Annotated in this window: 47 protein-coding genes (2 of these 47 running past the window's edge); 12 read left to right on the top strand and 35 right to left on the bottom strand. The window is 61.0% G+C overall.

The features are described from left to right. On the bottom strand, positions 1 to 720 hold the 5' portion of the coding sequence (locus K419_RS21500) for a TonB-dependent receptor plug domain-containing protein (protein WP_051292851.1). The gene continues 1,122 nt to the left of window position 1, outside the view; 720 of the gene's 1,842 nt are visible here — the first part of the coding sequence; the start codon lies at positions 718 to 720; the stop codon falls past the left edge of the window. Positions 721 to 1,072: 352 nt separating this feature from the next. Between K419_RS21500 and gptM the strand changes: the two genes are divergently transcribed. Next, the gene (gene gptM, locus K419_RS0103155; RefSeq protein ID WP_026840295.1) at positions 1,073 to 2,371 is read left to right on the top strand and encodes a geopeptide radical SAM maturase; all 1,299 of its coding nucleotides are present in this window, start codon (positions 1,073 to 1,075) and stop codon (positions 2,369 to 2,371) included. 16 nt (positions 2,372 to 2,387) lie between these two features. Here the strand turns inward: gptM and K419_RS0103160 are convergent, their stop codons facing one another. Continuing rightward, positions 2,388 to 3,761, bottom strand: a complete 1,374-nt coding sequence (locus tag K419_RS0103160; protein WP_084154097.1) for a sigma-54-dependent transcriptional regulator — start codon at positions 3,759 to 3,761, stop codon at positions 2,388 to 2,390. A 228-nt stretch (positions 3,762 to 3,989) separates the two neighbouring features. Here K419_RS0103160 and K419_RS0103165 point away from each other — a divergent pair, with 228 nt between their 5' ends. The 3 genes from K419_RS0103165 to K419_RS0103175 all read left to right on the top strand — a co-directional run bounded on the left by K419_RS0103165 (position 3,990) and on the right by K419_RS0103175 (position 7,888). Next, positions 3,990 to 4,547 (top strand): HD domain-containing protein, encoded by a 558-nt coding sequence (locus tag K419_RS0103165; RefSeq protein WP_026840297.1) that lies wholly within the window; start codon positions 3,990 to 3,992, stop codon positions 4,545 to 4,547. A 163-nt stretch (positions 4,548 to 4,710) separates the two neighbouring features. Continuing rightward, positions 4,711 to 6,639 carry a SpoIIE family protein phosphatase gene (locus K419_RS0103170; RefSeq protein ID WP_026840298.1) on the top strand — a complete coding sequence of 643 codons (1,929 nt, stop codon included), beginning with the start codon at positions 4,711 to 4,713 and terminating at the stop codon, positions 6,637 to 6,639. A 157-nt stretch (positions 6,640 to 6,796) separates the two neighbouring features. Further along, positions 6,797 to 7,888, top strand: coding sequence for a dethiobiotin synthase (locus K419_RS0103175; RefSeq protein ID WP_026840299.1), 1,092 nt, complete (start codon positions 6,797 to 6,799; stop codon positions 7,886 to 7,888). A 70-nt stretch (positions 7,889 to 7,958) separates the two neighbouring features. Here K419_RS0103175 and K419_RS0103180 read toward each other — a convergent pair whose 3' ends face one another. From K419_RS0103180 to rimI, 6 genes are all read right to left on the bottom strand, one after another. After that, positions 7,959 to 8,351 (bottom strand): TraR/DksA family transcriptional regulator, encoded by a 393-nt coding sequence (locus tag K419_RS0103180; protein WP_026840300.1) that lies wholly within the window; start codon positions 8,349 to 8,351, stop codon positions 7,959 to 7,961. 19 nt (positions 8,352 to 8,370) lie between these two features. Continuing rightward, entirely contained in the window at positions 8,371 to 8,526 is a 156-nt protein-coding gene (locus tag K419_RS23795) for a hypothetical protein (protein WP_198013086.1), read from the bottom strand. Positions 8,527 to 8,864: 338 nt separating this feature from the next. Next, a complete protein-coding gene (locus tag K419_RS0103190) occupies positions 8,865 to 9,899 on the bottom strand; it encodes a KamA family radical SAM protein (RefSeq protein WP_026840301.1) in 1,035 nt (344 codons plus the stop codon). Beyond that, complete coding sequence (locus K419_RS0103195) at positions 9,899 to 10,816, bottom strand: dihydroorotate dehydrogenase (protein WP_026840302.1); 918 nt, start codon at positions 10,814 to 10,816, stop codon at positions 9,899 to 9,901. The genes K419_RS0103190 and K419_RS0103195 overlap by 1 nt, the downstream gene beginning before the upstream one ends. A 2-nt stretch (positions 10,817 to 10,818) precedes the next feature. Next, positions 10,819 to 11,628, bottom strand: a complete 810-nt coding sequence (locus tag K419_RS0103200; protein ID WP_026840303.1) for a dihydroorotate dehydrogenase electron transfer subunit — start codon at positions 11,626 to 11,628, stop codon at positions 10,819 to 10,821. Further along, positions 11,618 to 12,043: a ribosomal protein S18-alanine N-acetyltransferase gene (gene rimI, locus K419_RS0103205; RefSeq protein WP_404813190.1), complete on the bottom strand. Its 426-nt coding sequence runs from the start codon at positions 12,041 to 12,043 to the stop codon at positions 11,618 to 11,620. Before rimI ends, K419_RS0103200 begins: the two co-directional genes overlap by 11 nt. Before the next feature lie 167 nt (positions 12,044 to 12,210). Here rimI and purM point away from each other — a divergent pair, with 167 nt between their 5' ends. Together purM and purN are read left to right on the top strand one after the other, a co-directional pair. Next, complete coding sequence (gene purM / locus K419_RS0103210; RefSeq protein WP_026840305.1) at positions 12,211 to 13,257, top strand: phosphoribosylformylglycinamidine cyclo-ligase; 1,047 nt, start codon at positions 12,211 to 12,213, stop codon at positions 13,255 to 13,257. Positions 13,258 to 13,272: 15 nt separating this feature from the next. Then, complete coding sequence (gene purN, locus K419_RS0103215) at positions 13,273 to 13,887, top strand: phosphoribosylglycinamide formyltransferase (RefSeq protein ID WP_026840306.1); 615 nt, start codon at positions 13,273 to 13,275, stop codon at positions 13,885 to 13,887. A 114-nt stretch (positions 13,888 to 14,001) separates the two neighbouring features. Here the strand turns inward: purN and K419_RS0103220 are convergent, their stop codons facing one another. Both K419_RS0103220 and fliK read right to left on the bottom strand, forming a co-directional pair. Beyond that, entirely contained in the window at positions 14,002 to 14,304 is a 303-nt protein-coding gene (locus K419_RS0103220; RefSeq protein WP_026840307.1) for an EscU/YscU/HrcU family type III secretion system export apparatus switch protein, read from the bottom strand. Continuing rightward, positions 14,297 to 15,247: a flagellar hook-length control protein FliK gene (gene fliK / locus K419_RS0103225; RefSeq protein WP_026840308.1), complete on the bottom strand. Its 951-nt coding sequence runs from the start codon at positions 15,245 to 15,247 to the stop codon at positions 14,297 to 14,299. Before fliK ends, K419_RS0103220 begins: the two co-directional genes overlap by 8 nt. A 262-nt stretch (positions 15,248 to 15,509) precedes the next feature. Here fliK and K419_RS0103230 point away from each other — a divergent pair, with 262 nt between their 5' ends. Both K419_RS0103230 and K419_RS0103235 read left to right on the top strand, forming a co-directional pair. Continuing rightward, on the top strand, positions 15,510 to 17,831 hold the full coding sequence (locus K419_RS0103230) for a PAS domain S-box protein (RefSeq protein ID WP_026840309.1): 2,322 nt from the start codon (positions 15,510 to 15,512) through the stop codon (positions 17,829 to 17,831). Continuing rightward, positions 17,828 to 18,871, top strand: coding sequence for an HD domain-containing phosphohydrolase (locus K419_RS0103235; protein ID WP_026840310.1), 1,044 nt, complete (start codon positions 17,828 to 17,830; stop codon positions 18,869 to 18,871). The genes K419_RS0103230 and K419_RS0103235 overlap by 4 nt, the downstream gene beginning before the upstream one ends. 117 nt (positions 18,872 to 18,988) lie before the next feature. Here the strand turns inward: K419_RS0103235 and K419_RS0103240 are convergent, their stop codons facing one another. The 6 genes from K419_RS0103240 to trpE all read right to left on the bottom strand — a co-directional run bounded on the left by K419_RS0103240 (position 18,989) and on the right by trpE (position 29,902). Then, entirely contained in the window at positions 18,989 to 20,437 is a 1,449-nt protein-coding gene (locus K419_RS0103240; RefSeq protein ID WP_026840311.1) for a sigma-54-dependent transcriptional regulator, read from the bottom strand. A gap of 120 nt (positions 20,438 to 20,557) precedes the next feature. After that, the gene (locus K419_RS0103245) at positions 20,558 to 20,800 is read right to left on the bottom strand and encodes a hypothetical protein (RefSeq protein ID WP_026840312.1); all 243 of its coding nucleotides are present in this window, start codon (positions 20,798 to 20,800) and stop codon (positions 20,558 to 20,560) included. A gap of 99 nt (positions 20,801 to 20,899) precedes the next feature. Then, on the bottom strand, positions 20,900 to 21,880 hold the full coding sequence (locus K419_RS0103250) for a class 1 fructose-bisphosphatase (RefSeq protein WP_026840313.1): 981 nt from the start codon (positions 21,878 to 21,880) through the stop codon (positions 20,900 to 20,902). Between the two features lie 372 nt (positions 21,881 to 22,252). Further along, positions 22,253 to 25,267: an L-glutamate gamma-semialdehyde dehydrogenase gene (pruA, locus tag K419_RS0103255; RefSeq protein WP_026840314.1), complete on the bottom strand. Its 3,015-nt coding sequence runs from the start codon at positions 25,265 to 25,267 to the stop codon at positions 22,253 to 22,255. A gap of 383 nt (positions 25,268 to 25,650) precedes the next feature. Then, a complete protein-coding gene (locus tag K419_RS0103260; RefSeq protein ID WP_026840315.1) occupies positions 25,651 to 27,102 on the bottom strand; it encodes a sigma-54 interaction domain-containing protein in 1,452 nt (483 codons plus the stop codon). Between the two features lie 1,324 nt (positions 27,103 to 28,426). Further along, a complete protein-coding gene (trpE, locus tag K419_RS0103265; protein WP_026840316.1) occupies positions 28,427 to 29,902 on the bottom strand; it encodes an anthranilate synthase component I in 1,476 nt (491 codons plus the stop codon). A 479-nt stretch (positions 29,903 to 30,381) separates the two neighbouring features. On the opposite strand from trpE, the gene htpG reads away from it, so the two are divergent. After that, positions 30,382 to 32,316 (top strand): molecular chaperone HtpG, encoded by a 1,935-nt coding sequence (gene htpG / locus K419_RS0103270; RefSeq protein ID WP_026840317.1) that lies wholly within the window; start codon positions 30,382 to 30,384, stop codon positions 32,314 to 32,316. 94 nt (positions 32,317 to 32,410) lie between these two features. On the opposite strand, the gene K419_RS24015 is transcribed toward htpG, so the two are convergent. Beyond that, the gene (locus K419_RS24015; protein ID WP_226377615.1) at positions 32,411 to 32,707 is read right to left on the bottom strand and encodes a hypothetical protein; all 297 of its coding nucleotides are present in this window, start codon (positions 32,705 to 32,707) and stop codon (positions 32,411 to 32,413) included. A 293-nt stretch (positions 32,708 to 33,000) separates the two neighbouring features. Here K419_RS24015 and K419_RS0103280 point away from each other — a divergent pair, with 293 nt between their 5' ends. The 3 genes from K419_RS0103280 to K419_RS0103290 are packed head-to-tail and all read left to right on the top strand — an operon-like array spanning position 33,001 to position 36,871. Beyond that, complete coding sequence (locus K419_RS0103280) at positions 33,001 to 34,569, top strand: hybrid sensor histidine kinase/response regulator (RefSeq protein WP_026840319.1); 1,569 nt, start codon at positions 33,001 to 33,003, stop codon at positions 34,567 to 34,569. A 35-nt stretch (positions 34,570 to 34,604) separates the two neighbouring features. Next, the gene (locus K419_RS0103285; RefSeq protein WP_026840320.1) at positions 34,605 to 35,711 is read left to right on the top strand and encodes a dipeptide epimerase; all 1,107 of its coding nucleotides are present in this window, start codon (positions 34,605 to 34,607) and stop codon (positions 35,709 to 35,711) included. Beyond that, positions 35,708 to 36,871 (top strand): DUF819 family protein, encoded by a 1,164-nt coding sequence (locus tag K419_RS0103290; RefSeq protein WP_026840321.1) that lies wholly within the window; start codon positions 35,708 to 35,710, stop codon positions 36,869 to 36,871. The genes K419_RS0103285 and K419_RS0103290 overlap by 4 nt, the downstream gene beginning before the upstream one ends. Here K419_RS0103290 and K419_RS0103295 read toward each other — a convergent pair. The 18 genes from K419_RS0103295 to K419_RS0103380 all read right to left on the bottom strand — a co-directional run. Beyond that, positions 36,842 to 39,916 carry an ATP-binding protein gene (locus K419_RS0103295; RefSeq protein WP_026840322.1) on the bottom strand — a complete coding sequence of 1,025 codons (3,075 nt, stop codon included), beginning with the start codon at positions 39,914 to 39,916 and terminating at the stop codon, positions 36,842 to 36,844. The two genes, K419_RS0103290 and K419_RS0103295, sit on opposite strands and share 30 nt — an antisense overlap. Positions 39,917 to 40,163: 247 nt before the next feature. After that, on the bottom strand, positions 40,164 to 41,042 hold the full coding sequence (locus K419_RS0103300; RefSeq protein ID WP_026840323.1) for a response regulator: 879 nt from the start codon (positions 41,040 to 41,042) through the stop codon (positions 40,164 to 40,166). A 151-nt stretch (positions 41,043 to 41,193) separates the two neighbouring features. Continuing rightward, a complete protein-coding gene (locus tag K419_RS0103305) occupies positions 41,194 to 41,841 on the bottom strand; it encodes a TPM domain-containing protein (RefSeq protein ID WP_026840324.1) in 648 nt (215 codons plus the stop codon). Then, on the bottom strand, positions 41,841 to 42,707 hold the full coding sequence (locus K419_RS0103310) for a TPM domain-containing protein (protein ID WP_026840325.1): 867 nt from the start codon (positions 42,705 to 42,707) through the stop codon (positions 41,841 to 41,843). The genes K419_RS0103305 and K419_RS0103310 overlap by 1 nt, the downstream gene beginning before the upstream one ends. Positions 42,708 to 42,728: 21 nt before the next feature. Further along, positions 42,729 to 43,313 carry a LemA family protein gene (locus K419_RS0103315; RefSeq protein WP_026840326.1) on the bottom strand — a complete coding sequence of 195 codons (585 nt, stop codon included), beginning with the start codon at positions 43,311 to 43,313 and terminating at the stop codon, positions 42,729 to 42,731. Positions 43,314 to 43,411: 98 nt separating this feature from the next. Continuing rightward, entirely contained in the window at positions 43,412 to 44,587 is a 1,176-nt protein-coding gene (locus tag K419_RS0103320) for a glycoside hydrolase 100 family protein (protein ID WP_026840327.1), read from the bottom strand. A 32-nt stretch (positions 44,588 to 44,619) separates the two neighbouring features. Further along, positions 44,620 to 45,447, bottom strand: coding sequence for a metallophosphoesterase family protein (locus K419_RS0103325; protein ID WP_026840328.1), 828 nt, complete (start codon positions 45,445 to 45,447; stop codon positions 44,620 to 44,622). Positions 45,448 to 45,618: 171 nt separating this feature from the next. Beyond that, entirely contained in the window at positions 45,619 to 46,998 is a 1,380-nt protein-coding gene (locus K419_RS21505) for a serine hydrolase domain-containing protein (RefSeq protein WP_026840329.1), read from the bottom strand. A gap of 258 nt (positions 46,999 to 47,256) precedes the next feature. Further along, positions 47,257 to 48,099, bottom strand: coding sequence for a cytochrome c3 family protein (locus K419_RS0103335; protein ID WP_026840330.1), 843 nt, complete (start codon positions 48,097 to 48,099; stop codon positions 47,257 to 47,259). A gap of 135 nt (positions 48,100 to 48,234) precedes the next feature. Continuing rightward, positions 48,235 to 49,134 carry a cation diffusion facilitator family transporter gene (locus K419_RS0103340; RefSeq protein ID WP_026840331.1) on the bottom strand — a complete coding sequence of 300 codons (900 nt, stop codon included), beginning with the start codon at positions 49,132 to 49,134 and terminating at the stop codon, positions 48,235 to 48,237. Next, positions 49,128 to 50,837: a single-stranded-DNA-specific exonuclease RecJ gene (gene recJ, locus K419_RS0103345; RefSeq protein WP_026840332.1), complete on the bottom strand. Its 1,710-nt coding sequence runs from the start codon at positions 50,835 to 50,837 to the stop codon at positions 49,128 to 49,130. The genes K419_RS0103340 and recJ overlap by 7 nt, the downstream gene beginning before the upstream one ends. Before the next feature lie 230 nt (positions 50,838 to 51,067). Next, on the bottom strand, positions 51,068 to 51,640 hold the full coding sequence (locus K419_RS0103350; protein WP_026840333.1) for a tetratricopeptide repeat protein: 573 nt from the start codon (positions 51,638 to 51,640) through the stop codon (positions 51,068 to 51,070). A 9-nt stretch (positions 51,641 to 51,649) separates the two neighbouring features. Next, entirely contained in the window at positions 51,650 to 52,555 is a 906-nt protein-coding gene (gene secF, locus K419_RS0103355) for a protein translocase subunit SecF (protein ID WP_026840334.1), read from the bottom strand. 11 nt (positions 52,556 to 52,566) lie between these two features. Next, positions 52,567 to 54,165: a protein translocase subunit SecD gene (gene secD / locus K419_RS0103360; RefSeq protein ID WP_026840335.1), complete on the bottom strand. Its 1,599-nt coding sequence runs from the start codon at positions 54,163 to 54,165 to the stop codon at positions 52,567 to 52,569. Between the two features lie 36 nt (positions 54,166 to 54,201). Continuing rightward, positions 54,202 to 54,522, bottom strand: coding sequence for a preprotein translocase subunit YajC (gene yajC, locus K419_RS0103365; protein WP_012530865.1), 321 nt, complete (start codon positions 54,520 to 54,522; stop codon positions 54,202 to 54,204). 107 nt (positions 54,523 to 54,629) lie between these two features. Beyond that, a complete protein-coding gene (tgt, locus tag K419_RS0103370; protein WP_026840336.1) occupies positions 54,630 to 55,748 on the bottom strand; it encodes a tRNA guanosine(34) transglycosylase Tgt in 1,119 nt (372 codons plus the stop codon). A 96-nt stretch (positions 55,749 to 55,844) separates the two neighbouring features. Continuing rightward, on the bottom strand, positions 55,845 to 56,870 hold the full coding sequence (queA, locus tag K419_RS0103375; protein WP_026840337.1) for a tRNA preQ1(34) S-adenosylmethionine ribosyltransferase-isomerase QueA: 1,026 nt from the start codon (positions 56,868 to 56,870) through the stop codon (positions 55,845 to 55,847). A 1-nt stretch (position 56,871) separates the two neighbouring features. Continuing rightward, on the bottom strand, positions 56,872 to 57,671 hold the 3' portion of the coding sequence (locus K419_RS0103380; RefSeq protein WP_026840338.1) for a SpoIID/LytB domain-containing protein. 310 nt of this gene lie beyond the right edge of the window; 800 of the gene's 1,110 nt are visible here — the last part of the coding sequence; its start codon lies beyond the right edge, outside the window; its stop codon occupies positions 56,872 to 56,874.

Genomic DNA, 57,671 nt, shown 5'->3' on the forward strand with positions numbered 1-57,671 from the left:
CAGTTCGTACTGGAGTTTGCCGTAGAAGTTGTCCTTGTTGGACATGTTGCCGGAGAGTAGCCCGTCCGAGCGGACCGTCCCCCCGGTCAGATAGTAGCCGAAGCGCTCCTTGGTACCGCTTAGCTCCGCCCGGCCATCGAGCGTTTCACGTTGCCCGTAGGATGCGGATACCATCCCCCCCACCGTGCGTTCCGCATCGGGCAACTTCGTGATTACGTTTATCACCCCCCCCAGGGCGTTGCCCCAGGACGACGACGCCGCCCCCTTCACGATCTCCACCCGTTCGATCAATTGAACCGGGATCGAGCTGATATCGGGAAAATTGTCGGCAAGGTTGTTGATGGGAACACCGTCCAGAAGTACAAGGACGTGGTTGAAGTTGGAGCCCTGCACCTCGAGATTAACCGGGGTACCCGGCGTACGCGTCATTTCCAGTTGCACCCCGGTGACATAGGTCAGGATGTCCGCGAGCGTGTGGGCGTTGATGGCGGCTATGTCTTCCGATGTCACCACCGTTATGTTCTCGGCGGTTTGCGATGCGGGGCGCGGGGAACGGCTCCCGGAAAGGATTTCGGTCTCGGCGCCGTTATATAATTCAAGGGAACTTAAATCGTCTTCACAAACTGCCGATGAGATAGACAGCATCAGATAGAGGCAGCAAGCAAGCAGCACCCGCGTTGCTCTGACACAGAGATACGTAGAACAGTCAAATCCCGGCATCAATGACCCGTCCTTTTCAAAAAAAAATTAAATTTTATTATTGCACATCAATTAAAGCCATGCTAATCTACGCTGTCCGCAAAGTCAAGCTCAAACAGACCAACATAAAAAAGGGGGGGCAAGGCAATGGCAAACGGGAAACTGACACTGGAAATTATTACAGAGGGTAAGGATCCGGATGCTACGACTCAGGGGTTGGGATGCTGCTGGAGCGCACTCATGTACTATTTCTCCATGTAGCGGCGTACCGTCCCTGACTCACGACGGGATGCCGCCAATGCTTCAAAAAAAATATTTTCACCATTAATTATACTAAACGTAACTAACAGTACGTGATTAACGAGAACCGATCATGCACCTGTCACGCTATCTGAAGACGTTCCCGTCCCACAACAAGCCAGATCACTTCCTGCTCTACTCGACCTTGCGAGGTTCCCTGGCTGCGGTGCCGGCCGGGATGCTGCAGGCCATCCAACAGGGGGAGCTTTCCGATCCGGAGTCGGAGGCGCTGGCGCGGTTGGGGATGCTGGTGGCCGACCCAGAAATCGAGAAGGAGCATATGCGCCGCATGCTGGAGCGGGCCAACGGGCGCAGCCGCAACTTCAAGGTCATGGTCGTGCTGAACCTCGATTGCAACCTGGACTGCGGCTACTGCTACGAGGCTGAGTTCCGCGGGGGGCATTACATGTCCGCCGAAACTGCTGACCTGCTGGTGCAGACGCTTTCGCGCGAACGGATCCAGAAGGGGTGGGACGTCAACATATCTTTCTACGGGGGGGAGCCGCTCCTCTCGCTAGATCTGATCGTCAGTTGTTCCGAACAGCTGCAGCAGCTGGCCCGCGAGCACGGAGTCAAGTACGCTTTCAACCTGGTGACCAACGGAACCCTGCTGACGCGGGAGGTGGCCCAAAGACTAGTTCCTCTGGGGCTAAACGGGGCGAAGTTCACCCTGGACGGCCCCCCGGAGACCCACAACGCGGAACGCCCTTTCGCCTCGGGAGCAGACAGCTTCGACGCCATCGTCGACAACATGGCTGCCGTCTGGGATCTGGTCCCGATCAACCTGGGGGGAAATTTCAGGGAGGATAACTACCTGGATTTCCCTCGTCTTTTCGACCATCTCGCCTCCCGTGGCATAACCCACGAGAAACTGCGCCACGTACAGTTCACCCCGGTCACCCCCCAGGCGGGCTGCTCGGATCACAGTTCCGGCTGCGCCTCCTCCGATGCGCCGTGGTTGGTGGAGGCGCTCATGTACCTGCGCGAGGAAATACTCGCCAGGGGGTTCAAGACCTCAAAGCCGGGGGTGTCGGCTTGCGTGGTGGAATTGGAAGACAACATCGTGGTGAACTACGCTGGGGTGCTTTACAAATGTCCTGCCTTCATGGGGTGGGAGGGGTTGAGCGTCGGAACCCTGGCAGATGGAATAGGTGATTACCGCGCCTCGCACTGCATCGGCAACTGGCAGAAGGAGGAGTGCCTTGTCTGCTGCTATCTCCCCTTGTGTTTCGGCGGCTGTCGTTTCCTCACCCTCATGAAAGGAAACCAGATGTCGGACCTGGACTGCAAGCGCCAGTTTCTCGACGCCACCTTAGAGCGAACACTGCAGCAGAACCTTACCTATGTCACTACCGGAGTAGCTCCGGCCTAGTACCTCTCCCCCGCCCCTACTGACGCTCCTGCTTCAACCTCTTGTTCAGCGTTGGGCGCGTCAGTCCGAGGAGTTCCGCCGCTTGTGTCTGATTGCCGCCGGTCAGCTTCATCGCCTCGGCTATCAGATACTCCTCGACCTGCAGCACAGTCGGAAACTTCCCGAACAAAGCAAAAAGCGGATTGGCTGCATCCACACTCTGGGGGGGACGCGCCGGCGCCGCCGCTATCCCCGGAAAGTCCGAGAGGGCGAGCGGCTGGCCGTCGTTGCAGGTAACCGCGTGGTGCACCATGTTGTAGAGCTCCCGGACGTTGCCCGGGAAACGGTACTGCGCCAGGGCCGCGATGACGTTGTGCGAAGCGGCGGGGGTCGCCTTCCCCTGCTCCAGCGCTATGTTGTGCGCGAAGTAGTCGACCAGGGGCCCTACATCCTCCAGGCGCTCCCTCAAGGGGGGCACCCGGAATTCGTGGGCGCAGAGGCGGAAGTAGAGGTCGTTGCGGAAGCTCCCTGCGGCCCTGAGCGCTGTGAAATCCATGTTGGAGGCGGCAACGATGCGCGCGTCGCTTTTCAGGAGCAGGTCGGAGCCGATCCGGTAGTACTCCCGCTCCTGCAAAAGCCGCAACAGCTTGATCTGGGAGGCGAGGTTCAGGTCCCCGATCTCGTCGAGGAAAAGGGTCCCGCCGGCTGCCGCGGCGATCAACCCGTCGCGCTTGCTGTCGGCGCCGGTGAAGGCCCCTTTCTTGTGGCCGAAAAGGGTGTCCGAGAACATGAAGTCGTCGAGCCCGGCTGCGTTCAGGGAGATGAAGGGGCCCGGGACGCCGGAGACTTCGTGCACCGCGCGCGCCAGAAGCTCCTTCCCGGCCCCCGTCTCCCCCGTGATCAGGACCGGAAGGCGCGAGGACGCGATCGCCTCGATGTACTGGAAGATGCCGCGCATCTTTTTCGAGGTGGTGACGATTCCGGCGAAGGCGTCGGGGCTTCGCAGCGTATCCGCCAGCAGGTAGTCCTTGAGCATCAGGTTCTGCCGGCCCAGCTCGCTTACCTGGAGCGCCTTTTTCACGCTGGCCACGAGCCTGCTCGGGTCGACCGGCTTGGTAAGGAAGTCGAACGCCCCTTGCTGCATGCAGGCAACCGCGGTCTCCACGTCCCCCATGGCGGTCATGACGATAACCGGAATCTCCGGGTGCTCGGCGGTCAGGGTGTGCAGGATCTCGGCTCCGGTTACGTGAGGCATCACCCAGTCCAGGATCACCGAGGTCACCTTGTGTTCCTTCACGTACTTAAGCACGTTCCGGCTGTCCGACAGGGTGGCCACCTGCTGCACGTCGCTTGAGGCCAGAAGTAGCGACACCTCTGTAAGAATGCCCGGCTCGTCATCCACTAAAAGCATATGTTGTTGTGTCGGCGAACTCACTGTAATGGCTCCGTTGAAAAAGTACCGCCTACTTAAAGGATTCACATCATATATGGTCGAAACCTGTTATTCAACCCTTTATTGCCTGTGCGCAAAGGTAAAACTGACAGACGTCCCGGGGTGTGACAGCGACAACGGTTGCAATGAAAGGCCGAATCGTCATAATCTAGAGCCTGGAAAGGTAAAGTAGCAGCGGAGGAAGATTTGAACCCTAAAGCGTTACTCGAGAAATACTATGAGGACAACGACGCCGCCTTGGAGATCGTGTACAGACACAGTCGCAATGTCGCGGACAAGGCGCTTGCCATAGCAGTCAAGGCGGGACTGCCACAGGCCGAACTGGACTTTATCGAGGAGGCCGCGCTGCTCCACGACATCGGTGTCTCCCGCATCTATGCGCCAAAGCTCAACTGCTTCGGCAAGGCGCCCTACGTCTGGCACGGCGTCATCGGCCGCGAGATCCTCGATGCCGAGGGGCTTCCGCGCCACGCCATGGTCTGCGAGAGGCACATAGGGGTCGGGCTCACCGCGGCGGACATCGTGACGCAAAACCTGCGCCTGCCGGTGCGGGAGATGTCGCCGGTCACCACCAGCGAACGCATCGTCGCCTTGGCCGATCTCTTCTTCTCCAAAAAGGGAGGGGAGTTGGACCTTGAGAAGAGCACACAGCAGGTGCGCTGCGACCTGCTTAGGTTCGGCGCGCAAAAGGTGCAGATCTTCGAGAACTGGCTCAACGATTTCAAAGTCCGCGAATCAGCCTAGCCCGCCCCCCGCGGGGCCGCTGCTGATGATTTATGATATACTCGACGCCGCCTTACTCATTGGGAAACGCCTTGAATGCTTCCAATCCGAGGCAGGGTCGCGTGCCCTCCGGGATGCTGGCTGCAGTACCTGCCAAATACCTGATCCAGTACTAGGTGCACTCATGGGAAAACCGCTTCGCGTGCTGATAGTGGAAGACTCTGAGGACGACGCACTGCTGCTTGTCTTCGAGCTGCGTCGCGGCAACTATGCTCCGGTGACCAAGCGCGTGGAGAACTCCGACTCGTTGCGCAATGCGCTCAAGGAGGACACCTGGGACCTGGTCATCTCCGACTACGTCCTTCCCGGATTCTCGGGGCTAGACGCGCTGAAGCTGGTGCGGGCCTCGGGACTGGACCTTCCCTTCATCATCGTTTCCGGAAAGATCGGCGAGGAAGATGCCGTAAAGGCTATGAAGGAGGGGGCGAACGATTACCTGATCAAGGGCAACACCTCGCGCCTCATCCCTGCCATCGAGCGGGAGATGCAGGAGGCCGAGGTAAGGCGCAAGCGGCGCGAGGCCGAGTCGGCGCTGGTGAGAAGCGAGCGGCGCTACAAGCGGCTGGTGTCGGCGGTGACCGACTATATCTACACCGTGACTATCCAGAAAGGGGGCGTGGTGAAGACCTCGCATGGCCCCGGATGCCTCTCGGTGACCGGCTACAGCCACGAGGAGTACGTCGACAACCCGTTTTTGTGGTACCAGATGATCTACGAGGAGGACCGGGGCGCGGTGACGAGCCTCACCGAGGACCTGCGGGCCGGAATAGACATCCCCTCGCTGGAGCACCGGATACGGCACAAGGACGGCTCCCTGCGCTGGGTCATCAACACCATCGTCCCACGCTACAGCGAACAGGGCGAACTGATCGCCTACGACGGCCTCATCTCGGATATCTCGGAGCGAAAACGCGCCGAAGAGTCGCTGCAGCTTCAAAGCGCGGCGCTGGAGGCGGCGGCCAACGCCATAGTAATCACCGACAGCAGCGGGGTCATCATCTCGGTAAACCAGGCTTTCACCAGGATGACCGGGTACAGCCGCGAGGAGGCCCTCGGACGCGATCTAGGTTTCCTGAAATCGGAGCGGCACAACGCGGAGTTTTACCGAGGCCTCAGGGAAACCATCAGCGCCGGCGAGGTCTGGCACGGAGAGATGATCAACCGGCGCAAGGACGGCACCCTCTACCCCGAGGAGCAGACCATCACGCCGGTCCTGGACGAAGACGGGCGCATCAACCACTTCATCTGCATCAAGCAGGAGATCACCGAGCGCAAGCAGGCCGAGCAGGCGCTGATGCAAAACGCCAGCATGCTGAAGGAAATGGAGATCGCGAAGCAGATCCAGAGCTCTTTGCTTCCGGTAGCCCCCCCCTGCCTCCCGGGCATCGACTGCGCCGGGAGCTGCTTCCCCGCCAACAACATCGGCGGCGACTACTACGACATCCTCCCGCACGGAGAAGAACTCGACCTCGCCATCGCCGACGTCTCCGGCCACAGCGTCGGCGCCGCGCTGATCATGGTCGAGGCCCGCAGCGTACTGCGCGCGCAGCTCGCGACCTTGAAGGGGCCGGCCCAGATCGTATCGGCCCTGAACGAACTGCTGCACGAGGACCTGAGCCGGGCCGAACTCTTCATCACCATGTCGTACCTGAGTTACCACATACCCACCGGGACACTCCGCTACACCAACGCCGGTCACCCTCCTCCCCTGCTCTACCGGCACCAAACCGACCAGTTCTTCGATCTGGACGCCGAAGGGCTCATCCTGGGGGTACACAGGCAGGTAGCCTTCCAGGAGCCATCGCTCCAGGTCCAGGACGGGGACCTGCTGCTGCTGTTCACCGACGGCATCACCGAGGCCGAAAGCCCTGAAGGCGAGTTCTTCGGCATGGTGAGGCTGCGGCAGGTAGTGGCGCGCGAGCACGGGAAACCGGCAGCGGGAGTGATCGCCGCAGTCATGGAATCAGTCAGGGCCTTCACCGGCTGCGACACCTTCAACGACGACATCTCGATGCTTCTTCTCAAGTTCGGCGCCGTAACCCCCCATTCTTAGGATGACTTTACTTGACGTCCCCCGGTGCGTTGTGTAAACATACGCCACCTGCACAGGACATGGCCGCCCAGGGGCGGCATTTCCCGTTCCTCCCACTGCGCTCGCGCGCAGGAGGGAATATTGAGTTGTGGATCGGCATTCAAACGAGGGGTATGGCATGGCGAAAAAGATCTTCGTTGCGGCGACCGGGCAAAACTGTGGCAAGACGACCATCAGCATCTCGCTCATGCACCAGGCCAGGAAAAAGTACCGTCGGGTCGGCTTTGTAAAGCCTTTCGGGCCCAAAGTGCTCCTTTATGACGATTTCATGGTGGACATGGACGCTCTCCTCATGGCGAAAGCATTCGGCATGGAAGACGACATCGCCCTCATGTCTCCAGTGGCGCTGCACCGGGATTTCACCAAGGATTACCTAAGCGGCAAACTCGACGACCTGTCGCTGGCCGACTGCGTGGTGGAGGCGGTGCGGGAGTTGGAGGAGAAATACGACTTCCTCATCATCGAGGGGGCGGGGCACGGCGGGGTCGGCTCGGTGATCGGGCTGAGCAATGCTAAAGTGGCCAAGCTGATCAACGCTCCGGTCATGATCGTCACCGAAAGCGGCATAGGCAAGGTCATCGATGCGGTGCATTTGAACCTGGCGCTGTATCAGCGCGAAGGGGCCGATGTGCGCGGGATCATCGTCAACAAGATGCTTCCCGGGAAGAAGGAACTCACCAACAAATACCTGAAACAGGCCTTTGAACCTCTCAACGTCAAGGTGACAGACGGTTTCAACTACTCCCCCATCCTGGCCAACCCGACGCTGAGCCACATCTCGAAGCTGTTCGACCTGCCGCTGCACGGCGACATCAAAGAAAAAAGCCGCATCATCCACAACATCCAGTTGGGAGCGGCTTCTTCGCAGCGCGTGATCGACGGCCTGCTTGACTCGACCCTGATGATAGTCACAAGTTCCAGAGACGAGCTGATCGTTACCCTATCCTCCCTGTACCACATCCCCTCTTACAGAGAGAAGATCGCCGGCCTCGTAGTATCTGGGCACTGCGCCGTTTCCGACATCAGCCAGCAGATCCTCAACGACTCCGGCATCCCCTACATCAGGGTGGAAGAAACCACCGCCGAGGTGTTCACCGCGCTTTCCGACGACGTTGCCAAGATCACCTTCGAAGACCAGGAGAAACTGAACTGGATTATGGCCAACGCCGAAAAGGGCATGGATTTCGAAGCCATAGACGCGCTGCTGTGAGAAAGGCGGTTCAACGTTCTACGTTCTACGTTCAAAACCAGCCCCCAGCCCCCAACCCCTAGCCCCTGATTCAAAGCGTCGTTCCCGGCGGCTTGCCCGGGCCTTCCTTTTCTTTCTGGCAGGAGACGCAGCAGGCGGCGAAAGGCATCAACCGCAGCCGCTGGATGTCGATTATTTCCCCGCAGTTCTCGCACTTGCCGTAGGTCCCCTGCTCCACCCTTCTTTGCGCCTCTTCCAGCGCGGTCAGCTGGTTGCGCCGTATGTCCGCTATGGCCAGCCCTGCATCGGAAAGCATGTCGAGGATGCTCTTCTCCCCCAGGTCCTGCGGGATGTCGTACTGCGTGGCGAGATCGCTGCCGGTCTGGGAAAAGATCTCCTCCCTCAGCTCCGCCCACAGCCTGCGCTTTTGTTCGGCCAAAAGGTTCCTGAATTCCAGTTCGTCCCCTTGCAGTTTGTCCGGCATCTCTTACCTCCTCGATCGGTCAAGGCGCATCTTCGGTGTCGCAGACAGGGCAGCGCAATTCTCCGCTTTCCTTGTCCTGTTCCAGCGGCGATCCGCACAGGGCACAGACTTCTTTTTTGTCTTTGATCACAGGCTGATCCTTGAGGATTTGTTCTTCCAGGCTCACTCTTCTCATGGCTCCTCCTTTTGCAGCGCCGGCGTCAAAACAGCCCATAGTATACCCTAAAAACGGATGCAAGCCCCGCGGCGGGAAAAACTGTCTTCGTCGCCGCATAAGCCGCTGAGAAAGCTGCAGACGCATCGATGAACCAGCACCTCTAACGGCATAGACAGTTGGAGGGTGGGCACAAGAGGGCTCTCATAGAGCGGTCATCAGTGCCGAACAAGGGAGATAGAACAGGTTCGCGACTAAGGCAGCGGCTGCTTCAGCGTTGTGGGGAGAGTTGCTAATATTCGGAGGTAGATCCGGCGTGTTTGCACCTATGGAAAGGAAAACGGACGCGGCAGTAACAGTCAGTCCGTTTCTGGGTACTCGATCTCTTCTCCCAGGTAGTTGGTGAAGAGCAGAGTCCGACCGCCGCTGCCGGGGCGACCGGAAAGGACATCGACCTTTCCTTTGCCGCCGGGGAGGTCGATGACGTAATGCGGAACGGCAAGCCCGGAGGTATGGCCGCGCAACGCCTGCATCACGGAGATCCCATGCGCCACGCGGGTCCTGAAGTGGGCGGTCCCCTGGACCAGGTCCATTTGATGGATGTAGTAAGGACGCACCCGGATGGCGAGCAGACGCCGCATCAGGCTCAGCATCGTCTGGGGGTCATCGTTCACCCCCTTGAGCAGCACGGTCTGGTTCCCCAGCTGCACGCCGGCGTCGGCGAGCCTGGCGCACGCCTTGGCCGATTGAGGCGTTATCTCGCGGGGGTGGTTGAAGTGGGTGTTGAGGTAGACGGGGTGGTGGCGCTTCAAAAGGCGCGCGAGCGCTGAGGTGACCCTTTCCGGAAGCGTCACCGGGACCCGCGTCCCGATCCTCACCATCTCGACGTGCGGTATGCGGGAAAGCGCTGAGAGTATCGCGGCGAGACGGTCATCCGGCAAGAGCAGCGGATCGCCGCCGGAGAGGACGACGTCACGGATCCTCGGGTCGCCGGCAATGTAAGCGATGGCGTCGTCAACCTTGGCCGGCACCATGCTGGCGCACCCCACCCCTCTTTTCCTCATGCAGAAGCGGCAGTAGACGGCGCAGGCGGAGGAGACGATCCAGACCACCCGGTCCGGGTAGCGGTGGATCAACCCGGGGACCGGGGAAAGCCGCTCCTCGTCCAGGGGATCGGGGGACTGGGAAGGATCGCAGAGTTCCGCAGGATCGGGGACGCACTGGCGCCAGATGGGATCGCCCGGCTCCTCGATCAGCCCGAGGTAGTAAGGCGTGATCCGCATGGGGTAGCGCGCGACCACCGGTGAAAACGCGCCCCCCTGCAGACGAAAAAGCCCGGAAAGCTCCTCCGGGCTGGTGATGCAGTTTTTCAGGCTTTTCTCCCACGCTTCCATCAGAGCTCTAGGGCACCGATCAGCGAGGAGACCGAACCTATCTTGTGGTCAACCAGGTACTGCTCCATCTCCCGGGCGATACGCTGCGCGGCGGAGGGGTCGAGGAAGCTTGCGGTACCGACCTGCACCGCGGTCGCCCCGGCCAGCATGAACTCCAGGGCGTCGCGGCCGTTCATGATGCCGCCGATGCCGATCAGCGGCAGCTTAACCGCCTTGGCCACCTGCCAGACCATCCGGAGCGCGACCGGCTTGATGGCGGGGCCGGAGAGCCCGCCGGTCACGTTGGCCAGCACCGGGCGGCGGCGCTCCAGGTCGATCGCCATCCCGGTGAGGGTGTTGATCAGCGAGAGGGCGTCCGCTCCGGCGTCGGCACACGCCTTGGCCATGAGCACCACGTCGGTGACGTTGGGGGAGAGCTTCACGATCATCGGCTTGGAGGTGTTCTTCTTCACCAGGCGCACCACCTCCTGCGCGGCGCCGGGATCTGTGCCGAAGACGATCCCCCCCTGCTTCACGTTGGGGCAGGAGATGTTCACCTCGATGCCGGCGACGCCGGAAAGCCCGTCCAGCCTGGCCGCGACCTCGCCGTACTCCTCCAGCGTGTTGCCGTAGAGGTTCACGATCACCGGGGTGTTCACGTTTTTCAGATACGGGAGTTTGTGCTCGATGAAGGCGTCGATGCCGACGTTTTGCAGGCCGATGGCGTTCAGCATCCCGCCCGGGGTTTCCACGATGCGGGGGGTGGGGTTGCCGGCCTTGGGCTTCAGCGACAGCCCCTTGCTGATCATCGCCCCTATGCTCTCAAGGTCGAGATAGTCGGCGAACTCGGCGCCGTATCCGAAGGTGCCGGATGCGGTCATCACGGGGTTGCGCATCTTGATCCCGGCGACAGCCACGGACATGTCAGGTCTATGCATGTTTAACTCCATTGCAGTTCGAAGCTGTCGAAGACGGGGCCGTCCTTGCAGACACAGCGGTAGTCGGGGGTAGCCTCGGTGTGGTTGGCCCCCTTCATGACGCAGCCAAGGCAGGCGCCTACGCCGCAAGCCATGTACGCCTCCATCGAGACCTGGCAGGGGACCTCGTGCGAAGCCGCCATCTTGGCGACGGCGCCGAGCATCGGGGTCGGTCCGCAGGCGAAGATGCGCATCCCTTCATTCAGGTGCCTCTCCAGCACCTGGGTCACGAACCCGCTCTCGCCCAGGGTGCCGTCATCGGTCGCCACGTAGGTCTCGACCCCGAGCCTCTCGAACTCGGTAATGCAGAGGATGTCGTCGCGGTTCCTGCCGCCGGCGAAAAGGCGCACCTTCTCGCCCCGCGCCACCAGCGCCTTGGCGAGGTAGTAAAGGGGGGCAAGGCCTACGCCGCCGCCTACCAGCACCTTCTCCTCGCCTGCCGGACCCAGGTCGAACCCTCGGCCCAAAGGCGCCAAAAGGTCCACCACGTCGCCGTGGTGCAGCGCGCAGAGGAGCTTGGTCCCCTTCCCCACCACCTTGTACAGGATCTCGCAGTACGCCTGGGTGCCGCACCCGGCGTACTCGGCGGTGAAGGTCCCGACGTCGAAAAGCCCGAAGGGGCGCCTGAGCAGCGGGTCTATGGCGTCGGTCACCTTGAGCATGAGAAACTGCCCCGGCGCCGAAGCGAGCAATTCCTGCGGAGCGGTCATCCTCATCCGGAAGTAGTTCGGCGACAGCTCCACGTTCGACACTACCATCGATTTAAACTGCATGATTCTCCTCTGACTGCCGGCAGACCGGCATCTCCATCAAGATGGCGTCTTCGCCATTGTCGTAATAGTTCTTGCGGCGCCCCGATTCCCTGAACCCGAAGGATCGGTAGAGCGCGATGGCTTCCGCGTTTCCGGCGCGCACCTCCAGAAACAATACAGATGCCCCGTGCTCGCGGCTGAAATCGAGCGCCCATTGCACCAGGAGTCTCCCGATCCCCTTCCCCCTATGAGAGTTCCCGACGGCGACGTCGAGTATCTCGGCCTCGTCCAGGACAAGCTTGAGACAGAGGTAGCCAGTGAGGGTTCCGTCATCGGCGAAGGCCACCATTGGATGGCCGAAAGGTGAGTCGATTTCGTACTGGAAGTGCTCTTCAGTCCACGGTCTCGAAAACGATGCCGACTCTATTTCGAGCACCGCTTTGAGCTCATCGCAACGCATTGGACTGAGCGTTATTTTCTCCCTGAGATCAGGCACAGCAAGGCATCATAAGCAAACACCAAGGCGAAGTAAACAATTTTTTCGCTTTGACTTTTCCAGGTATATGGTTTAGATTTCGTCTTTACTTTATCGGAGGTTCTCCCTTGAAAGAGACTAAGATTACCTATAAAGACGCAGGTGTAGACATAGATGCCGGCAACACTTTCGTGCAGATGATCAAGCCGCTGGTCAAGGCGACTTCTCGTCCGGAAGTGCTGGCAGACATCGGCGGCTTCGGGGGGTTGTTCTCCCTCAACATGGGCAAGTACAAGCACCCGGTGCTTGTCTCCGGCACGGACGGGGTCGGGACCAAACTGAAGCTCGCCTTCCTCGCCGACCGCCATGACACCATCGGCATAGACCTCGTCGCCATGTGCGTGAACGACATCATCGTGCAGGGAGCCGAGCCGCTCTTCTTCCTCGATTACCTTGCCACCGCGAAGCTCGACCCGGCCAAGGGCGCCTCCATCATCAAAGGGGTGTCCGAGGGGTGCGTGCAGGCGGGGTGCGCCCTGATCGGCGGCGAAACCGCCGAGATGCCCGGCTTCTACACCGGCGACGAGTACGACATGGCCGGCTTTGCCGTGGGCGTAGTCGAGCGCGAAAAAATCATCGACGGCTCCTCCATCACCGTGGGCAACCGCCTGATCGGGCTCGCCTCCTCCGGGCTGCACAGCAACGGCTACTCCCTGGCCAGGAAGGTCATCCTGGAGCACATGGGGCTCGGCATCAACGACGAGCTCCCCGGCCTTGGAAAAACCGTCGCCGAGGAACTCCTCACCCCGACCCGCATCTACGTGCGCAGCGTGATGAACCTTTTGCGCGACTTCAACGTCTCGGGCCTGGCACACATCACCGGCGGCGGTCTCCTGGAGAACATCCCCCGCGTGCTCCCCAACGGCTGCAAGGCCGTCATCAAGAAGGACAGCTGGGAGGTCCCCGAGATATTCCGCATCATGCAGAAGGCCGGCAACATCGAGGAAAACGAGATGTTCAGGACCTTCAACTGCGGCATCGGCATGGTGCTGGTCGTTCCCGAGAAAGAGGCCGAAGAAATCATGATCAGGCTCTCCGGGCTCAACGAGACCGCGTTCGTCATCGGCGAAGTGGCCAAGTGCGACGCCGGCAAGGAGTGCGTGGATCTCGTCTAGGGTAAAGCGTCAGATATGGAAAGAACTCTCAACATAGGGGTACTGATCTCCGGCAGCGGCAGCAACCTGCAGTCGATCATGGACGCCTGCGCCGCCGGCAAGATCAAGGCAAGGGTCGCCTGCGTGATCAGCAACAAGGCGGACGCCTTCGGCCTGGAGCGCGCGCGCAAGGCCGGCATCCCCGCGCTGCACCTGGATCACCGCGCCTACTCCGGCAGGGAGTCCTACGATGAGGCCCTGGTGGCGACGTTGCGCGAATTCGAGGTTGAGCTGGTGGCGCTGGCAGGCTTTATGCGCATCATCACGCCGGTGCTGCTCGAGGCCTTCCCGATGGCGGTGATGAACATCCATCCCGCCCTGCTTCCTGCCTTTCCCGGACTGCACGCCCAGCGCCAGGCGCTGGATTACGGCGCCAAGGTCGCCGGCTGCACCGTCCATTTCGTCGACCCGGGCACCGACACGGGCCCGATCATACTGCAGGCCGCGGTGCCGGTCCTTCCAAGCGACACCGAGCAGACCCTCTCGGCACGGATTCAGAAGGAGGAGCACCGCCTCTATCCGGAGGCGATCCGGCTCTTCACCGAGGGGCTCCTCGAGGTCAGCGGTCGCGTAGTCAGCGTCGGCGCCTGATTCTCCGACAACTTCGCCTGAAACGAAATCCCCCTCGGTAGCCGAGGGGGATTTTTTTTATGCCTTAAACCTGCTGATTGTTTTTCCCTAAGCCGGCACCGGGGCCGACGCCGATTACCTGCTGGCGGAGCCGCCGCTGTAGCGCTCAGAGAGTCCCTGGTCCAGCGAGTAGAGCCAGGCGAGGAGCTCGGCCACCGCCTGGTACAACTCGGGGGGAATCTCGCTGTCCAGGTCGACCTGCATCAATAGGCTCACCAGCTCGGGCGCCTGGTGCACGTAGACGCCGTGCTCCTGCGCCAGCGAGACGATCGCCTCGGCGGTGACGCCGCTTCCCTTTGCCACCACCCTTGGGGCGCCGTCTTCGCCGCTGTAGGCCATGGCCACGGCGCGCTTCATTTCGCTGGGACGCTTAGCCATCTTTAGCCGCCAATCTGGTCAGGTGCAGCCCGCACGAGGAAAGCCTCGTCCGCAGCTCCGCGCTCTGATCTCGCATCAGGTCGGAGGCGCCGGGGCTGCCGCAGACGCAGTCGATGGAGATCCCTTCGGCCGAAAAGCGCAGCGTCGCCTCCACCCCCCCCAGCCGCGGCAGGTCTAGCGACACCGTAGCCTCGACCCCCTGCTCCCACTTCTCGTCGTCCCCCTCGCGGATGGCGAGCTCCATCTCCTGGCCGGGCCAGGCCTCTCCGCGCCAGGCCAGCACCCCTGAGTTCAAAAGCAGCAGTTGCTCTTTTATCAGCGGCAGCGTGCGGCTGTCGGCGAAACCGGCAGCAGAGCTCTCCTTCCCTCCCCCCTCATCTCCCTCCCCCTCGGCAGCAACACGGGAAAGCCTCCCCTGCGGTTCTTTCAAGAGCTCCTTCAACTGCAGCGTGCCGCCGGCCCATTGGGCCAAATGGGACTCGTAGAAGAGCCCCGACTGGGTGAGCGCGCTCTTCAGCCTCCCCGCCAGTTGGGCAGAGGCCTGCTCCGGGGATTCCAGCAGAGGCTCCTGGGGAGCCTGCAGCGACGGTGCGTTCTTCACCACGTCTGCCAGCCACTTCCCCATCGAGCTAAGCTTCACCGACTCCCCTACCTCCGGCCGCATCACCTGGAAGGTGATGCGCGGGTCGGCGGTGAGAAAGGTAAGCTCCAAGGTCTCGCCGGGCGCCACGTTCAGGGGTATCTCAAGGTGGTACAGTTCGCCCGCCACGCGCGCAAGGTAGAGGCTGTTAGGAAGGTTGGAGATGATCTCGGCCTTAACCTGCTGCCCGGGGTTCAGCTGCAGCAGTTGGCTCGCGCGCTGCTGCACCTCCACAACGGGGGTGACCGCGGTCTTGGCGAGGATGGGAAGAACCTGCTTCTGGCTTTCGTCGTTGATGAACATGTCCGAATCCTGTGGTGCAGGAGGCGCTGTTTCGGCTGTACGGGAATAGGGGCCGACCATCTGCGACGGCTTAAAGGTTCATGTCGGAGCCGGTTGCTCGATTCATAGCACACTCTGCCGGCAATTAGTAGTACAGAAATCCCCTGCTGAGCCGTACAGCATTGCTATTTTTTTCACTGAAGCCGCTAAACATATCCGGAACCGCCGCCGATAAGAAAGAAAAGCGAGATTTTCAACCTGTTCTTCAGAGGCAGCCCCATCGATGAAACACGCACTGCGTATCCTGATCGTGGACGATTCCCCCGAAGATGCCGCACTCATCGTGCGTCAACTGCAAGGGGAATTCTCTGTCAGCTACGAGCGCGTCGAGACCCCTGACGAAATGGAGGCGGCACTGGACAAGGGGGGATGGCACATCGTCATCTCGGACTACGTCATGCCGAAGTTCAGCGGGCTCGCGGCGCTCAAGCTCCTTCACGACCGGGGAATGGACCTCCCTTTCATCATGGTCTCCGGGCAGATGGGAGAGGTCGCCGCAGTAGAAGCGATGCGCGCCGGCGCGCATGACTACCTGCTGAAGGACAGGCTCTCCAGGCTGATACCCGCGATCAAGCGCGAATTGAACGACGCCGTGGTGCGTCGCAAGAAGAGGATGGCAGAAGAGGCCCTCTCGGCGACGGAGGCGCGCTTCCACAGCCTGGTAGAGCAGTCCCTGGTCGGCATATTCATGCTGCAGGACGACATCTTCATCTACGTGAACCCCAAGTTCGGCGAAATCTTCGCCTACGAGCCGCAACAGCTGATCGAATCGAGATCCCTGCTGGAACTGGTCGCCCCGGAAGATCAGATCAGGGTGATGACCCGGTTTCTGCGCCCCCTCATGGAGGAAAGCGACAGTCTGCACTTCTTCTTCCGCGGCAAGCGCCGCGACGGGTCCCTCATCGATCTCGAGGTGAACGGCACCCGGACCCGGGTAAACGGCAGCGCTGCCATCATAGGGACACTGCTTGACATAACCGAGCGCAAACGCGCCGAAGCGGAACTGAGCAAGCTGTGGCGCGCCGTCGAGCAAAGCCCGGTATCGGTGGTGATTACGGATCTCTTCGGCAGGATCGAGTACGTGAACCCGAAGTTCATCGAGGTTACCGGCTACGCCGAGGAGGAGCTGATCGGGAAGAACCCGAGCATCCTGAAATCCGGGATGACCGACGCCAAGGTGTACGAAGAACTCTGGTCTACCGTAACCTCAGGACGGGAGTGGCACGGCGAGCTGCACAACAAGAAAAAGAACGGGGAACTCTTCTGGGAAAACGGGCACATCTCCGCCATCAAGAACTCCGAGGGGCAGATCACCCATTTCGTCGGGGTCAAGGAGGACGTAACCGAGAGAAAGCTTGCCATCGACCAGCTGAGGCAGGTACAGAAGATGGAGGCCATAGGCCAGCTGGCAGGCGGCATCGCCCACGACTTCAACAACCTCCTCACCGTCATCAACGGTTATTCGACGCTCCTGGTGAGATCCCTCGAAAAGGGTTCGTCCACGCACAAGGAAGCGGAGCAGATCCTGCGTGCCGGCGAGCGTGCCGCCGACCTTACCAGGCAGCTGTTGAGCTTCAGCAGAAAGCAGATCATGGAGCCGAGGGTGCTGGACATCAACAGGCAGGTGAGAGCGGTACAGAAGATGCTGGAACGGCTGATCGGGGAGCATATCGGGCTCGTCACCACCCTCTCCGAGGACGCCGGCTTCATCAGAATGGACCCGGGGCAGATGGAACAGATCGTCATGAACCTGATCGTCAACGCCCGCGACGCCTCAAAGACCGGCGGGGTGATCACCATGGCCACGGAAAACGTCGACCTGGACCAGAATTTCTCGCACCTGCACCCGGGGTCGGTTCCCGGAAGCTACGTCAGGCTGAGCGTGGCGGACCAGGGGCAAGGGATGACCGAGGAGGTGAAGCAGCGTCTCTTCGAGCCCTTCTTCACCACGAAGGAGATGGGTCGCGGCACGGGCCTGGGTCTGGCCACCGTGTACGGCATCGTGAAGCAAAACGGTGGTTACATCGAGGTGGTCAGCGAACCGGGACAGGGCGCCTGCTTCAACATCTATCTCCCCCGCGCCACGGAGCCCGCCCCCGCGCCGCCTGCGCCGCCTGTGGACGAAGAGATAGACTCCTCCCACGTCATACTCGTCGTGGAGGACGAACCGGGGGTGCTCAACCTGGTGGTGCACACCTTGCGCATGCGTGGTTTCACCGTCTATGAAGCAACGGACCCGGACCAGGGGATCACCCTTTTCGAGAAGCACGCCAATGAGATTGACATGCTCCTCACCGACGTGGTAATGCCGTTTATGAGCGGCCCGGCCCTGGCGGAGCTGTTGCTCGCCAAAAAGCCGGAATTGAAGGTGCTGTTCACGTCCGGGCACACCGACGACAGGGCCGGTTTCGAGAAAATATTGGAAAAAGGGATGCAGTTCCTGCCCAAACCGTTTGCCAGCGACGCCCTGATCCGAAAGGTAAGGGACACCCTGAACGGAGGCACTGCAAAAACGGCAGGAGCGATTTCAGGAGGTAGCGATTGAAAGGAAACATCTTAATAGCCGATGACGAGGACATGATCAGGGAACTGATCAACATTACCCTGTCAAAGGAAGGCTTCACCTGCTTTCAGGCCGCAAGCGCCGAGGAGGGGTTGGAGATAATCAACAAGCACAAGCTGGACCTGGCGCTTTTGGACATCATGATGCCGGGCCGCTCGGGAATCGACCTCTTGAAGGACATCAAGGAGGCCACCCCCGACACCACGGTGCTGATGATAACGGCGATGAACGACATGGACACCGCCCTTTCCTGCATCCATTACGGCGCCGAGGACTACATCACCAAGCCGTTCAACCTGGACCGGGTGCTCCTCACCGTGAAGAACACCCTGGAAAAACGCAGGCTGGTGCTGGAGAACAAGGAATACCAGTCAAACCTCGAGCAGAAGGTGCGCGAGCAGACCGAGGTGATCCGCACCGTGATGGGGGAGATCAACCTCGCCTACGAACATACACTGGTGGCGCTGATCAGGGCGCTGGACGCCAGGGAAAAGGAAGTGGGATCCCACTCCGAGCGTGTCATGTCCTATGCCAGGCTTTTGGCGAAAGCCGCCGGGATCAGCGAGGACGAACTGATCATCATAGGCAAAGGGGCGCTGTTGCACGACATCGGAAAGATCGGCGTCTCCGACAATATCCTGTTGAAGCCCGCGAAGCTGGACGATTCGGAGTGGGAGATCATGCGCCAGCACCCCAGCATCGGCTTCGACATACTGTCCGGCATCCGGTACTTCGCCGGGGCGGCGGAACTGGTGCTGCACCATCACGAGCGCTGGGACGGGAACGGCTATCCGGGCAACCTGAAAGGGGAAGACATACCGATCAGCGCGCGCATCTTCGCCCTGGTGGACACGCTCGACGCCATGACTTCCGACAGGCCCTACCGCAAGGCCTTGACCTTCGAGGCGGTCCTGGACGAAGTAACGCGATGCCGCAGCAAGCAGTTCGATCCCGGGCTGGTCGATCTGTTCCTAAGCGTCCCCAAGATCGAGTGGGAAAACGCAGCGGGAAAGAGACTGTAACGGCCTTCCCTTCTTACCGGGCGCAGTACGAAAAAAGCCGGAGCGAACCCAGTGTAGGGTTCATTCCGGCTTTTCTTTATCAGGTACCCGCTCTTGCGGCAGTGCTACGGCCAGCTTCTAGTCAGCGGCGCCTATGCGGTAGCGCTCCAGCCTGTCCCTCAGGGTATTGCGGCTGATGCCCAGGAGCTTCGCGGCAAAGACCTGGTTGTTGTTGCTCTTCTCCATGGCCATGTGGATCAGGGCCTTCTCCAGCCCCATGTTGACGCTCTCGTAGATCGACCCCTTGTTCTTCTGGCAGATACCGTCGAAGACCGGTTCCAGCATGCTCCAGAAGACTTCGTAGTAGTCGTCGCCCGCCGCCTCCAGGTCGACCTCCTTGAACCCGGCCTTGGCGGTCAGAAAGGACTCGAAGTCTCCGGGGACCAGGATGTCGCCGCGGCAAAAGACGGTGGCCGAGTTGATGACATTCTTCAGCTCCCTGATGTTCCCTTCCCACGGGTGGGAAATCAGCATCGCCAGGGTCTCGGGCGCCACCGCCTTGATGTTCTTGCCGTACTTCTTGGAAAACTTCTTCATGAAGAGGTCGATCAGGAGCGGTATGTCCTCGGCACGGTCCCGCAGCGGCGGCAGAAAGAAATTCACCACGCGCAGGCGATAGTACAGGTCCATCCGGAAGGTCTTTTCCTTGACGTTGGTGATGAGGCTCCTGTTGGTCGCAGCGATCACCCGGACGTCCACCTTGATGGTCTCGTTCCCACCTACCCTCTCGAACTCCTGGTTCTCCAGGACCCGCAGGAACTTTCCCTGGTTCGCCTGGCTCATCTCGCCTATCTCGTCCAGGAAAATGGTGCCGCCGTTGCACTGCTCGAACTTCCCGATCCTCCTGGAGTGGGCGTCGGTGAAGGCTCCCTTCTCGTGGCCGAAAAGCTCGGACTCCAGCAGCGCCTCGGGGAGCGCCGCGCAGTTCACCGCCAGGAAGGGGCGGTTCTTCCTCTTCGAGTTGTTGTAGATGGCGCGCGCCAACAGTTCCTTCCCGGTTCCGGACTCGCCCTGGATCAGCACGGCCGCGTCGGAATCGGCCACGGTACCCACCATCTTCCAGATCTCGATCATCTCCGGCGAGGAACCTATCATCAGGTCCTCGGTGAGATCCTCCTCGACCTGCGGGCGTTCGCGGGTGTAACGGACCTTGCGGCTCAGAAGATTGCACTCCAGGGCCTTCTTCACCGCCCCCTTTAATTTGGCCATGTCGAAGGGCTTGGTGACGTAGTCGAAGGCGCCGTGCTTCATAGCCTCGATGGCGTTTTGCGTGGTCTTGTAACCGGTGGCCATGATGACTGCGAGGCCGGGGTCGATCTTCTTCGCTTCCTTGAGCACCTCTAGGCCCGACTTCTGCGGCAGGCTGATGTCCATGATGGCCACATTGGGACGATCCGAAATGACGCGCTTTAGTGCCCCTTCGCTGTCGCTTTCCAACAGCAGCTCGTAATCCTCGCCCGCGAAGACGCTCTTCAGCATGAGCAGGATGTCGTGATCGTCATCCAATATGAGCAATTTTGCAGTCATGGCCGTCCCCCGATGGGCTGTTAAACGATCGCTTTAGGATGGAAGTGTCAGGCAGTAACCAAAAGAACCGCCTAAGGTAAGCGGTTCTCTTGTCTACATGATCAATGAACGAGGTTGTTGCTACTCATCCTCTTCGTAGTCGTCATCATGTCCGTCAAAGTCTTCAGCGTCCTCGTCTTCTTCGTCATACTCTTCGGCTACGTAGTGAGAGCGTTCGTCTTCTTCCTTTATAGCCTCGAAGCGTTCCAGGATCGCCGGGTTGGTGCAGTAGCGGCCGTCCTTGCAGGTACAGGTGTCAAGGTCGCAAAGGTCGAAGAGTTGGATTTCGCTGCAGAGCCTCTTAGTTGCGGGTTGTGTTTCCATCATGTTACCTCTGAGAATTACTAATTAAATACTATCGACCTTTCCCGAGACAACTTTAGGAAAAAGTTGCCTCGGGAAGGTCCATCTTACAACAAAGCTCTACCCGTTTACAAATGAGCCTTCCATCTTGACCTCTTGCTTGCCGCCGTTGACGAACGCGGTCGCGGTCTTTACGTCTTCCCTGCAGCCGATGTAGATCGGCGCCCTCTGGTCGAGCGATTCGGGAACGATGTCGAGGATCGGGATGCTGCCGTTGCTGGCGGCGCCGCCGGCATGCTCGATGATGAAAGCCATGGGGTTCAGTTCGAAAAGGACGCGCAGCTTCCCATTGGGGGAGCCGTTCAGCGCCGGATACATGAAGAGCCCTTTCCCCTTCATCAGGACCTGGTTGATATCGGGAACGAAGCCGCCGGAGTAGCGCAGCTTGCATCCTTTCTCCTCCAGGTGGCGGATGAACTTCTCGTCGCCGGCGTTGTACTTGTTCCGCAAGCCCCCGGGGGCGTAGATGTTCCCTTCCGCAGCCATCTTGACGTTCTCGCGGGTCAGGGTGAACTCCATCAGGTTGTTCATGGTGAACTCGTGCACCCCGTCGCCCACGGTGTAGACCAGGGAAACCCTCGGTCCGTAGAGGATATACATGGCGGCGACCTGGTTGCGGCCGGGCTGGAGCAGATCGCAGCCGGCGTAGATGGAGACGATGGTGCCTACCGCAAGGTTCACGTCCACGAGCGACGAGCCGTCAAGCGGATCGTAGGCGACGGAATAGAGGCCGTCTGCGCTGGCCTGGCATTGGTAGATCTCGTCCATCTCCTCCGAGGCGATGTTGCAGACCACGCCGGAGTGGATCAGGCGCTTGCGCATGATGCGGTCGGAGAGTACGTCGAGCGCGAGTTGCTCCTCGCCGTACAGGTTGGAGGTACCGGCGACGCCGAGGTCACCGGTGCGTACGGCGTTGATGACGTACTTGCTGGCCTCGGCAATTTCGCACATGAGGTGAACGAGGTTATCGCAAATGTTCTGGGCACGCAGATGGCGGCGCAGATCTATTTGGAATTTGGACGTACCCGGTGCATTAGACATGGCTCCCTCCAGATTAAATTAAAATTATTTTACGGCCACGTAGAGTATGTCAAATACCCGTATAAATCAAGGAAAAAATGGCCGGACCGCGAGGCAGAGCAAGCGCTTAAGTCAGCATTAAACAAAGGAATCTGTGGCGATGCCGTCTACATTTTTCTCTGCTTCAACCAAACCGGCGGCTATGAGAGAAACAGCGCCAGCTCCGTGACCGTCCCCCCCCCTCACCCGCCCTTCCGGCACCCTCGCCCTCTGGGAGAGGGGCGGGGGTGAGGTAGGTTCGCACCAGGAAAGAAAAAGCGCCTGCCCCTTTCCTCAAGGTGCAGGCGCTTCGTTATGGATCCTTATGGACCCGCCTCTATCAACAGGAGCCGCTTATGCGACCCAGTCGTCGTCCTCCTCGACCGGTGCGAAGCCGCGGCGCATGGTGTTCTCGGTGACGACCCTGGGGTCCATGAAGTGCAGCAGGTAGTCGTGCCCCCCAGCCTTGGTGCCGACGCCGGACATCTTGGAGCCGCCGAAGGGTTGACGGCCGACGAGGGCGCCGGTGTTGTTGCGGTTTAAGTACAGGTTGCCGGCCCGGAATTCCTTCCTGGCCTGCGCCAGATGCTCGGGGCTTCTGGAGAAGACGCCGCCGGTCAGTGCGAACTTGGTGGAGTTGGCCCAGGCGATGGCCTGGTCGAAGTCCTTGGCGCGCATGACGGCCAGGACCGGTCCGAAGATCTCCTCCTGCGCGATCCTGTGCTCGGGCTTGATGCCGCCGATGATGGTCATGGGGACATAGTAGCCGCCGTCGGCCGGGACCTTGCTCTCGTAAAGAAGTTGACCTTCCTTCTTGCCGATCTCCGCGTATTCCTTGATGGTCTTCATCGCCTTGTCGTCGGCTACGGCACCCATGTAGTGGGCCGGATCCTCGGAAGGGCCGACCAGCGTCGCCTGGGCCATGGAGACCAGGCGCTCCACGAACTTGTCGTAGACCGCGTCGAGCACGATGACGCGGGAGCATGCGGAGCACTTCTGCCCCTGGAAGCCGAAGGCGGAGTAGAGCACGTGCGGTACCGCCTCGTCCAGGTCGGCGTCGTCGTCGATGATGATGGCGTTCTTGCCCCCCATCTCGCAGACGATCTTCTTCACGTTCTCCTGCCCAGGGTGCACTTTCGCTGCGCGCTCGATGATGCGCAGCCCCACTTCCATCGATCCGGTGAAGGCGATCAGGCTGATGTCCGGGCTGTCGACCAGGTAATCCCCCATCACCGAACCTCGGCCGGGTGTGTAGTTGAAGACGCCGTCGGGAAGGCCCACTTCGCGGAAGAGTTCCACGATGTGGTAGCCGATGACCGAGGTAAGGCCGGAGGGCTTGAAGACCACGCAGTTGCCGGCGACTATCGCCGCCGACACCATGCCCATGCTGATCGCCAGCGGGAAGTTCCACGGAGAGATTACAGCGGCAACTCCTTTGGGCTCGTAGAAGTAGTGGTTCAATTCGCCCGGCGCGTGGCCGATGCGCTTGGGGGTCCCCAGGGTAATCATCTCGCGGGCGTAGTACTCGAGGAAGTCGATCGCCTCGCAGACGTCGGCGTAGGCCTGGTCCCACTGCTTGCCTATCTCCAGCACCTGCCATGCGGAGAGCTCAAAGATCCTGCGGCGCGCCGCGGCGGCAGCCTTGACGAGGTACTCGGCGCGGACCTTGATGTCGGTGTCGCGCCATGCGGGGAAGGCACCCTTGGCCGCGGCGATGGCGTCGCCGACTTCCTTGGTCCCCGCCTGGCAGACGATGCCGACGGTTTCCGAAGGGTTGTTCGGGTTGACCGAGGCAATAGTGTCGCCGGTCTTAACTTCCTTCCCGTTGACGAAGAGCGGGTAGGTCTTGCCCAACTGCTTCCTCACCTCCGCAATCTGTTTCGGGAACGCGGCGCGGTGGTCTGCCCTGGTGAAGTCCACCATCGCCTCGTTGTTGAAGGGCGCCAGGTTGCCGGGGGCTTTCGCTTCAGCCTTGTGCTTCGCGGCGCGCGCTGCACGCTCGCGCTCGGCGGTTACCGCCGGATCCTCCAAGAGCTTCTCGATCTGTGCGTCCTCCGCGAAGCTCTGGCGCAGGAAGGATTCGTTTGCCGTGTTCTCCAGCAGGCGCCGGACCAGGTACCCCATGCCGGGGACCATGTCGCCATACGGGCAGTAGAGGCGGATGCGGCCGGCAACCTTCAGTATCCCCTTGCGCACCGGTTCCGCCATCCCGTAAAGCACCTGGAACTCGTAGCGCTCGTCCGGCACGTTCAGCTCCTTGGCCATCTCCATAACCGCCGAGATGGTCCTGATGTTGTGCGAGGCGCAGGCGAAGTGGCAGATGTCGGAGCTTTCCAGGATCATCCTGGCCTGTCGCTCGTAAGCCGCATCCGACTCCGCCTTGATGGTCCAGACCGGAACCTTCCAGTCGTTCTGCTTGGCCTTCACGGTCTCGTAGTCCCAGTACGCACCCTTGACCAGGCGGATGGAGATCTGCGCCTTGTTCTGACGCGCCCAGGCTAAAAGCTCCGGGAGGTCCTTGTCGGTGTCCACCAGGTAGGCCTGGAGCACGAGGCCGAAGTGGGGGTATGCCGGGTACTCGAGCTTCAGCCTTTTGTAGACCTCGATGATGATGTCCTTGTGGCGGTACGACTCCATGTCAATGCAGAGGAAGCCGTTCAGCTCCATGACCTTCACCGCGATCTTGCGCACGCGCTCCAGAATGGCAACCACAGAGCCTTCGAAGTCCTGCGGGTTGGCGAGGCAGAAAAGCGCCGTCGGTTTGACCGCGACGTTAACCTTGGGAGCGTGCCCCCAATCGAGGCCGGCCTCCCTTCCCTTGCCCGGCAGCGGTTTCCAGTCCTTGTATTCCTTCTTGAGCGAGTCGAGAAGCTCCAGGTAGGTGTTCATGTAGATATCCGCTTCCTTCTCAGAAAGCGTCGCCTCGCCCAGCACGTCCACGACGAAGGCGAAGCCGTCCTTTCTCAGGCGCTCCATGTTCTTGATCGCTTCCTTGGTGTTCTCCCCGACAATGAACTGGCGGGCCATCTCCTGGATGTTCGTGGTGAGGAACTTGTTGAGGACCGCACCACCGAAGGAGCCCAGCATGCCGGCCACCTTGGCGCCGGTGGAGAGGACCGGAGGCATATCCTTCTCCTCGCCGAAGTATTCGCGGATGTGGTCCGTCAGCAGTTTCCCGGTGGTGAGAGACGGGAAGACGTCGACGAAGCGGAACATCTGGATCTTGAAGGTCTCGTTCTGCATGCTCCAATCCATGACCTTGCCCATCCAGGCGCCCTTATTAAAGAGAGACGGCTTCTCGCCGGAGATGGTCGAGAAAAACTCCTTGCCCCTTGCCACAACTCGATTGTTCAGTTCGCTGTTATTCATCCTAAGGCTCCTTTATGACAGGTATTTCTGAAGGTAATCATAAACTCTCTTATTAAGAGCACAAGCCATGCCGTCCAACGAGAGATCAAAGTCAATGAGGACGGCGGCCGGGTGACCCCGATTCGGCAGCAAGCGCGTGTCCCGCTGCTAACCCGTTGCTGCAACAGCATTATTGCCGCGGCAAATGCCAATATGATGCTAGCTTGATTGTGGAAGAGATGGTGTAAATAAAAGAAGCGAGAGGCTGGTAAAAAGAGCGCTGGGAGCGGCTCAACCTGGAAATGGGGGATGAAGTTATGCACTCATGCATAACCGGAGATCACAAAGGTAGACGCAGATGAAGAGGAGGGGTTCTTACGTTGTCAATTGTCCATTGTCAATCGTCAATTGGGTTTCAGCCCGTATTTCCTAAGTTTCCTGGCAATGGTCGACTGGTTCACCCCAAGAACCTCAGCCATGCGCATCTGGTTGCGGTGTTTGGCCAGCGCCTTTTCCAGCACGGCCTTCTCGACCTGGTCCAGCGTCTCCTGCAGCGGCACATCCTCCTGCCAGCCCCCGGCCACCGCGGTCGGCTTACCGGCGCCGGCGGAGATCTCAGCAGGGAGGTCCTTCACGTCGATCAGGTCCGTTTCCGCCATGACCACGAGCCGCTCGCAGACGTTCATCAACTGACGCACGTTTCCCGGGTAGTCGTAGGCAAGGAGCGCATCGGAGGCGGAACGGGTGAGACGCTTGCGAATGGAGTCGCGAGCGCCGAAAAGTTCCAGATAGTGCCTGACAAGCGGCAAAATGCAGTCCCGCCGCTCGCGCAAAGCAGGGACGTTGATGGGGATCACGTTGAGCCGGTAATAAAGGTCCAGCCGGAAGCTTCCCTGCCGCACCATCTCGTCCAGATTGCGGTGCGTCGCCGCGAGGATGCGCACGTCGAGGTGCCGCGCCTTGGTCCCACCCAAGCGGACCACCTTCCCGTTTTCCAGGAAGCGAAGCAGCTTCACCTGCGCCGACTGCGGCAGCTCCGCGATCTCATCCAGGAACAGGATTCCGCCGTCTGCAAGTTCCAGGTAGCCGGGCTTGCCAGCCGCCTGAGCGCCGGTGAAGGCCCCCTTCTCGTAGCCGAAGAGTTCCGACTCTATCAGCGACTCCGGTATGGCGCCGCAGTTTATCTCGATCAGAGGCTTGTCCGCCCTGGTGGAATTCTTGTGTATCAACTCGGCGACGAGTCCCTTGCCGACGCCAGACTCCCCGAGGATCAGAACCGCCGAGTTCACCGTGCTCACCTTGAGCGCCTGTTTCAGGGCGTTCACCATCAGCGGGCTGCGGGCGACGACGCTCTTGGAGGCCACATCCGCCTGCTGCAGTTCCAGCATGTGGTTGCGGAACTGGTCCCGCAGCGCCTCCTGCTCTTCCAGTTCGCGCTGCAAGTTATCAATCTCCGTGATGTCCCGCTCGCTCACCACGACCCGGATCACCTCGCCGTTTGCGTCCAGGACCGGCGTCCCGGTAGAGATGAGCTTGCGCCCTTCCCTGTTCTGCAGTTGGCTGACCACCTTCTTCGTAGTAATCGCCTCAAGCGCCGCCGAGCGGTCTATGAAACCTTCATCCAGAAGTTCCCGCATGTTCTTGCCGACAACTTCCGAAGCCTTTATGTTGTTGATCCGCTCCGAGGCCGGATTGATGCGGATGACCCGGGCCTCTGCGTCGCAGATCCAGAGCCCGTCCGAGGAGGAATCGATGATGGCATCCAACTCGCGGGTCAGATCCTGGAACGCCCGCATCTGGCGCGCCATCTCCTCGAGATCGGATGAGGGAGCAGTTTTAATGACCGGTTCAGTCATCGTCTATTCCTGTACTGAGGGTGAAGGTAGAGTGCACTTAACTGCGTGCGAGCAGCATTATGCATTAACGCATTGAATATGCAATAGAGAATATCAACGCTACCCCAAACCATAGCTCCCGCTAGCTTAGATGGAGTGAAGACGGCCCCCTTTTGCTATACCGATTATCTTTGACGGTACCCCGACTGAACTCGCCGGAGCTCCGATTAACTTCGATGGAGCATATAAAAGGAAGATCGGAGCTCCATTTTGCTTTTCTGAAGCTCCATCTAAACATAAGTGGCGTGCCGATATTGTTATGTGGTGCTCCGCTTAGGTTAGTCGGGACTCCATTATCCTTGAGCGGTACTACGAGACAAGTAACCGGACCTCTACTTCGGCGATGCTGCCATTGCGAGTGGACCCAACCGGAGCGCCAGTTTGACTATCAGGAGTACCCCATAGTGGAAACGGCGCTTCACCTTTGCCACTCCATGCCCCATCTCAGTTAAGCGGAACTCCGATATCGCACATTGGCATGTCACTCAGCGAAAATGGTGCTCCGTTACAGCCCATGCGAGCTCCCAATTGCCCCGACGGACAACTTGGTCGTATCCACCCGCCCCCTCCAGCTTCTTAAACGGCACTCTAACAAAGTTAGTTGGAGCATCAACATGCTTACACGGCATGCCGCTTCGCTTGTTCGGAGCGCCACTTTAGTTGAATGGACCTCCATCTCGGTTAAATGCCGCTCCGTATTTACTTGAACGAACCTTTGTATTGGTTAAAATGGCCCTCCATCTTAAACGGTGCCCCATTTAACACCCTCGGCTATCCGTTTTTCGTGGTCAGCTCTCCGTCTAAGCTGATCGGAGCTCCAGGTCAGGTTGAGTGGACTCCGCTTCAGTTAAAACGGACGTACACTGTGGTTGAAGTGGCTCTCCATTACGGTTAAACGGCATTCCGCTTCACTCGAAAGGGCCTACGTTTTGGCTAAACGGCCCTCCAGATAGTGCAAAGACCTAACCGGACACTGCTGGTCCCCCCCTCCGTACAGGTTAGCTGTGTCTCAATCATGCGGCATCATACCTCTCACATTTTTGAACGGCGCAGGGGATGCGGTTCATCCGGCGCGCGGGGAACACTCGAGAGCCTTGCCTGGCTACTCAGGAGCTGTGGAAGAAAGAGTGGTGAGCGATGAGGGGACTGTCGCCGATGGATAGTTGGAAGCGCGAGCAGACTTCTGAAGGTCGTAGCTGAGAATTAAAAAGGAAAGGCCCGGCTCCGACGGTATAGCTTCCATCGTTCCGGGCCTTTATACAGTAGCCGGTGTGTCTGGCTTTTTTCAGTCCAGCCCCTTTTCCGCCATCTCGATGGCCTTGACCACGGCTTTTGCCTTGTTGACGGTCTCGACGTATTCCGCTTTCGGGTCTGAATCGGCGACGATGCCGGCGCCCGCCTGCAGGTGCACCTTGCCGTCCTTTACGACCAAGGTCCTGATGGCGATGGCCATGTCCATGTTGCCGGAAAAGGAGAAATAGCCGACGGCGCCGCCATATACCTCGCGCCGCACCCCTTCCAGCTCGTCGATGATCTCCATCGCCCGCACCTTGGGGGCTCCGGAGAGGGTCCCCGCGGGGAAGGTCGCGCGCACGACGTCGAAGGCATCCTGCCCAGGGGAGAGTTCCCCCTGCACGTTGGAGACGATGTGCATCACGTGGGAATAGCGCTCGATTATCATGAGCTCGGTGACCTTGACGCTACCGGTCTTGCAGACGCGCCCCAGGTCGTTTCTTCCCAGGTCGACCAGCATGACGTGCTCGGCGCGCTCCTTGGGGTCGTCGAGGAGGTCCCGCGCCAGTTCCTCGTCGGCTGCGTTGGTGGCGCCGCGGGGACGGGTGCCGGCGATGGGCCTGAGTTCCACCATCTCCCCTTCCTTACGCACCATCACCTCGGGGGAAGCGCCCACGACCAGGGTCTCGTCCAGGCGGAGGAAGAACATATACGGGGATGGGTTCAGGGTGCGGAGCGCGCGGTAGATGTCGAACGGTTCGACGGTGAGGTCGCCGGAAAAGCGCTGGGAGAGTACCACCTGGATGATGTCGCCGTTTCTGACGTATTCCTTGGCGCGGGTGACCGCAGCCTCGAACTCCTCCGGTTTCACGTTGGAGCCGAACTCCACCTTCCCGTTAGAAGGCTTCTTCTCATTCGGGGGAAGCGGCGCCTTCAGGCGGGCGATGAGCCCCTCGATCTTAGCTATGGCGTCGTCGTACGCCGCCTGGAGCGAAGCGCCAGCGTCGACGTGGGCGTTTGATACCACCTTGATCTTCTGGCTCAGGCTATCGAAGATGAGAATGGTGTCGGTGATGATGAAGTTGGCGTCGTAGGTGTTGATGTCGGTGGGATTTTTGTCCGGCAGCGTCTCGAAGTGCCTGACCGCGTCGTACCCCAGGTAACCGACCGCCCCGCCGAAGAAGCGCGGGATGCCAGGAACCTCCACCGGCTGATAGCGGGCCATGTAGTCGCGGATGTAGTTGAGGGGATCCGACACCTCGACGCGCCGCACCTCCCCCCCTTCCACGATCTCCACCCAATTGTCCTTGCCGCGGATCACGACCGCCGGCGAAGAACCGAGGAAGGTGTAGCGTCCCCATTTCTCGCCCCCCTCGATACTCTCCAGGAGAAAGCCGTAGCGGCCGTCGTCGATCTTCTTGAAGGCGCTGACCGGCGTATCCAGGTCGGCCAGGATTTCCCTGTAGACCGGGATGAGGTTGCCTTTGGTGGAAAGGGTTTGGAACGAGGCAAAATCGGGATAGTACATGGGGCTCCTTGGGGGTGGGCAAGGAGGAAGGAACGGGGCATATCTCCCTGCCGGGAAAGAATTTAAGCCCGACTTTATTAACATATTCGCCAGGGGAGTGTCAAAACCAAAACCCTCAAACCGCTAGCCACTGAGAAAAATCTGAGAGAACCAAACCTTAAAACCGTTAACAAGGAGAACATCTGAGGAAATCTGAGGACCGTCAACATCTGAGAGAACCACATGCCCAAATTCAACAGCGGGTTAAAACGGGAACCTTAACCCTTGTGTTCGCAGAAGCTTCAGGTTTTTCACTTTCAAACGTTTTGGTTTGTCTGGTTTTCTCCTTCAGTCAGGTTTCTCAGATGTCCTCAGATTTTCTCCCTGCCAATGGTTTGCTTCTGTATTTCGGTTTTTCTTTCCTCCCCCCTTGAAATACGGAACTGCAGTGATTAGGTTCTGCGGGTCCAATCACATTCCCAAAGGAGATCACTACCACCATGACCAAGACCGTCAAAAAGTTCGAGACCGAGGTTCAGCAACTCCTGGACCTGGTGATCCACTCCCTCTATTCCAACAAGGAAATCTTCCTCAGGGAGCTGATCTCTAACGCTTCTGACGCCATTGACAAGATAAAGTTCGAATCCCACTCCAACATGGAACTCCTGGAGGGGAACTCCGACTGGAAGATCAAGCTCCACGCGGACAAGGAAGCGGGAACGCTCACCATCACCGACAACGGCATCGGCATGAGCATGGACGAGGCGGCGGAGAACATCGGCACCATCGCCAAATCCGGCACCAAGAGCTTCGTGGCGGCACTGAAGGAGCAGAACCTCGCCGACAACCCGGAACTGATCGGGCAGTTCGGCGTCGGCTTCTACGCCTCCTTCATGGTGGCAGACCGCGTGGTTCTCACCACCAGGAAAGCTGGCGGCAAGGAGTTCGGCTGCCGCTGGGAGTCGACCGGCGACGGGAGCTACACCATCGAGGAGTGCGAAAAGGAGACCCGCGGCACCGAGATCGTCCTGCACCTCAAAGACGAAATGAAGGAGTTCCTCGACGAGTGGAAGATCCGCTCCATCGTGAAGAAGTACTCCGACTACGTGCAGTACCCGGTGGTCATGGATATCACCCGCACCGAGCCGGTGAAGGACGCCGAAGGTAAGGTGATCGAGGGCGGCGGCACCGTCGAGAAGACCACGGAGGAAACCCTCAACTCCATGAAGGCGATCTGGACCAGGTCCAAGAGCGAGATCACCGAGGAGGAGTACGAGGAGTTCTACAAGCACATCTCCCACGACTACGACAAGCCGCTTTCCACCATCCACTACTCGGCCGAAGGGGTGAGCGAGTTCAAGGCGATCGTCTACATCCCCTCGCACAAGCCCTACGACCTCTTCCTGCGCGACCACAAAAAAGGGGTGCACCTCTACGTGAAGCGGGTCTACATCACCGACAACTGCGAGGCGCTGCTCCCGGACTACCTGCGCTTCATCAAGGGTGTGGTCGACTCCTCGGACCTGCCGCTCAACGTCTCCCGCGAGATCCTGCAGGAGGACGTGCAGATCAAGAGGATCCAGAAGTCCCTGGTCGGCAAGATCCTCTCCACCTTGGCCGAAATGAAGGAGAAGAACTTCGAGGAGTACCTGAAGTTCTACGCGGAATTCGGCCCGGTGCTTAAGGAAGGGATCCACTTCGATCACGCCAACAAGGAGAAGATCCAGGACCTCCTCCTCTACGAGAGCTCCAGGACCGAGAAAGGGAAGTACGTCTCTTTCAAGGAATACGTGGAGCGCATGCCCGAGGGGCAGAAGGAGATCTACTTCATCACCGGCATGTCACGCGAGGCGGTGGAGAACTCCCCCTACATGGAGGCGCTGCGCAAGAAGGATTACGAAGTCCTGTACATGATCGACCCGGTCGACGAGTGGGTGGTGCAGGCTATCAGCGAGTACCAGGAGAAGCACCTGAAAGCGATCGACCGCGGCGACCTGGAGATCGACACCGAGGAGGAGAAGAAGGAGAAGGAAGCGAAGAAGGAGGAGGCGAAGAAGGAATACGGCAGCCTCATGGAGTTTATCCAGGAGACCCTCAAGGAAAAGGTGAAGGAAGTCCGCCTCTCCTCCCGCTTGACCGACAGCGCCTGCTGCCTGGTGGCCGACGAGATGGGGCTTAACGCCAACATGGAGAAGATCCTCAAGGCGATGAACCAGGAGGTCCCGGAAGCCAAGAGGATCCTGGAACTAAACCCGGACCACCAGATCCTGCAAGTCATGACGGCGATGTACGAAAAGGACAAGGCCGACCCGAAGCTCAAGGACTACAGCGAGCTTCTTTTCGATCAGGCCCTCCTCACCGAGGGGTCACCGATCAAGGACCCGCTCCGCTTCACCAAGCTGGTGAGCGAGCTGATGGTCGTTGGCGGAAAATAAGGGAAGATAAAAAAAAGCCGGGGGGACACAAGGTCCCTCCGGCTTTGCCATATTCAGGGGCTCGCCCCTTGGCTATAGAGACGGACAGCCAGGCTTACAGGAGAAAATAGGCCGAGACCATCAGGATGAAGGCTGCACTGGCAGGTATCGGCGCCGTCACAAACGCTTTGCGCAGCCGTTGGAACAGCGCAGGAACCACGTCGAGGAACAAGTAAGACGCGGTCATTGTTGCTAGTAAGTAAATGATGCACTCGTGGCCGTAGCTTAGATGATTCATACTGGCCACCTCCTTTTCACTCCAGAGATCACTCTGGTCGCTGACTCCCTCCGGCAACGCCGAGGTCCCGGCAAGAACGAATTTATAGTCAGCATAGACAGTGCCAGAAATCATATCAATCGCGAGATCCTAGCTCCCTCTCAAAGGGCTGAAAATGTGGGCTTTCCCCTAGCCAAGCAGGAAGCTACCCCCAGCTCGCGACCGATATGTTAAAGATTCCGACACATCCCTCCCATTAAAGTGTCGGGAAATTGAACATAATTAAAAGTCGGACGACCCTCATCCCCCTGTCTTTCCATTGTTTTTAATTTACAACCCATGAGATTTGCCATATATTCCTCTGGCTTTCATACGGACCAGGCAGCGACAAGCCGTACCATCACGCCAGATAGCGAAAGGGTGGTGAAATGAGCGATATCGAGAAGGGGTTTAAGACGCTGTTCCAGAACATGGAATTGGGTGCCTACCTGCAAAGCGCGGACGGCTCCATGGTCGACGTCAATCCTAAAGCCTTATCCATGCTCGGATTGACCCGTGAGGAGTTCCTTGCCGGCTGCGGTCCCTCGCCTTGCTGGCACCTGACCGGTGAGAGCGGCGAGGAGCTTTTGCCCGGCCAGCACCCCGCCGCGCTCGCCCTTGAGAGCGCACAGGAGGTCCGGGATTTCGTCGCCTCGGTGCAGCAGGAGGGAGAACATCCTCCGCTTTGGGTCAACCTGAACGCGATACCGGTGCGGGATGAAGAAGGGGGCGCCCCCCACGCCGTCCTGGTCACGCTGAGGGACATCTCGAAGCTCAGGCGCCTGGAGCAGGCTGTCGCCGCCACGGCCGCCGAGCGGGAACAGGAACAAAAGCAGTTACAGGTGCACCACGCCAAGAGACTGGAAAGCCTCGGAGTCCTCGCCGGCGGCATCGCCCACGATTTCAACAACATACTCACCTCCATCATGGGAAACACCGAGCTTGCGCTGATGCAGCTCACCCCCGGGGCCCCTGCCTGCGAAAACCTGCGCCGGGTGGAACGGGCCTCCCACCGCGCTGCGGCCCTCCTGAAGCAGATGCTTTTCTACCTGGGTAGAGGCACCTTCTCCTCCGAACCGATCGATCTGAACCGGTTGGTGGAGGAGATGGCGGATATGCTGCAAGCGGCGATCTCCAAGAAGGCGACGCTGCGCCTGGAGCTCTCCCGGCCGCTGGGCCTTTTCAGCGCCGACCCGGTCCAGGTGCGCCAAGTGGTGATGAACCTGATCCTGAACGCTTCGGAAGCGCTCGGAAACGAGGTGGGCAAGATCAAGGTTTCCACCTCGCAAAGGCACTACCGGGAGGAGGAGCTTGCCGAGTTCCGCGGCAGCGAGGAACTCGCCCCAGGCAGCTACCTGAGCCTGTCGGTGAGCGACACGGGTTACGGCATGGACCAGGAAACGAGGGCGCGGTTCTTCGACCGCCTGTTCCCCGCTACCGGACGTGGGCTGGGCATGGCGGCCATACTCGGCGTGGTCAGGGGGTTAAGAGGAGGGATGCGGCTGCAAAGCGACGTGGGGAAAGGCTCCGTCTTCACGCTGCTGATCCCTGTGGACGCGGATGTGCTGACGACCGCCAAGCCCACCGAGCGGGCCTCCGAACCGATGGGGATGGGCCCCGTGCTTTTGGTCGACGACGAAGAGGAGGTGTGCCTGTTGGTGGGCGCCATGCTGGAGCGGCTCGGGTACGAGGTGATCACAGCAAGCGACGGCCATCAGGCTCTCGGGCTTTACCTGCAGCGCGACGACTGGGCCTTCGTCATGCTAGACCTCACCATGCCGGTCATGGACGGCGAGGAGACCTACGAGCAGCTGCGCAGTATCGACCCGTCGGTGAGGGTGGTCATCACCAGCGGCTACAGCGAAAACGAGGTGGCGCGCCGCTTCCAAGGGAAAGGGGTCAAGGGACTGCTGCAAAAGCCTTTCGACATGGACGCGCTGCGCAGGGTTCTCAGGTAGGAGTTGTCGGGAGCCACATCCAAGGAGGCACAGAGATGGATATTTCCTTTCAGATACAAGATGCCGTCGCCTCGGTGATACGGGCGCCGCTTGCCTCCCCCTTCAGGATCGCCACGGGGCAGCACGACGAACTGGAAAACGTGTTCCTAAAGCTCACTACGCGGGACGGCGTGTCGGGCTACGGCGAGGCCGCGGTCGCCTCGCACATCACCGGCGAGACTGTGCCGGGAACGCTGGCGAACCTCCAAAACGCAGCGGCCGCCTTGCGCGGGCAAACCGTCGAAGACGCGGAGAGCGCCTGCCGCCAGTTCGCGGCAGCCTTCGCCGGCAACCACGCAGGGCTCGCGGCGCTGGAGATGGCGCTATTGGACCTCTCCTCGCGCGTGCGCGGCATCCCCTTTTACCGCCTCTTCGCCCCGGTGGCGGCCCTGGAGCCGCGGCTCGCCTTCTCCACCGACATAACGGTCGTCATCGGCTCGCTGGACGAGGCCAGGGCCACCGCCCGGGAGTTCGCCTCGCGCGGGTTCAGGGCCTTCAAGATCAAGATCGGCCGCGACGAGCAGCTCGACTTGGCACGCGTGCTTGCCGTGCACGAGATAGCGCCGGATAGCCAGATCATCCTGGACGCCAACATGGGGTTCTGCGCCGGCTCCATGCTGGCCTTTCTGGACCGGCTGGCCGCGAAAGGTGTGCGGCCGGTCCTTTTGGAACAGCCGGTGCCCAAAATGGATTGGGACGGTCTCAGCGAGATCACCGCGGCGCTTACCGGAAGCGAAACACTGGTCTGCGCCGACGAAAGCGTAGGCTCCCTGGCCGACGCCAGGCGCGCCATCGACAGCAACGCGGTCAGCGCCATCAACGTGAAGTTCATGAAAAGCGGGATTCTGGAAGGAGCCGAGATCGCGAGGCTAGCCGCCTCCCGCGGGATCAGGCTCATGCTGGGAGCGATGATGGAGAGCGCGCTGGCGGTTACCGCGTCGGCTCACTTCGCGGCGGGGCTCGCCTGCTTCGACTTTCTGGACATGGACACCACCTTCTTCCTGAAGGGCGAGTTGGCCCATTCCCCCTACCTCGACGAGCACGGGCGCTTCGACCTGCACGACGCCGGCCCCGGGATCGGAGTCGAGCCCAGTTTTTCATGATCAGCAACCCGGTTCTCATCGTAGCCGTCTTGATCTCCATCGAGGCCCTGGTCCTTTGGCTGTCGCGTCACGAGCGGACCAGGCGCTTTTTCGACCTCATCCCCTCGGTCTTCTGGATCTATTTCCTCCCCATGCTGGCGGCTAGCTTCGGGCTCATCGCCACCAAGAGCCCGGTCTACGGCTTCATCACCAGCTGGCTCCTCCCAGCAAGTCTCGTGCTGCTCCTTTTGCCGGTGGACATCAAGGCGATCCTTAGGCTTGGCCCCACGGCGATCGCCATGTTCTTCATCGGCGCGGCCGGGATCATCGCCGGCGCCGCCCTCTCCTTCTCGCTCTTCAGGCCCGCGATCGGGGCCCGGTTCTGGTCCGGCTTCGGGGCGGTCTCCGCCTCCTGGACCGGCGGCAGCGCCAACATGATCGCGGTGAAGGAGGCGCTTTCGGTCCCCGACGAGGTCTTCGCGCCCATGGTGATCGTGGACACGGTGGTCCCCTACCTCTGGATGGGGTTCATGATCGCCATCGTCGGACTGCAGCCTGCCTTCGACCGCTGGAACCGCTCGGACCGTGCCATGCTGGATCACCTGGGGGAAGAGGCGGTGCAGTACCCCGCCACCGCCGGCGGCCGCCGCACCTTAAGCGGGATAGCGCTATCCCTCGCCGTCGCCCTGGCAGGCGGGGCGGGCGCGCACCTTATCGGCGAACAGATGCCCCGGATAAAGGACATCTTGACCGGCTACACCTGGACCATCATGATCGTGACCCTCTTGGGGATACTCCTCTCCTTCTCCCCTTTGCGCCGCCTGGAGCGCTCCGGCGCTTCGCGGACCGGCTACGATCTCCTCTACTTCGTCCTCACCGCCATCGGGGCCAAGGCGTCGGTCGCGGACATCGGCTCGGCGCTGCTGCTCATCGGCGCGGGCCTTGTCATCGTCGCGGTCCACGCCCTCTTCCTGCTGATCGGGGCGCGCCTTTTGAGGGCGCCTATGTTCCTGGTAGCCGCCGCAAGCCAGGCCAACGTCGGCGGCGTCGCCTCCGCGCCGGTGGTGGCCGAGGTGTACCATCCCGGCCTCGCCTCAGTGGGGCTGCTTCTGGCCATCCTGGGGAACATCGTAGGCACCTGGCTCGGCATCCTAGCCGCCCAGCTCTGCCGCCTCCTGTGAGCCCTCCCCCGGCTCCAGTATCTGTCGCAGCTTCCTGCTCATCTCCGCCAGTTTGTACGGCTTCTGCATTACCCCGGAAACCCCGTACCCTTCGAACTTCCGGCTCACCTCCAGCTCGTTGTAGCCGCTGGAAAGGATCACCCTCACCCCCGGCTCCATTTCGCGCAGCACGGTAAAGGCCTGCTCGCCGTCCAACTCCGGCATGGTCAGGTCAAGGACCACGCAGACGATCTCCTCCCGCTTTTCCCTGTAGAGTTCGACCGCCGCGCGCCCGTCGCAGGCCGTCAGCACGCGGAATCCGAGCGTCTCCAGCATCTCCTGCCCCAGGGCCCTGATCGATTCCTCGTCGTCGGCCAAAAGCACCGTGCCGCTGCCGCGCCACAGCCCCTCCTCCTCCGCCGCCGGCTGCAGGGCCTCCCCCTGCGCCGACATGCACGGAAGCAGCAGCCTGAAGGTGCTCCCCTTCCCTTCCTCGCTGTAGATCTTGATGGCGCCGTTGTGCGAGCGCACGATGCCCAGCACCGCAGCCATGCCGAGCCCGCGGCCGGTGAACTTGGTGGTGAAGAACGGATCGAAGATCTTGGGGATGATCTCTTTCTTGATGCCGCAGCCGTTGTCGGAGATCTCCAGCATCAGGTAGGGGCCCTCGGGGAGGCGGTCGTCGATCCACGTTTCGGAGAGGTAGGCGCGGTCGCACTCCAGGTATCCGGTCCTGATCGCTATCACGCCGATGTTGTCGCCTATCGCCTCGGAGGCGTTCAACACCAGGTTCAGGATCACCTGGCGCAGTTGCGTGGCGTCGCCGCTGATGGCCGGGAGGTCGGGGGCGAAATCGTAATGCAACTGCGTCTTCTTGGAGATGGAGACTTCGAGCATCTGGGCCATCTCCTTGACCGTCTGGGCCAGATCCAGCTTCTGGATCACGAAGTTCCCTCTCCCGGAGTAGGCCAGCATCTGCTGAGCCAAGTCCGCGGCCCTGCTCGCGGCCTGCTCGATCTGCTGCAGGTTATCCCGCGCCGGCGTCTCCTCGGGAAGGCGCATCAGGGCAAGGTCGGCGTTGCCCAGCACCACCATCAGGATGTTGTTGAAATCATGGGCGATGCCGCCGGCCAAAACACCCAGGCTCTCCAGCTTCTGCACGTGCAGCATCTGGGACTGGATCTGCCGCTTCTCCTCCTCCAGCCCCTTTCGCGCCGCTATGTCGACCGCGATGAACATGAGGTGCCAACGCCCCTCCACTTCGAATCGGGAGAGGAGGAACTCGGCCTGAATGCTCTTCTCGAAGCTCGTTTGCGCGCAGACCTCGATGCTCCGTGTCCGCCCGTCGGAGAGTACCTGCTCGGCAAGCTGGAGAATCCCCGCCTCCCGCCAGAGGTCGATCTCCCTGAAGTTCAAGGCGAGTATCTGCTGCCGGGTCCCCCCCACCATCGCGGCCATCGCCTGGTTCGCCATGACGCAGCAGCCGCTTGCCCCCTCGTAGACCAGGATGCCGGTGGGCGATGCGGCCAAAAGGGACTCCACCAGTGCCAGCGCCTTGTCGCGCGACTCCTCGACCGCCTTTCTCTCGGAGACGTCCTCGTACACCCCCAGTATCCCGGCCACCTCTCCCTGCTCGTTCAGAAGCGGCACCTTGGTGGTGTCCACCCATAGACGCTTCCCGCCCGCCTGCAGCTGCTGCTCGATGATGTGGAACTTGGCGCGGTTTTCATCCATGACCGCGCGGTCGTCGCTGCGGTACGCCTCGCTCTCCTCAGGGAGCCAGGGAAGGTCGAAGTCGCTCTTCCCCCTGATCTCGTCGGTGTGGGCCACCCCGGCCCCCTTGGCAAAGACGGCGTTGCATCCCTGGTAGATGCTCTCCCGGTCCTTCCAGAACACGAACTGCGGGATGGTGTCTATGATCTGCGCCAGCATGCTGCGCCCTTGCCGCTCCCGCTTCTCAGCCAGTTCGCGCTCGGCTAGCTCGGTCGTAAGCTTCAGGTTTGCCTGATGCAGCTCAGCCGTCCGCTCTGCCACCCGCAGCTCCAGTTCCTCCTTGGCCTGAGTCAGTTCGTCTTCCGCCGCTGCCTGCCGGCGGCACTTCAAGTAGATGATCCTGGAAAGGACCAGGGTGACCAGGAGGAAGACGCAGACCATGGTGCTGATCTGGATCAGCTCGCCGCGCCAGCGCCCCAGGAAGTCTTCAGGCGCAAGCTCCAGGAAGAGGTACAGGGGAAACCGGCCGACCTTGCGGAAGGATGCGAGCCTGGGGGAGCCCCAAGCATCGCTTTCGCCAAAGTAGCTCCCGCTCTCGCGCCCCCGGGCGATTTGGCCCGAGATCTCGCGGGGGACCCCCTTTTGCCCCGTTGCGGCGCCGGCATCGGTCCCTTGCGGATGCCGCACGATGGCGGACAGCGACGCGTCGGTGAGAGTAATTCTGCCGTGGGAGCCCACCTGCATCGGCAGGAGCACGCCGCGGACACGCTCCAGATCGATGGCACAGTACACCACGCCGGCAAAAGCGCCGCCGGGCCGCTCCACCCTTCGGGCGAGGATAATGACCCTCTTGCCGCTGATGAGCCCAAGGATCGGTTCGGAAATCACCAGCCCCGCCTTCGGGTCGGCGGCCAGTTTCTTGAAGTAGCTCCTCTGCGAGACGTTTTTCAAGACCCCCGCCTGCACCCCGGTGCCGTAGCGGATATCTCCTTGGGCATCGGCCATCCGCATGCTGTCCAGCATCGGCAGCCGGGAATGCTGCCCCGCCAGCAAACTGTTCAGCTCCCCTTCCTCGACTCGTCCCTGCTGCAGCTCCTGCTGCACTTCGTCCACCATGGACAAAAGCGCGATGTCCGCAGACTCGAGTGCCCCTGCGATGCTGTAGGAAAGTGCCTGCAAAAGGTTGTCGCTTTGTACCTGTGCGTTGCCGAGGTAGGTTTCCCTGCTCTGCCAAAGGGAGAAGAAACCCGTTAGCGCCAGGAACAGGTTCACCAGCAGGACCACCGAGGCGGTCCAGACCACCAGGTTCCTGCCGGATTGCCTGGCGTTTCTCTGCGATGGTGCAGCGTTCATGGAGTACTCCGATGGAGCCGCGGCTATATAAAGAGCAGCAGCTTCGGCCGGTTATCGAGAATTGACGAAAATGCGCCTTACCTACTCATCGGCGCAGGAAGCTGTCTCATTAGGAGAAATCGCATGCATGACTAAGGGATGTACTAGCCGGTGGAAAAGGGAGGGACAAAAGGAGAGGAGCGAAAAAGGGGAGCCGCGTAAAATACGCGCCCCCCCTTGGCTGGGAGGGAAAATGGGCGGCGGGAGGCTAGGCGGTCTTGCCGTACAGGGCTTCCCTGCTCTGAAAGGCCCTTTTCACCCGGGTCATAAGCCCGATCTCCTTGACCGGTTTCAGCACGAAATCGAAGAACCCCCTCTCCAGGGCCTCCTTTTCCTCGTCCGGCGTGGCGGCGGCAGTCATCAGGATCACCGGCATGTAGCGGAATTCAGGGATGTTGCGGATGGCGAAAAGGAACTCGTAACCCCCGAGTTTGGGCATCACCTTGTCAGTGATCACCAGCTTCGGCTTCAGGGCGAAAATCTTGGCGAAGGCGTCCATGCCGTCGACAGCCGTCTCGACGGTGCATCCGTGCTTGGTCAGGATCTTGGCCACCATCTCGCGGGAGAGCTGGTCGTCCTCGACGAGCAGGATGGTTTTTCCTTCTGGGCCCGTTACCGGCTGGCCCAGGTAGTGCTTGGCGATGGCGCGGTTGATCTCCATGCGGGTGGCGACGTAAAGGATCAGCTTGACCTTGTGCGTGGCGGCGATCTGCTGGAAAAGCTCGTCCGTGGTCGGATCGGCAACTGCGAGCCCGAGGCGCCCGTCGTCCATCTTCAGCGGGAAAATGGTGTGCTTCACCGCCATCTCCATCGGTATCAAACGCAGCATTGCCGGGGGGTAGGCGTACTTGGAAAAATCGGAGATCTTCCGGCAGCGGTACTGGATAGCCAGCGCCTCGGCCAGCTCTTCGGGCGAAACCAGCCCGATCACCTCCAAGAGCTCACCGAGGCGGATCCCTTTGCTCTTGGCATGATCGATCAGGCGATCGACCGATACCTTGGTTAAAAGCCCCCGCTCCACGAAGATTTCTCCCAGCGGCTTGCGGGTTTGCGGCGTGGTGTTCAAAGAGTCGATGTCGGCGGACATGCTTTCTGCTCCTGCAGCTGCCTCTTAAGGCAACCGCGCGGTGATTTACAGGGCCGGCTACGCTCATGGCAGCGCGGCCCGAATCATCATAATGAGAGCGAAAGCGAGGGAAAGTCAATGCAATTTTTGCAGCTGCTGGGAAAAGGAAAGGTCACGAGGCGATGATCTCGTCGGGGAGTTCGTTCTGGTCGTCGCGACGGCGGGGGAAATGCTTGGCCAGCTCAATGCCGCAGCTGGCGATCACCTGGCAGAGGCTGTCAGCGGCTTTCCCCTGGCGCAGCCCCTGGGCCAGTTGTTCCACCAGGTTGTTCCACTCCACTTGGGGGATCTTTTGGCCGATGCCGCGGTCACCCAGGATCCAGACCTTGCGCTCCAAAAGGGAGATGAAGATGAGGATGCCAGTTTCTTCTTTGGTCCGGTACAGCCCCTGCTGGTAGAAAGCGACCAGCGCCCTTTCGCTGACCGCATCGGCCACGCGCCCGGCTGCTGCAAAGGAGAGCTTCAGCCTTGGGAAACGATGGAAGAGCTTCAGTGCCGGGTAAAAGAGGAGGAAAACCAAGGGAATGTAGCTCCAGATGGTCACGTGCCTTATGGCTACCGCTGCCACCACCGCGACGAGCCCTGCCAAAAGCAGAGCACCGAGCGCCTCAGCCTCCCGATAGCGGTCGCTGGCCCACACGATCACGGTGGCGATCTCGCCGCTGGTGCGTTTTTCCGCCTGCACTACCGCCTCGCGGATCCGCTCCTTCTCCTCGGGGGAGAAGAACTCCTCTGCATGTTGCGCCTGCGATAGGTCCATTACCAGTCTCCCGAAGCGCCGCCGCCGCCGAAGCTGCCGCCGCCTCCTGAGAATCCCCCCCCGCCGAAACCGCCGCCGCCGAACCCTCCTCCTCCAAAACCGCCGAAGAAAGGTCCGCCACCCGAGAAACCTCCCCTACCTCCTGAGCCGAACAAAAAGGAGACGAATAGCCCCAAGAGAAAGCCTACAACGGCAAGTCCGCCCAGAAGGAGCAGGGAGGTCACCCCGAAGGAGAGCAAAGCCGCGACCGGAATGCCGACGGCGCCCGCCATCCCGCCGAGGATCCTGGAGATCCCCCCCAGGAACACCGAGGCGACCAGCACGAAGATGAGCAGCGTGAAAATGGGGCTCGCCCCCTTCTTCCCGTGCCGCAGGTCGTTTCCTTCCGCCTGGTACTCGCCGCGCACGGTCGCCATGATGGCCTCCGCGCCGCGGGAGACGCCCAGGTCATACTCGCCTTTCTTGAAGGCGGGGGTGATTTCGTTGCGGATAATGCGGCCGGAAATGAGATCGGTCAGCGTCCCTTCCAGCCCACGCCCCGACTCGATCCTCACCTTGCGGTCGTTTTTCACCACCAGGAGCAGGGCGCCGTTGTCCTTCCCCTTTTGACCGATGCGCCAGTTCTCCACCACCTTGATGGAGTACTCTTCCAGCGCCTCTCCTTCCAGGCTCGGGATGGTGAGCACCACTATCTGGGTGGAGTCGCTTCTTTCGAAGGCGGCCAATTCGCTTTCCAGCTGCTGCGCCGCCGCAGGCGACAGCATGGCGGCGTAATCGTTCACGTACCCCTTGAGCGGCGGAACCTCCGCCCCCTGGCAAAGGGTCGCGCACAAAAGAACGCAGATGAGGAAAAGGAACTTTTTCATGCCGCCTCGATCGATGAGAGTCTAGAACTTGATCTTCGGGGCCGTCTTGGCCCCCTCTTCGGCCTTGAACGGCTCTTTGCGCGCGAGGTGCAACAGGACTGAGTTGGTGAGCGAATTGGGGAAGCTGCGTATGGTGGTGTTGAAATCCTGCACCGACTGGTTGTAGCGCACCCGCGCCACGTTGATGCGGTTTTCGGTCCCCTCCAGCTGGTTCTGCAGGTCCATGAAGTTCTGGTTGGCCTTGAGGTCGGGGTAGCGCTCCACGACCACCATCAGCCGGGACAGGGCGCCGGAAAGCTGCGACTGCGCCTGCTGGAAATTCCGCATCGCCTGCTGGTTGTTGACGGCGTCGCGGGTCACCTGCACCGACCCCACCTTCGCCCGGGCCTCGGTGACCGCGGTAAGGGTTTCGGCTTCGTGCTTCGCGTATCCCTTCACCACCTCGACCAGGTTCGGCACCAGGTCGGCGCGCCTTTGGTATGAGGCCTCCACATCCCCCCAGGCCGCGAAAACCGCCTCCTCCTTGGCCTGCATCGTGTTGTAGCCGCAGCCGGAAAGCCCCAGGAGCGTCAGCAGGGCCAGTATCATTAGGATCGGTCTTTTCATGTTTTCATCCTCCTTGATTATCATGAGCACAATAATAATCATGACCTGGAGGAAAAGCCACCCTCTGCAAGAAAATTAATAAGAGTCGCAGCGAGGGTTCAGGGGAGGTAGCGCATGCCGTCGGCCAGGGTGCGGTAGGCGAGGAGGTAGAGAGAGGCGTTCCAGGACTGCCGGGGCATGCCCATAGGCTCGCCCGTCTCCCCTTGGAACCATTCGTTGAATTCCCAGCCGTTCACCCGGTTGGACCGGGCCAGCTTCTCCAGCTCCGACCACGCCTGCCTGGTCCTTCCCAGGCGCGCCAGGAGCAGCACCCAGAATCCCCCGACGAAGGGCCAGGCGCCGCCGTTATGGTACTGCCAGGCGAGATTCTGCCGGTGGCGCTGCATGTAGGGGCGCCAAAGCCTGGAGCCGGGCCGGATCGGGTATCCCACCACCCTTATGGGATGCGGCTGGTTCGCCTTCAGGGCCAAGATCGCTTCAACCGCCTTGTCGCCGGTGGAGGGGGGACTCACCCCGACCAGGTGCGCCATGATGTTGCCGAAGATGTCTATCTCCTCGCCCCAGTCGGAGAAGTTGACGAAGCTGAGATAAAAGGGGGACGGCTTGCAGCGGTTGCGGATGTAGTGGACCAGCAGGCGGGCGCGCTTGTGCGTCGGGACCACTCGGCCAAAAGGGGAGAGGAGCGTGTTCAGGTACTCTTTCGTCTCAGCCGCGCAGGGGAGGCCGTAGAGGGTCTTGGTCCAGTACCAAAGGACGTTGGTGTAGAGGACGTAACCCGCCCGCGGCATGATGTCGGCCCAGTCGCTTGCGTCCAGCTGCTGCAGCAGGCGCCAGACCTGGTGTTCCTGGCACTGGAGCCAGGAAAGGGCAAGGTCGGTCTGAGGGGCGAGCCGGGCTCCAAGCTCACTTTCGGGAAGAACGCGGTCCAGGAAGCGTATGGCGATGAGCCACCACAAGGTGGCATCGATGCAGCCGCAGTACCAGAAGTCCGCCTCCCCCAACTCCGGCTTCACGTACTTCGGTATCTGGCCGTTGCCGGCCTGGTACCGGGCCAGGGTCAGAAGCCCCTCTGCCGCGGTGCGGCGAAGCTCCTCGTCTCCCGACACCGCCATCCCCAAAGCGCAGATGGAGGCGTCCCGGCCGAAGATGCTGGTATAGTTGCGCCCCTCGGACCTCTGGTTCCTCCCCGAGGCAAGGATGCCGCCCGTGGTGGAGTTCTCCCGCAAAAGCGCCAGCGCCTCCCGGTAGCACTCCGTCAGCAGTTCATGGTCCATCGCCTTTCCCTTTGCTCCAGCGGCCGCGACAGTCACCCCTTAAGCGGCACCATCCGGTAGCTCGCCCTCCCCTTTTTCACCCGCACCACCAGGATGTGATTGACCGCTACCCCGTGGCGGGTGAACCAGACCAGGGGAGCGCCGGCACCGCCGGTGATGAAGGCGGGGATGCCGGCGAACTCGGAGCGGTCGTACAGGTGGGAATGGGCGAAGAAGAGTCCCTGCACCCTGCTTCCCGCCAGGATCTTTTCGAGTTGCTCCACTCCTTGGGTGAAGGTGTGCCCGCGCCAGCGCTCGGTCTGCGGAGGGACGTGCATGGAAACGAAAACGGTGGCCGGGCCGGAGGCGATTTCGCGGCGCAGGCGCTCCTGCTCGGCTGGGCGCAGCTCGCTGTCAGCGTTGTCGAGCGCCACCAGCCTGAGGCCGAGCCTGGCGACATCGAGCGTGAAGTTTAAAGGCCCCACCTCTTTCGCGAAGACTTCGCGCTCCTCGTGGTTCCCGACCACGACGAACACCGGGAGCTCGGGTACGCTGCGCCGCAACAGCGACAGGAAGTTGGCGGTTTCAGCCTCGCTTCCCTTGTTGGAGTAGTCGCCGGCATGCAGGATGAATAGAGGGTTGCAGGAGCGCGCCAATGCCAGCGCCAGCAAAAAAGTGCGGTCGCCGTCGCGGCTGTCGCCCATGACCACGAAGCTGTAGTCGTCAGGAAGGGCCTGCTGCGCCCTTGCCGCCAGAAGCGCGCTGGAGCGCTCGTAGAGCGTCTGGCCCTGGCAGGTTTGGTAGGCGAGCGGGACCAGCAACAGTGCAAGGAAGAGGCGTTTTAAAAGAGGTGCGGATGCTCTTGAGGAGGAGAAGGTCATTGTTGGCGGGAAGCCTTTGAGGGTGACTGAAGCATGGGCATCGATGTGGGAAATACAACGGATGGCGAAGCCCCAGGTTCAATATGTGTTTTTTAACGGAGGGCAAAAGTAACACAGATAGAACCGGCAGGCAACGCCTATGTCGGCATAAATTTGCAGGGAGAGCGGCCGCTAGCTCTTGGCGAGGCGCCGCTTCTTCCCTGACTCGTTCTTGGCCAGCTTGGCGATGCGGCTGTTCCTGTGGCCGGAGCGCGCCTTGGCCAGGTGCCGGTCCTTCTTCTTGGTTTCGCACTTGGCGGCTCGCCGTTCGACGCCCCACTTGGAGCGTACGGATACCTTGCTGCGACGGACCGGGATTTCGATCGCCTCGGCCGCGGACGCCACCAGCACGCGGTTCTTGATCTGCGGCAGTTCCGCCACGGGCACGGGCTGCGCCTCGCCGCTTCCTGGCGACCTGAAATCTGCGGAGGCGTAGGTGGAAACGTCCCTGCGCAACTGGTTGAAATTTTTTACGTTGTGGTAATCCGACCTCCTGGTCAGCATGATCACGAAGAGGTCCTGCTCGGGATCGATCCAGATGGAGGAGCCGCTGTAACCTGTGTGTCCGAAGGAGGCGTCGGAGAAAAAGTTTCCTTTCGGGGCCGAGAAGGGAGAGGAGATGTCCCATCCCAGGCCGCGCTTTACGCGCCCGTTGTTGCAGAGGTGGGGAGTGATCATCTGGGCGACCACCTGTTCGGACAGGATGCGCCTGCCGTCCAGGGTCCCCTTGCCGAGCAACAGCCGCGCATAGCGGGAGAGATCGTGCGCCGAGCTGAACACGCCGGCGTGCCCTGCCACCCCCCCGAGGCGCCTCGCGTTCTCATCCTGCACCACTCCGCCGCGGTTGCCGGAGGTTGGGGCGATCTCGGGAACGAGCCCTGCGGGCGGGAGGAACTGGGTCACCTTGGCCCCCAAAGGCTCGTAGATCTGCTCCTTGCAAAAGAGGTCCAGCGTCTCGCCGGAAACCCTGTGCACCAGTTCGCCCAGGAGTATGAAATTGATGTCGGCGTAGTCGAAGGAGGTACCCGGGCTCTTGCGGGCCAGTTGCGCCGCGGCCTTGCGGATCGCCCCCTGGATGGAGCCGACCTGGATGTCGGCAAGGCCGGAGGTGTGGGTCAAGAGGTGCAGCACGGTGAGCTGAGAGCCGGCAAATTCGGGAAACCAGCGGGAAACCGGGTCGGTCAGGCTGATCTTACCCTCGTCGATAAGCTTGATGACGGCAGGGGTTGTGGCCACCACCTTGGTGAGGGAGGCGAGGTCGAACACGGTGCGGTCCGTGATCGGCTCGGCGCCGGGGTCTGAATTGAGCTGGCCGCGGGAGGCCGTAGCCAGTATCCCTTCATGATTGCCGACCACCACGACTCCGCCGGCGATGAGGTTCTCGGACATGGCCCTTTCCAGCAACAGGTCTATGTTGGAGACCAGCCCCGGGGGAATGGGCTCCACTGAGGCGAGGAGATCCTGGGGAACCAGCAACGGGAACAGCATGAGTATCAGGATGATAACGCGCACGTGCTTCCTTGTATGTTCTGTGTCTGTGTCGCCGGCAGCGACGTAACCCTTCGAGAAGATCTTTCCGTCATGCTTTGCAAGAAGAACACCGAGTGGGATGATCGACTTGCGCTACGATACAGGAGCGGGCGTGAAAATAATGTGACGTGAGTCACTTATCGGCATGGTACAGGGGTACTTGAGGAGGGAGAAGGTAAAAGAGGCCCCGGGGACATGCCCCGGGGCCTCTTTTTGCTGCTTTGGTTGAAGCCTCCCCCCTTACTTCATGCTGGGGAGGTCATGCACGTCGAGGTGGCAGCCGAGGCATTTCGGGAAGCGATCCAGGATCGACTTCGGATGCGGCGCCTTGTGGCACTCGGTGCACTGCGGCACGTAGCCGTGCTTGTCATGGTGGCAGGTCGCGCAGTTGACCTTGGCATGCTTGCTCGGGGTCTTCTTCCACTTCTCGAAGATCTTGCCGTGGCAGGAGCCGCAGGTCTGTGCCGGCTCGCTGCTCGGATAATGGATGCTCTTCGGCTGGTGAACCGGGTGGCACTTGCCGCAGGTCTCGATGGGCTGATCCTTGTAGTGCGGCTTGTGGCAGTTGAAGCAGCTAGGGATGTAGCCGTGCGAGGTGTGGCATTTATCGCAGGAAACCTTGCTGTGCTTGCTGGGGAACTTGACCAGCTCTTCCTTCTGCGCCGGGTGGCAGGTGGCGCAGGTGTTGGAGAGCCTCTGGGTCATGGCTACCTTGCCGGGGCTGTGCGGGTTGTGGCAGGCGGAGCAGTCCTTGTTGGCAGGCCCGTGGATTTCGGTGTGGCACGAAGCGCACTTGGGCATGATCTCGTCGTAGTTCCCCTTCTTCGGGTTGTACGCGTGGATGGTCTTGTGGCACTGCTGGCAGTCGAAGCGGTGCCTCCCCCCTGCGTTTTTCAGAGCGCCGAAGACCGAGGTATGGCACTGGGCGCACTGGTCGGGGTTCAGCGGAGCCGGCGCTGTGGCGTAAAGCTCAGCCTTTACCGGGATATCGACGGTCGCAACCTTGGCTGCGAAGGCGGTGGAAGCGGCGAATATCACTCCCAGGAGCAACAGCGCCAGCGCGCTACATACTTTTTTCTTCATCTCCCCTCCAAAAAATAACAATGTATTCACAATCCGACTGATCCTAATACTACCTAAGCGGACCCTGTGTCAAGAAAGTTGTTTGGGTAAATCTAATTGGCGGGAAAACCGGTGGGGATGGCTGGTCGAAAGGCTCTAGAGGCGGTTAAGATCCTCGTGCGGCTCGTCGGAAGGGTTTATGTGTATCATCACGTCGCCTACGTTGTTGAAGTGGTCGAAAATTTCCTCCTTCACCTGGGTGGCTATGGCGTGCGAGCGCTTCACGGTCATCTCGGGATTCATGTCCAGCTTCAGATCGACGATGAGGAACTGCCCGGAGTGCCTGGCCCTTATTTCGTGCACCTGGTCGACCCCCTCCACCTTCTCCGCCAAAAGCGTTATGGCGCGCAAAAGTTCCTGCTCGGGCTGGCCGTCCATCAGTTCGTGAGCCGAGGAGCGGAAGGTCTGGTAGCCGATGCTGAAGATGAAGAAGGAGGTGATTCCGGCGGCGATGGGATCCATGACGGAGGCGCCGAAGTAGGCGAAACTGACGCCGATCAGGGTGGCGACCGAGGTGACGGCGTCTTTTCTGTGGTCCTTGGCGATGGCCAAGAGGGCCGGGCTCCCCAGGGAGCGACCCACCCGCACCGAATAGCGGTAGAGGAGTTCCTTGACCACGATGGTCACCGCGGCAGCAAGGACCGCGATCAAAGCGGGGTTGGGATAGGTCCCGTGCACCATGGTGGAGATGGAGCCGTAGAGGATCCAGGCGCCGGTAGCGCCGATGATGACGGAGACGAAGATGGCCGAGAGGCTTTCCGCCTTGCCGTGGCCGTAGGGGTGGTCTTCGTCGTAGGGCTTGCGCCCGAGCTTGAGCGCGACCAGGGTCATCCCGATCGCTATGAAGTCGCAGGCGCTTTCGACGCCGTCGGCGAAGACCGCCTCGGAGTCGCCGTAATGGCCGGCGGCCAGCTTCATGATCATGAGCATGGCGTTGAGCCAGAAGCCGATCCTTATGGCCCGGTCGGCCTTGTTGAAGCGCTCCCCTCTCAGCACTCGCGCACCTCGCGCAGATCCTTTACGGTCAACTGCAGGCTCTTTTTGCCGTTCCAGACGTTGATCCCGGGGGAGCAGACCAGGTCGACGCGCTGCGCCCCACCCTTGTCCGCAAGCCCGAAACCGATCGCCTCGAAGGCGCGCCCGCCGTGCACCACCTTGAGCTTCAGGTGCCCCCCCTTCAGGACCCGGCAATCCTCCACGCGCACACCTTTCATCAGGAAGAGCGGCTCGGGGTTCCCCATGCCGAACGGCTTCATCCGCTCCAGCTCGGAAACGAGCGCCTCGTCCACCGCATCCGGGAGGAGTTCCAGATCGTAGGCCAGGGTGGGGGTAAGGGCCTCTTCGTCGAGCGCCTGGGCCGCCTGCTCGAAGCTCAAGCTGAAAGAGTCCAGCTCCTCCTCGGCTATGGAAAGCCCCGCCGCGTGGCTGTGCCCCCCGAAGCGGAGCAGATGCTTGCCGCAGCTGCGGATGGCTTCCAACAGGTGGAACCGCGAGATGCTGCGCCCGGACCCCCTTCCGGTCCCGCCCTCGAAAGCGAAGAGGATCACCGGGCGGTGGAAGAGTTCGACGATGCGGGAAGCGACGATGCCGATCACCCCCGGGTGCCAGAGGTCGGAGCCAAGGACGATGCTCTTTCTCCCCCGGCAGGCCCCCTGTTCCAGCATGGCGCGCGCCTCGTCGAATGTGGCTCGCTCCAGCGCCTGGCGCTCGCCGTTGCTGTCGTCGAGAAGAGCCGCGATCTCGCGGGCACGGGCGCGGTCGCCGGTTAAAAGGAGCTCCAGCCCGAGCGCCGCGTCCTCCAGGCGCCCCGCCGCGTTTATGCGCGGCGCGAGCCGGAAACCGACGGCGCCGCAGCCGACCTCCCCGGTAACCCCGGCCACTTCCTTGAGCGCCGCGATACCGACCCGGGACCCGGCCGACAGCTGCTTCAGGCCGTAGCTCACCAGGATGCGGTTCGCGCCCAATAGCGGCACCACGTCAGCCACGGTGCCAAGCGCCACGAGGTCCAGATACTCCTTCAGGTCGGGTTCGCCGGCAGTGAAACAGTTGTCGGCGCGCAGTCTCGCGCGGAGCGCGATCAGAAGGTGGAAGGCAACACCTACGCCGGCAAGCGACTTGAACGGAAAGGGGCAGCCGGGCTGCAGCGGGTTGAGCACGGCGAGGGCCTCGGGGAGGCGCTCGCCGGGGGCGTGGTGGTCGGTAACGATGAGATCGATACCGCTTTGGCGGCAAAGAAGCCCCTCGTCTATCGAGGTGATGCCGCAGTCCACCGTGACCAGCACGGTCGCCCCACCCTTGGCAGTTGCGGCGACCCCCTGCGGGGAGAGGCCGTACCCCTCGGTCAAGCGCTTCGGGATGTAGGGAAAGCAGTCGATGCCGACGGCCCGGAAAAAGCTGATCAAAAGGGCGGAGGCGGTGACGCCGTCCACGTCGTAGTCCCCGTGCACGCAAACACGCTCATGGCGTGTGCGCGCCAGCGCGAGCCGCTCAACCGCCTCTGCCATCCCCTTCATCAGCAGGGGGTTTTCCAGACCGGAAAGCACCGGCGACAGGTAGGCCTTCGCCCCTATTTCCCCGTCGATGCCGCGGTTGGCCAGAAGCCGCGCCAAAAGGGCCGGGAAACCGCAACGGGTGAGCGCGTCCACGGCAGCGGGGTCAGCCTCGCGCGGCCGCCAGATTTTGTGGGTGATTGGTTGCATCGGAACTCCGTGGTGCTGCGGGGCCCGCCGGTGGGCAGGCTTTAAGCCAGGGGGAATAATAGCATAAGGACCTGGGGGTCGCGAACTTAATGTGGAACTACGCGCCGAGGGGGACTGGCTCGGCAGGTGCCTGTCCCCCCTTCAGCGTCGCCTGTCCCAGAAAAGCGTGCGGCGGCTGGCAACGGCAAAAAAAAACCCGCCGGAGCGGGTTTTTTTCTGGTCCTTATCGCCTACTTCTTGAAGCTCCCAGGCATCTGGGTCAGGTTCGCCATGTCGTTCTTGATCTGCTGGGCGGTAGGGCTCGTGGAGTCGAACTGCAGGTACTTGGTCCAGACCTGCTTGGCCTTGTCGTACTGCTTCAGGTCCATGTAGTAGACCACGCCCAGGTTGTAAAGGCTTTGCAGATGCTTGGGGTCGATGGCTTGAGCCTTCTCGAAGTTGGCGATCGCCTTGTCGTACCAGCCGATCTTGCGGTACATGATCCCCTGGTCGGTCATGACGTTCACGTTGTTGGGATCGAGCTCCAGCACCTTCCCGTAGGCGTTGACCGCTTTCTGGGGCTGATCGGTGTCGAAGTAGTCGTTGCCGAGCTGGGACCATGCCTGCAGGTTTTTCGGGTCCTGGGCCACGATCTTCTCGGCCTCGACGATGCGCCGCTGGTAATCGGTCGGTGAACCTGCTCCCTGCGGCACGGCCGCGTTGGAAGGAAGGTTCTTGTTGCCGGCCACGTTGAAGATGATGTAGCCGCCAAGCATGCCGACGATCAGAGCCACTGCTACGGTGAGTAAATTTTCCTTGCTCACGATGCCTCCTTAGGCCGCCTTCGCTTCCGGCGCTTCCGAAGATTTCTCCCAGAGCGCGACGATCGGGCTAGCGACGAAAATGGATGAATAGGTTGCCACCAGCACGCCGACTACGAGCGCAAAGGCGAAGTCGTTGATTACCTCGCCGCCGAAGAGATACAGGGAAACGGCAGACAGGAAAGTGGTGACCGAGGTGATGATGGTACGGGAAAGCGTCTCGTTGATGCTCCGGTTGAAGATGATGAACATCGGGTCCTTGAGGCTTTTGTGCATGTTCTCGCGGATACGGTCGAAGACGACGACGGTGTCGGTCAGCGAGTAGCCGGCGATGGTGAGGACTGCGGTGATCAGGAGGATGTTGACCTCCTTGTGAAGCACGTAGAAGACCGCGATCATGGCGAGAACGTCGTGCATGGTGGCGACTACGGCGCCCACCCCGAACTTGAAGTCGAAGCGCCAGGCGATGTAGAGGATGATCCCGAGCATCGAGAGCGCCACGGCGATCAAGGTGTCCTTTTTCAGCTTTTCGCCGATGGAGGGGCCGATCTCGGTGGAGCTTTCCACGGTGAAGGCGTTGCCGGCCAGATTCTGTTTGAGCGCGTCCTCGACGTTTTGCGCCGACTTCACGGATTTGTGCATCTTGACCAGGATCTGGTTGCCTCCGGTGATCTCCTGGAGCTCGACCTCGTGGATGCCGCCTTTGCCAAGCGCGTCGCGCACCCCCTGCGTGGTCACCGGCTGGGCGAATTTCACCTGCATGGCGATGCCGCCGGAGAAGTCGATCCCCATGTTGGCCGTGCCGCGCCCGATGGCGATGACGCCGAGGATGCCGACGATGGCGACGATGCCGGAGATGATGAAGGAGATCTTCCTCAACCCCATGAAATCTATGTTGGTATTTCTCAGAAGTTCCATTGGTCTCCCCCTTATATGCTGAGTCTCTTCACGTTGGCACGCTCCAGGTAGGCGTCAAAGATGACCTTGGTGGAGACGAGCGACGTGAAAAGGTTGATGATGATACCGAGGCTCAGGGAGACCGCGAACCCCTTGACCGGGCCGGTGCCGAACTGGAAGAGCACCGCCGCGGTGATCAGGGCGGTCACGTGCGAGTCCATGATGGTGAGAAACGCCTTGTCGTAGCCGGAGTCGAGCGCCGCGTGCGGCGTCTTGCCGAGCCGGAGCTCCTCCCTGATCCTCTCGAAGATGAGGACGTTGGAGTCGACCGACATGCCTACCAGAAGGACGATAGCGGCGATGCCCGGGAGGGTGAGCGTAGCGCCCAGCGCGGAGAGGGCACCCATCAGGAAGAGGATGTTGAGCACCATCCCGAAGTTGGCGACCATGCCGCAAAGCTTGTAGTAGATCGCCATGAAGCCGACCACTAAAAGCACGCCGATGAGACCGGCCATGAGCCCCTTGTGGATCGAGTCCTTACCCAGGGAAGGTCCCACCGTCACGTTCTGCAGGATCTTGACCGGGGCGGGGAGCGAACCTGCGCGCAAGACGATGGCGAGGTCGGCCGCTTCCTTCTCGGTGAAGGAACCGGAGATCTGGGCGCTGCCGCCGGAGATCCTCTCCCGTATCACGGGGGCGGAGTAGACGTTGTTGTCGAGCACGATGGCGAAACGCTTGCCGACGTTGGCCGCGGTCACCTGATCGAAGAGCCTTGCGCCGGTCGAGTTGAAGTCGATGGCGACGTAGGGCTGGTTGTACTGGGAGTCGATGCGGATCTGGGCGTCGGTCAGGAGGTCGCCGGTGATGATCGCCTTCCTCTTGACCACGATCGGGGTCTCGGAGACAGCCCCGGTGGCGGCGTCGCTTCTCTTCTCGTAGAGGAGCTCGTCGTCCGCCGGGATGCTGGAAGCGCTGGCAGTGGCGGCGTTGATGGTCTCGTCCACCAGCTTGAACTCCAGGCGTGCGGTCTTGCCGATCAGGTCGATGGCGCGCTTGGGATCCTTGATGCCCGGGAGCTGCACCACGATGTTGGTCAGCCCCTCGCGCTGGATCACCGGCTCGGAGACGCCGAACTGGTCGATCCTGTTCCTGATGGTCTCAAGGGCCTGGGCCACGGCGCGGTCTTTTCTCACCTGGGCCTCTTTCTCGTTGATGCGGACCTGCATCCCGATGAAGCCCCCTTCATCGGTCGCGGGGAGGATCTGCATGTCGGGGTACTTCTTCTTGATCAGCGCCTGTGCTGCGTCGGCGCTGCCGCGATCGTACAGGGTGAGCTGCACCTTGTCGTTGCCGACGCGGGCGATGCTCTTGTAGCGGAGGTTCTGCTGGGTAAGCGAGTCTTCCAGGTCGGTCGCGATCAGGTCAAGCGACCCTTCGACGGCCTTCTCGGTCTCGACCCCCATGACCAGGTGGGTACCCCCCTGCAGGTCGAGACCCAGGTGGATCTTGTCCTTGGGAAGCAGCCCGCTCCACCAGGAGGGGAGCGTGTCGACAAGCGTCGGCGTCAGGTAGACGAACGAGGCGATGATAAAGATGAGAATTAAAGAGATGCGCCAGGTATAACCCTTCATGGGAAAAGCTCCTTTCGGAAAAATTGGATCAGTGCACTAGTCCTGCTTGATAGATGCAATGTAACCCTTGTTGATCCTGACGTTGACGCCGGGGGCAATCTCCAGGGTCACCACCTGGTCGTCCAGGGCCGTCACCTTGCCGTGCATGCCGCCGGCGGTCACTACCTGGTCCCCTTTCTTCAGGGCGTCCAAAAGCGCTCTGTGCTCCTTGGCCTTCTTCTGCTGGGGCCTGATCAGCAGAAAGTAGAAAATGGCGAACATGAAGACCAGCGGGATCAACCCCTGGAATTGCGCCATCATCCCTCCTGCCTGCGCGCCCGCGTCCTGAGCCGCATTTGCAACCGCCACACCAAACATGTGTTACCTCCTGGATTTGAATTACATCCTTCTTTTCATAGCAATTGGCGATAAAGCTCTTAAAACTGCCTCCCCCTTTAGGGGGGAGAGTCGTGTTTTTTTAGTAACTAGAACCGCTGGTTCCTTGCTGCGTAGAAATCCTTCCTGAAGCTTGCGAACTCGCCGCGCCCGATGGCGGCGCGCATCTGCGCCATCAGATCCAGGAAGTAGTGCAGGTTGTGCCAGCTGTTCAGCCGGGAGGCCAGTATCTCCTGGCTGCGGTACAGATGGCGCAGATACGCCCTGCTGTAGTTCCTGCAGACGTAGCAGCTGCAGGCGGGGTCTATCGGGGACTGGTCCTCCGCGAAGACGGCCGCCTTGATGTTGATCCTGCCGAAACTGGTGAAGAGCGCGCCGTTTCTCGCGTTTCTGGTCGGCAAGACGCAGTCGAACATGTCGAAGCCGGCGTTCACCGCCTCCACCAGGTCCTCGGGCGCGCCGATCCCCATGATGTAGCGCGGGGAGTTCTCGGGGAGGATGTCGGAGCACTCATGCATCATGCGGTGCATGACCTCCTTCTCCTCGCCGACGGAGAGCCCCCCCAGGGCATAGCCGTCGAAACCGATGTCGGTGATCTGCTTGGCGCTCTCCCGCCTAAGCTCCGGGTGCATCCCCCCCTGGACGATGCCGAAGAGGGCCTGGTCCGGCCTTTGGTGCGCCATCTTGCAGCGCTGCGCCCAGCGGGTGGTGAGTTCCAAAGACTTCTGCACGTAGGAATACTCGGCCGGATACGGGGGGCATTCGTCGAAGCACATGGCTATGTCCGCGCCCAGCGCCTCCTGGATGGCGATGGAGACCTCGGGGGAGATGAAGTGCCGGGAGCCGTCGATGTGGGAGCGGAAGTTGACCCCCTCCTCCGAGATCTTTCTCAATTCCCCCAGGGAAAAGACCTGGAAGCCGCCGGAGTCGGTGAGCATGGGACGGTCCCAGTGCATGAACCGGTGCAGGCCGCCCAGGCGCGCGATCAGTTCGTGGCCGGGGCGCAGGTACAGATGGTAGGTGTTGGCGAGGATGATCTGGGAGCCTACCTCGACCAGTTCCTCGGGCGTCATCGCCTTTACCGTCGCCTGCGTGCCGACGGGCATGAAGATCGGGGTCTGGATGCTGCCGTGCGTTGTTGTCAGAGAGCCTAGGCGGGCCAGAGAGCCCGGGTCCTTCTTTATGAGTTCGAAGCTGATAGCTGCCAAAGGTATCCCGTTTGCTGCCTGTATTCTTTTACTCCCCCTCCCCCGATACAAGGGGTCAGGGGGTGGAGTCCGTCCCTCTATGGGGGGGGAGTTCCGTTAACCGATGAACATGGCGTCGCCGTAGCTGAAGAACCTGAAGCGCCGGGAAACCGCCTCGCGGTAGGCTTCCAGCATCACCTCCTTCCCGGCGAATGCGCACACTAGCATAAAGAGAGTCGATTTGGGGAGATGAAAATTTGTTATCAACGCGTCGACAACCCTAAACCGGTAACCGGGAAGGATAAAAATATCCGCTTCGCGCTCGCCGGCTGCTACTTCCCCTGAGGCCGCCGCATGCTCCAGCGCCCTGAGCGAGGTGGTTCCCAGGGCCACCACCCTCCCCCCCCGCTCCTTGGTGCGGCGGATCGCGGCGGCGGTTTCCTGCGGGATCCGGTAAAGCTCCCGGTGCATGGTGTGCTCGGAGAGGTCCTCCACCCGGATCGGCATGAAGGTCCCAAGCCCCACGTGCAGGGTGACGGAGACGATCTCGACGCCGCGCCCCCTGATCTCGTCCAGGATCGCCGGGGTGAAGTGCAGCCCGGCTGTCGGGGCGGCTACGGCACCCTTCTCGCGCGCGAACACCGTCTGGTAACGCTCCAGGTCCTCGCCTTCGGGGGCCCGCTTGATGTAGGGGGGAAGCGGCATGCTGCCGGTTCGCTCCAGCCATGCCATGAAGTCGTCGCTCCCCTCGAAGAGGACCCGCCAGTCGCCGCCGTCGCGCTCTAGCACCGTGGCGGTCACCCCGCCGGGAAGCACAACGCGGCAACCGCTTTTGGGGCTCTTGGAGGCCTTGATCAGGCAACTCCAGCACTCCGGTTCCCCTGCGACCCGGCGCACCAGGAAGATCTCGACAGCCCCCCCCGATTCCTTATGGCCGTGCAGCCTCGCCGGGATGACCCGGGTGTCGTTCAAGACCAGGAGGTCGCCAGGGAGGAACTGCGCGGCGATAGAGGCCACGGTTGCCTCGCCGATGGCGCCGCTTGAGCGGTCCAGGGTCAAAAGCCTGGAGGCGTCCCTGCGGCTCGCCGGGTGCTGCGCTATCAGCTCCGGTGGAAGTTCGTAATCGAAATCGGAAAGAAACATGTTATCGACCGTACCCGCCCGCAAGCTTCACGCCCGGATAGTAGTAACTGAGTATCTCGCGGTAATCGAACCCCTCGATGGCGCGCCCCTTGGCACCCCACTGGCAGAGCCCCACGCCGTGGCCCGAACCCGAACCGGCGACCCAAAGCTCGTCGCCCGATTGACGCAGCTCGAAGTTGGTACTCTTCACGGCGCCGTAGCCGAGCGCCTTCCTGAAGGCGACGCCTGGGACGGCTACCTTGCCGCGGGAGGAGTCGACCAAGACCTCCTGCACGCGGCCGCTGTCGTTTCTGCCGCGCACCCGGCACTCCCTTATCCCCGCCACCTGGTACCCCGCCGCACGGAGCGCGGACTCAACCTTCTTCAGGGAGAGCCTCAGTTCCCACTTGATGGGGTTGGACTCGCCGCAGTAAAGGCAGGCGACTCCCTGCAAATACGGGATCGACATCCCCCAGACATTTTTGGAATTCTCGGTGTGCCCGGCGCAGTTGGAATGGTAGAAGGCCTGGATGGTCTTGCCGTCGTAGGTGAGCACCTGGCCGGCGGTCTCCTCGACGCCCCGGGCGGCACGGCTGTCCTCGACATCCGCCCCCTCATAGACCTGGTCCATGACGCTCGACTCCAGCTGGTAGGGAGCCCCTCGCCTGGCCTGCATCTGGTAAACGGCGTAGGAACGGGCGATCACCGCCTGCGCCTTCACGGCCTCCATGGGCCAGGCCGAGGAGATCTCGCAGTTGATGAGGCCTATCAGGTACTCCTCCAGCGGCAGGTCGTTCACCACCAAAAGCCCCTTCTCCGCGC

It is taken from the genome of Citrifermentans bremense R1 (genome assembly GCF_000426865.1).
GTDB lineage: Bacteria > Desulfobacterota > Desulfuromonadia > Geobacterales > Geobacteraceae > Geomonas > Geomonas bremensis.

Excerpts from the sequence above, each read along its gene's own strand:
- purN (WP_026840306.1), top strand. The coding sequence starts at position 13,273 with ATGGAAAGAACTCTCAACATAGGGGTACTGATCTCCGGCAGCGGCAGC.
- K419_RS0103310 (WP_026840325.1), bottom strand. The coding sequence starts at position 42,707 with ATGAAAAAGTTCCTTTTCCTCATCTGCGTTCTTTTGTGCGCGACCCTT.
- K419_RS0103195 (WP_026840302.1), bottom strand. The coding sequence starts at position 10,816 with ATGCATAGACCTGACATGTCCGTGGCTGTCGCCGGGATCAAGATGCGC.
- pruA (WP_026840314.1), bottom strand. The coding sequence starts at position 25,267 with ATGAATAACAGCGAACTGAACAATCGAGTTGTGGCAAGGGGCAAGGAG.
- htpG (WP_026840317.1), top strand. The coding sequence starts at position 30,382 with ATGACCAAGACCGTCAAAAAGTTCGAGACCGAGGTTCAGCAACTCCTG.
- K419_RS0103295 (WP_026840322.1), bottom strand. The coding sequence starts at position 39,916 with ATGAACGCTGCACCATCGCAGAGAAACGCCAGGCAATCCGGCAGGAAC.
- K419_RS0103280 (WP_026840319.1), top strand. The coding sequence starts at position 33,001 with ATGAGCGATATCGAGAAGGGGTTTAAGACGCTGTTCCAGAACATGGAA.
- K419_RS0103245 (WP_026840312.1), bottom strand. The coding sequence starts at position 20,800 with ATGGAAACACAACCCGCAACTAAGAGGCTCTGCAGCGAAATCCAACTC.
- K419_RS0103325 (WP_026840328.1), bottom strand. The coding sequence starts at position 45,447 with ATGACCTTCTCCTCCTCAAGAGCATCCGCACCTCTTTTAAAACGCCTC.
- K419_RS0103250 (WP_026840313.1), bottom strand. The coding sequence starts at position 21,880 with ATGTCTAATGCACCGGGTACGTCCAAATTCCAAATAGATCTGCGCCGC.
- K419_RS23795 (WP_198013086.1), bottom strand. The coding sequence starts at position 8,526 with ATGAGAAGAGTGAGCCTGGAAGAACAAATCCTCAAGGATCAGCCTGTG.
- K419_RS0103230 (WP_026840309.1), top strand. The coding sequence starts at position 15,510 with ATGAAACACGCACTGCGTATCCTGATCGTGGACGATTCCCCCGAAGAT.
- K419_RS0103220 (WP_026840307.1), bottom strand. The coding sequence starts at position 14,304 with ATGGCTAAGCGTCCCAGCGAAATGAAGCGCGCCGTGGCCATGGCCTAC.
- K419_RS0103160 (WP_084154097.1), bottom strand. The coding sequence starts at position 3,761 with ATGCTTTTAGTGGATGACGAGCCGGGCATTCTTACAGAGGTGTCGCTA.
- K419_RS24015 (WP_226377615.1), bottom strand. The coding sequence starts at position 32,707 with ATGATTTCTGGCACTGTCTATGCTGACTATAAATTCGTTCTTGCCGGG.
- K419_RS0103200 (WP_026840303.1), bottom strand. The coding sequence starts at position 11,628 with ATGCAGTTTAAATCGATGGTAGTGTCGAACGTGGAGCTGTCGCCGAAC.
- K419_RS0103290 (WP_026840321.1), top strand. The coding sequence starts at position 35,708 with ATGATCAGCAACCCGGTTCTCATCGTAGCCGTCTTGATCTCCATCGAG.
- trpE (WP_026840316.1), bottom strand. The coding sequence starts at position 29,902 with ATGTACTATCCCGATTTTGCCTCGTTCCAAACCCTTTCCACCAAAGGC.
- yajC (WP_012530865.1), bottom strand. The coding sequence starts at position 54,522 with ATGTTTGGTGTGGCGGTTGCAAATGCGGCTCAGGACGCGGGCGCGCAG.
- queA (WP_026840337.1), bottom strand. The coding sequence starts at position 56,870 with ATGTTTCTTTCCGATTTCGATTACGAACTTCCACCGGAGCTGATAGCG.
- secD (WP_026840335.1), bottom strand. The coding sequence starts at position 54,165 with ATGAAGGGTTATACCTGGCGCATCTCTTTAATTCTCATCTTTATCATC.
- K419_RS0103315 (WP_026840326.1), bottom strand. The coding sequence starts at position 43,313 with ATGAAAAGACCGATCCTAATGATACTGGCCCTGCTGACGCTCCTGGGG.
- K419_RS0103320 (WP_026840327.1), bottom strand. The coding sequence starts at position 44,587 with ATGGACCATGAACTGCTGACGGAGTGCTACCGGGAGGCGCTGGCGCTT.
- K419_RS0103285 (WP_026840320.1), top strand. The coding sequence starts at position 34,605 with ATGGATATTTCCTTTCAGATACAAGATGCCGTCGCCTCGGTGATACGG.
- fliK (WP_026840308.1), bottom strand. The coding sequence starts at position 15,247 with ATGTTCATCAACGACGAAAGCCAGAAGCAGGTTCTTCCCATCCTCGCC.
- secF (WP_026840334.1), bottom strand. The coding sequence starts at position 52,555 with ATGGAACTTCTGAGAAATACCAACATAGATTTCATGGGGTTGAGGAAG.
- K419_RS0103305 (WP_026840324.1), bottom strand. The coding sequence starts at position 41,841 with ATGGACCTATCGCAGGCGCAACATGCAGAGGAGTTCTTCTCCCCCGAG.
- gptM (WP_026840295.1), top strand. The coding sequence starts at position 1,073 with ATGCACCTGTCACGCTATCTGAAGACGTTCCCGTCCCACAACAAGCCA.
- K419_RS0103190 (WP_026840301.1), bottom strand. The coding sequence starts at position 9,899 with ATGGAAGCGTGGGAGAAAAGCCTGAAAAACTGCATCACCAGCCCGGAG.
- K419_RS0103240 (WP_026840311.1), bottom strand. The coding sequence starts at position 20,437 with ATGACTGCAAAATTGCTCATATTGGATGACGATCACGACATCCTGCTC.
- K419_RS0103170 (WP_026840298.1), top strand. The coding sequence starts at position 4,711 with ATGGGAAAACCGCTTCGCGTGCTGATAGTGGAAGACTCTGAGGACGAC.
- K419_RS0103175 (WP_026840299.1), top strand. The coding sequence starts at position 6,797 with ATGGCGAAAAAGATCTTCGTTGCGGCGACCGGGCAAAACTGTGGCAAG.
- recJ (WP_026840332.1), bottom strand. The coding sequence starts at position 50,837 with ATGCAACCAATCACCCACAAAATCTGGCGGCCGCGCGAGGCTGACCCC.
- K419_RS0103300 (WP_026840323.1), bottom strand. The coding sequence starts at position 41,042 with ATGTCCGCCGACATCGACTCTTTGAACACCACGCCGCAAACCCGCAAG.
- K419_RS0103260 (WP_026840315.1), bottom strand. The coding sequence starts at position 27,102 with ATGACTGAACCGGTCATTAAAACTGCTCCCTCATCCGATCTCGAGGAG.
- K419_RS0103180 (WP_026840300.1), bottom strand. The coding sequence starts at position 8,351 with ATGCCGGACAAACTGCAAGGGGACGAACTGGAATTCAGGAACCTTTTG.
- K419_RS0103335 (WP_026840330.1), bottom strand. The coding sequence starts at position 48,099 with ATGAAGAAAAAAGTATGTAGCGCGCTGGCGCTGTTGCTCCTGGGAGTG.